Source organism: Candidatus Alistipes pullistercoris (assembly GCF_027665465.1).
GTDB lineage: Bacteria > Bacteroidota > Bacteroidia > Bacteroidales > Rikenellaceae > Alistipes_A > Alistipes_A hominis.
This window is the reverse complement of the sequence record NZ_JAQDED010000011.1, coordinates 57,672-101,140: the sequence shown is the minus strand read 5'-3', so window position 1 is coordinate 101,140 and position 43,469 is coordinate 57,672. Positions and strand designations below refer to the sequence as shown.

The 43,469-nt window shown below is 45.6% G+C and carries 50 protein-coding genes, 1 tRNA gene and 1 pseudogene (1 of these 52 only partly in view); 22 read left to right on the top strand and 30 right to left on the bottom strand.

Annotated features, from left to right (window positions below; translation table 11 throughout):
• The 12 genes and pseudogenes from PGR91_RS12615 to PGR91_RS12560 all read right to left on the bottom strand — a co-directional run.
• Nucleotides 1-101, bottom strand: a pseudogene (locus tag PGR91_RS12615) (DNA cytosine methyltransferase); the annotation flags it as partial.
• Nucleotides 102-376: 275 nt separating this feature from the next.
• On the bottom strand, nt 377-724 hold the full coding sequence (locus PGR91_RS12610; protein WP_228385728.1) for a hypothetical protein: 348 nt from the start codon (nt 722-724) through the stop codon (nt 377-379).
• 84 nt (nt 725-808) lie between these two features.
• The gene (locus PGR91_RS12605) at nt 809-2,569 is read right to left on the bottom strand and encodes a toprim domain-containing protein (RefSeq protein WP_182424272.1); all 1,761 of its coding nucleotides are present in this window, start codon (nt 2,567-2,569) and stop codon (nt 809-811) included.
• Nucleotides 2,570-2,571: 2 nt separating this feature from the next.
• A complete protein-coding gene (locus PGR91_RS12600) occupies nt 2,572-3,255 on the bottom strand; it encodes a hypothetical protein (RefSeq protein WP_147387423.1) in 684 nt (227 codons plus the stop codon).
• Nucleotides 3,256-3,260: 5 nt separating this feature from the next.
• Nucleotides 3,261-3,437 carry a hypothetical protein gene (locus PGR91_RS12595; protein WP_153497696.1) on the bottom strand — a complete coding sequence of 59 codons (177 nt, stop codon included), beginning with the start codon at nt 3,435-3,437 and terminating at the stop codon, nt 3,261-3,263.
• Nucleotides 3,424-3,660: a hypothetical protein gene (locus tag PGR91_RS12590; RefSeq protein ID WP_118657229.1), complete on the bottom strand. Its 237-nt coding sequence runs from the start codon at nt 3,658-3,660 to the stop codon at nt 3,424-3,426. Before PGR91_RS12590 ends, PGR91_RS12595 begins: the two co-directional genes overlap by 14 nt.
• A complete protein-coding gene (locus PGR91_RS12585; RefSeq protein WP_118657228.1) occupies nt 3,657-4,094 on the bottom strand; it encodes a hypothetical protein in 438 nt (145 codons plus the stop codon). The genes PGR91_RS12590 and PGR91_RS12585 overlap by 4 nt, the downstream gene beginning before the upstream one ends.
• 3 nt (nt 4,095-4,097) lie before the next feature.
• Nucleotides 4,098-4,394: a hypothetical protein gene (locus PGR91_RS12580; RefSeq protein ID WP_118657227.1), complete on the bottom strand. Its 297-nt coding sequence runs from the start codon at nt 4,392-4,394 to the stop codon at nt 4,098-4,100.
• A gap of 4 nt (nt 4,395-4,398) precedes the next feature.
• On the bottom strand, nt 4,399-4,857 hold the full coding sequence (locus PGR91_RS12575) for a hypothetical protein (RefSeq protein WP_118657226.1): 459 nt from the start codon (nt 4,855-4,857) through the stop codon (nt 4,399-4,401).
• Nucleotides 4,858-4,859: 2 nt separating this feature from the next.
• Nucleotides 4,860-5,498 carry an ERF family protein gene (locus PGR91_RS12570; protein WP_118657225.1) on the bottom strand — a complete coding sequence of 213 codons (639 nt, stop codon included), beginning with the start codon at nt 5,496-5,498 and terminating at the stop codon, nt 4,860-4,862.
• A 25-nt stretch (nt 5,499-5,523) separates the two neighbouring features.
• Nucleotides 5,524-5,886, bottom strand: coding sequence for a hypothetical protein (locus PGR91_RS12565; protein ID WP_118657224.1), 363 nt, complete (start codon nt 5,884-5,886; stop codon nt 5,524-5,526).
• 3 nt (nt 5,887-5,889) lie between these two features.
• Nucleotides 5,890-6,468, bottom strand: coding sequence for a DUF6745 domain-containing protein (locus tag PGR91_RS12560; RefSeq protein ID WP_147387422.1), 579 nt, complete (start codon nt 6,466-6,468; stop codon nt 5,890-5,892).
• 76 nt (nt 6,469-6,544) lie between these two features.
• Between PGR91_RS12560 and PGR91_RS12555 the strand changes: the two genes are divergently transcribed.
• The gene (locus PGR91_RS12555) at nt 6,545-7,123 is read left to right on the top strand and encodes a hypothetical protein (protein WP_270399375.1); all 579 of its coding nucleotides are present in this window, start codon (nt 6,545-6,547) and stop codon (nt 7,121-7,123) included.
• Nucleotides 7,124-7,385: 262 nt separating this feature from the next.
• Here PGR91_RS12555 and PGR91_RS12550 read toward each other — a convergent pair whose 3' ends face one another.
• The 9 genes from PGR91_RS12550 to PGR91_RS12510 all read right to left on the bottom strand — a co-directional run bounded on the left by PGR91_RS12550 (nt 7,386) and on the right by PGR91_RS12510 (nt 12,771).
• A complete protein-coding gene (locus tag PGR91_RS12550; protein ID WP_118657222.1) occupies nt 7,386-7,652 on the bottom strand; it encodes a hypothetical protein in 267 nt (88 codons plus the stop codon).
• Nucleotides 7,653-7,654: 2 nt separating this feature from the next.
• A complete protein-coding gene (locus tag PGR91_RS12545) occupies nt 7,655-7,930 on the bottom strand; it encodes a hypothetical protein (RefSeq protein WP_118657221.1) in 276 nt (91 codons plus the stop codon).
• On the bottom strand, nt 7,927-8,241 hold the full coding sequence (locus PGR91_RS12540; RefSeq protein WP_118657220.1) for a hypothetical protein: 315 nt from the start codon (nt 8,239-8,241) through the stop codon (nt 7,927-7,929). Before PGR91_RS12540 ends, PGR91_RS12545 begins: the two co-directional genes overlap by 4 nt.
• Before the next feature lie 1,025 nt (nt 8,242-9,266).
• A complete protein-coding gene (locus PGR91_RS12535; RefSeq protein ID WP_270399374.1) occupies nt 9,267-10,034 on the bottom strand; it encodes a phage antirepressor in 768 nt (255 codons plus the stop codon).
• Nucleotides 10,035-10,085: 51 nt separating this feature from the next.
• Nucleotides 10,086-10,328 carry a hypothetical protein gene (locus tag PGR91_RS12530; protein ID WP_270399372.1) on the bottom strand — a complete coding sequence of 81 codons (243 nt, stop codon included), beginning with the start codon at nt 10,326-10,328 and terminating at the stop codon, nt 10,086-10,088.
• Nucleotides 10,329-10,443: 115 nt separating this feature from the next.
• Nucleotides 10,444-10,983: a hypothetical protein gene (locus PGR91_RS12525; protein WP_118657218.1), complete on the bottom strand. Its 540-nt coding sequence runs from the start codon at nt 10,981-10,983 to the stop codon at nt 10,444-10,446.
• Between the two features lie 927 nt (nt 10,984-11,910).
• Nucleotides 11,911-12,291, bottom strand: a complete 381-nt coding sequence (locus PGR91_RS12520; protein ID WP_118657217.1) for a helix-turn-helix domain-containing protein — start codon at nt 12,289-12,291, stop codon at nt 11,911-11,913.
• A gap of 1 nt (nt 12,292) precedes the next feature.
• Nucleotides 12,293-12,505 (bottom strand): hypothetical protein, encoded by a 213-nt coding sequence (locus PGR91_RS12515; protein WP_118657216.1) that lies wholly within the window; start codon nt 12,503-12,505, stop codon nt 12,293-12,295.
• Between the two features lie 11 nt (nt 12,506-12,516).
• Complete coding sequence (locus tag PGR91_RS12510; protein ID WP_118657215.1) at nt 12,517-12,771, bottom strand: hypothetical protein; 255 nt, start codon at nt 12,769-12,771, stop codon at nt 12,517-12,519.
• A gap of 135 nt (nt 12,772-12,906) precedes the next feature.
• On the opposite strand from PGR91_RS12510, the gene PGR91_RS12505 reads away from it, so the two are divergent.
• From PGR91_RS12505 to PGR91_RS12485, 5 genes are all read left to right on the top strand, one after another.
• Nucleotides 12,907-13,563: a S24 family peptidase gene (locus PGR91_RS12505; RefSeq protein ID WP_270399370.1), complete on the top strand. Its 657-nt coding sequence runs from the start codon at nt 12,907-12,909 to the stop codon at nt 13,561-13,563.
• Between the two features lie 39 nt (nt 13,564-13,602).
• Entirely contained in the window at nt 13,603-13,983 is a 381-nt protein-coding gene (locus PGR91_RS12500; protein WP_333491128.1) for an ORF6N domain-containing protein, read from the top strand.
• 1 nt (nt 13,984) lies between these two features.
• Complete coding sequence (locus tag PGR91_RS12495; protein ID WP_270399368.1) at nt 13,985-14,545, top strand: ORF6N domain-containing protein; 561 nt, start codon at nt 13,985-13,987, stop codon at nt 14,543-14,545.
• A gap of 234 nt (nt 14,546-14,779) precedes the next feature.
• The gene (locus PGR91_RS12490) at nt 14,780-15,211 is read left to right on the top strand and encodes a hypothetical protein (protein WP_270399367.1); all 432 of its coding nucleotides are present in this window, start codon (nt 14,780-14,782) and stop codon (nt 15,209-15,211) included.
• Nucleotides 15,212-15,518: 307 nt separating this feature from the next.
• Complete coding sequence (locus PGR91_RS12485) at nt 15,519-16,097, top strand: J domain-containing protein (RefSeq protein WP_270399366.1); 579 nt, start codon at nt 15,519-15,521, stop codon at nt 16,095-16,097.
• Between the two features lie 437 nt (nt 16,098-16,534).
• On the opposite strand, the gene PGR91_RS12480 is transcribed toward PGR91_RS12485, so the two are convergent.
• The 4 genes from PGR91_RS12480 to PGR91_RS12465 form a co-directional block, all read right to left on the bottom strand.
• Nucleotides 16,535-16,780 carry a DUF5053 domain-containing protein gene (locus PGR91_RS12480; RefSeq protein ID WP_118657211.1) on the bottom strand — a complete coding sequence of 82 codons (246 nt, stop codon included), beginning with the start codon at nt 16,778-16,780 and terminating at the stop codon, nt 16,535-16,537.
• 46 nt (nt 16,781-16,826) lie between these two features.
• Entirely contained in the window at nt 16,827-16,964 is a 138-nt protein-coding gene (locus PGR91_RS12475; protein WP_182424270.1) for a hypothetical protein, read from the bottom strand.
• Between the two features lie 151 nt (nt 16,965-17,115).
• Nucleotides 17,116-17,508: a hypothetical protein gene (locus PGR91_RS12470; RefSeq protein ID WP_118657210.1), complete on the bottom strand. Its 393-nt coding sequence runs from the start codon at nt 17,506-17,508 to the stop codon at nt 17,116-17,118.
• 1 nt (nt 17,509) lies between these two features.
• Nucleotides 17,510-17,842, bottom strand: coding sequence for a Bor family protein (locus PGR91_RS12465; protein ID WP_118657209.1), 333 nt, complete (start codon nt 17,840-17,842; stop codon nt 17,510-17,512).
• 245 nt (nt 17,843-18,087) lie between these two features.
• Between PGR91_RS12465 and PGR91_RS12460 the strand changes: the two genes are divergently transcribed.
• The 16 genes from PGR91_RS12460 to PGR91_RS12385 all read left to right on the top strand — a co-directional run bounded on the left by PGR91_RS12460 (nt 18,088) and on the right by PGR91_RS12385 (nt 36,823).
• Nucleotides 18,088-18,720 (top strand): hypothetical protein, encoded by a 633-nt coding sequence (locus PGR91_RS12460; RefSeq protein ID WP_147387420.1) that lies wholly within the window; start codon nt 18,088-18,090, stop codon nt 18,718-18,720.
• A gap of 17 nt (nt 18,721-18,737) precedes the next feature.
• Nucleotides 18,738-19,331, top strand: coding sequence for a hypothetical protein (locus PGR91_RS12455; RefSeq protein WP_118657207.1), 594 nt, complete (start codon nt 18,738-18,740; stop codon nt 19,329-19,331).
• A 3-nt stretch (nt 19,332-19,334) separates the two neighbouring features.
• On the top strand, nt 19,335-20,444 hold the full coding sequence (locus tag PGR91_RS12450; RefSeq protein ID WP_118657206.1) for a major capsid protein: 1,110 nt from the start codon (nt 19,335-19,337) through the stop codon (nt 20,442-20,444).
• Nucleotides 20,441-20,764 (top strand): DUF6706 family protein, encoded by a 324-nt coding sequence (locus PGR91_RS12445; RefSeq protein WP_118657205.1) that lies wholly within the window; start codon nt 20,441-20,443, stop codon nt 20,762-20,764. Before PGR91_RS12450 ends, PGR91_RS12445 begins: the two co-directional genes overlap by 4 nt.
• A 318-nt stretch (nt 20,765-21,082) precedes the next feature.
• Nucleotides 21,083-21,469 (top strand): hypothetical protein, encoded by a 387-nt coding sequence (locus PGR91_RS12440; RefSeq protein WP_118657204.1) that lies wholly within the window; start codon nt 21,083-21,085, stop codon nt 21,467-21,469.
• Entirely contained in the window at nt 21,466-21,876 is a 411-nt protein-coding gene (locus tag PGR91_RS12435) for a hypothetical protein (protein WP_118657203.1), read from the top strand. Before PGR91_RS12440 ends, PGR91_RS12435 begins: the two co-directional genes overlap by 4 nt.
• A gap of 3 nt (nt 21,877-21,879) precedes the next feature.
• Complete coding sequence (locus tag PGR91_RS12430) at nt 21,880-22,455, top strand: hypothetical protein (protein WP_118657202.1); 576 nt, start codon at nt 21,880-21,882, stop codon at nt 22,453-22,455.
• A 47-nt stretch (nt 22,456-22,502) separates the two neighbouring features.
• The gene (locus PGR91_RS12425; RefSeq protein ID WP_118657201.1) at nt 22,503-22,898 is read left to right on the top strand and encodes a hypothetical protein; all 396 of its coding nucleotides are present in this window, start codon (nt 22,503-22,505) and stop codon (nt 22,896-22,898) included.
• A 103-nt stretch (nt 22,899-23,001) separates the two neighbouring features.
• Entirely contained in the window at nt 23,002-23,466 is a 465-nt protein-coding gene (locus PGR91_RS12420; RefSeq protein ID WP_259336743.1) for a hypothetical protein, read from the top strand.
• Between the two features lie 135 nt (nt 23,467-23,601).
• Complete coding sequence (locus PGR91_RS12415; protein ID WP_147387419.1) at nt 23,602-27,450, top strand: hypothetical protein; 3,849 nt, start codon at nt 23,602-23,604, stop codon at nt 27,448-27,450.
• Nucleotides 27,451-27,942: 492 nt separating this feature from the next.
• The gene (locus PGR91_RS12410; RefSeq protein ID WP_118657198.1) at nt 27,943-28,359 is read left to right on the top strand and encodes a hypothetical protein; all 417 of its coding nucleotides are present in this window, start codon (nt 27,943-27,945) and stop codon (nt 28,357-28,359) included.
• Between the two features lie 101 nt (nt 28,360-28,460).
• Nucleotides 28,461-35,114 (top strand): hypothetical protein, encoded by a 6,654-nt coding sequence (locus PGR91_RS12405; RefSeq protein WP_270399360.1) that lies wholly within the window; start codon nt 28,461-28,463, stop codon nt 35,112-35,114.
• Nucleotides 35,115-35,118: 4 nt separating this feature from the next.
• Nucleotides 35,119-35,388 carry a hypothetical protein gene (locus PGR91_RS12400; protein WP_118657196.1) on the top strand — a complete coding sequence of 90 codons (270 nt, stop codon included), beginning with the start codon at nt 35,119-35,121 and terminating at the stop codon, nt 35,386-35,388.
• Nucleotides 35,389-35,406: 18 nt separating this feature from the next.
• The gene (locus tag PGR91_RS12395) at nt 35,407-35,778 is read left to right on the top strand and encodes a hypothetical protein (RefSeq protein ID WP_118657195.1); all 372 of its coding nucleotides are present in this window, start codon (nt 35,407-35,409) and stop codon (nt 35,776-35,778) included.
• A gap of 29 nt (nt 35,779-35,807) precedes the next feature.
• Nucleotides 35,808-36,332 carry a glycoside hydrolase family 108 protein gene (locus PGR91_RS12390; protein WP_118657194.1) on the top strand — a complete coding sequence of 175 codons (525 nt, stop codon included), beginning with the start codon at nt 35,808-35,810 and terminating at the stop codon, nt 36,330-36,332.
• Nucleotides 36,329-36,823, top strand: coding sequence for a hypothetical protein (locus PGR91_RS12385; RefSeq protein WP_118657193.1), 495 nt, complete (start codon nt 36,329-36,331; stop codon nt 36,821-36,823). The genes PGR91_RS12390 and PGR91_RS12385 overlap by 4 nt, the downstream gene beginning before the upstream one ends.
• A gap of 78 nt (nt 36,824-36,901) precedes the next feature.
• Here PGR91_RS12385 and PGR91_RS12380 read toward each other — a convergent pair.
• The 5 genes from PGR91_RS12380 to PGR91_RS12360 form a co-directional block, all read right to left on the bottom strand.
• Nucleotides 36,902-36,973, bottom strand: a tRNA-Glu gene (locus tag PGR91_RS12380).
• Nucleotides 36,974-37,099: 126 nt separating this feature from the next.
• Complete coding sequence (locus PGR91_RS12375) at nt 37,100-39,115, bottom strand: BACON domain-containing protein (RefSeq protein WP_118657192.1); 2,016 nt, start codon at nt 39,113-39,115, stop codon at nt 37,100-37,102.
• A 209-nt stretch (nt 39,116-39,324) separates the two neighbouring features.
• Nucleotides 39,325-41,214: a BACON domain-containing protein gene (locus PGR91_RS12370; protein WP_186965856.1), complete on the bottom strand. Its 1,890-nt coding sequence runs from the start codon at nt 41,212-41,214 to the stop codon at nt 39,325-39,327.
• Nucleotides 41,215-41,329: 115 nt separating this feature from the next.
• Complete coding sequence (locus PGR91_RS12365; RefSeq protein ID WP_145996572.1) at nt 41,330-42,913, bottom strand: hypothetical protein; 1,584 nt, start codon at nt 42,911-42,913, stop codon at nt 41,330-41,332.
• Between the two features lie 52 nt (nt 42,914-42,965).
• Nucleotides 42,966-43,469 carry the end of a hypothetical protein gene (locus tag PGR91_RS12360; RefSeq protein WP_147387418.1) on the bottom strand. Its footprint extends 1,230 nt past the window's final position, so only the last 504 of its 1,734 coding nucleotides appear in the window; its start codon lies beyond the right edge, outside the window — the gene reads right to left on this strand; it ends in the stop codon at nt 42,966-42,968.

The window sequence follows — 43,469 nt, the reverse complement described above, 5'->3', positions numbered from 1 at the left end:
CAAAAAAGGTCTATTTCACAGTTGAACAGATTATCCCATCCGGCCCAACGAGCCGCAAGGTCGAAACCTCCTATGCCTGAAAACAAAGATCCGTGCGTCATGTTGTTTAGATTTGGGTTTAAATTTGATTTACTCTCGATAACTTATAAACCCACAGATCATTCCTAATCCTTTTGCCCCCCCTGATTCGCAGATGACTTCGATGGTTTTTCTTTTAGCGACAACGGAGTCAGAAGGCCTCTCTGGGATTCTGTAAACGACTCTGTTCTGAGGTTTATCCATCCAGTCCCTCAAGGCGAACCTATCCCCAGGCGATAATTGTTTTACTTGTACAGCCTCCATAATTCTTTAAAGTTTTTAACGTTTTTTAATGTTTTTACCGACCATACACCATGCAAGCCGCATCCCGTGCGTGTTCCGATACGGCTTTCCGCCATCCGGTAAGCCGTTTGAACGACTCGCTGTTCATTTTCGTTTTATTGTTTTTCGGAGCGACCATCAGGCAATCGATTTCATGCTCCCGACACCAGTCCTGCCAGATATGCGCGTCTCTTTTAACCGATCCTGCTCCCTGTAATTTTTCCCGCCCGGTATTGCCGAACCACTTGCGTAGACGAGCATCTTCGATATACAATCTGATTTCGCTTCCGGTAGTAAGGCCGAAATTCCGGTAAATAAGTACTTTCTCCATTGCCTGTGTGATCGTTAGCGTAACGATCTCCATAAAATGTCTTTTTTCGGAGTCCCATGAGGCGAATCCTGTTTTAACGCCGGTGTCTATGCCGATATGAATCATTTTGAAATAATTTTAAAAGGGTACATCACTGTCGATAGTCCATGTATTGTCATTCTGGAAACCGTCTTGTCGCGGTTGCAGCCAGTTGGAATTGTCCAGCAGATTGATGTCTCCCGGCGGAACCTGATACCTTCCGTTACGGGGATTGTACTGCAATACGATACCTTCTGAGCTCGGATGCCCGAAATTCTTGAAACGTACTTTCGTCGGTATCAGCTTTGTTCGATGATTCACGAAATCACGATATACTGTCAAACCATAATCGGCTTTGTTATAAAAATTAGCGGATCCGCTGATGTCGTAGAGTGTCGGCGGAGGATATATTCCGCCTTGCATCTTTTCCAGCTTCGTGGGATGTGCGACCAAATGTCCCAGAATACCGTAACGTTTCGTAAATCGGGAACATTCATCGAGAAAGCGACCAACGTATTCGGATCCCGTTTCGCTTCTGTCCCTCTTGTGTTCCATACAGTTGAACGGATCCATTACGACCTGCTTGATTCCTTTGCGCTGTATGAATTGTTTTGCTCGGCTCAGAACGTTCTCAAGCGTCGGATCCTCATAAGGATCGAGCCAAAAGAAGTGGCTCTCAATGTAGTCAAACACCGTATCGAACTCATCGCGGCTCATGTCCGACTCTTTGAACGGCTTGCCGATTAACTTTTCAGCAATCTTCGCATAATGATTTTCGACAGGATAATTCTCCGGTGAGAAGAACAGCGTTTTCCAGTCGTGCATCACAGCCAGACGAACCGCTATGTAATCGAGCATTTCCGATTTCCCGTGCGAAGGTATGCCCGTCCAAATGGCAAGCTGCGATACTTCCCACCGGATCGTCTCGTCGATTTCTGCAATGCCGATACGATTCCCTTCCGGAAGCCCATGTTGGTACATGGCGAAAATATCATCATATCGATCAGACAGATGGATGTATCCCTGAATCGGAATCTCCTGAGCGTTTTTGATTACCTCCCGGATAGCCAGGCCACCTTCGGCAATCAACAACTCATTGGCGTCTTTACGTCCCTTGTAGGTGACGATCAAGCATCTTTCGGAGCCCAGCCTACGTACCAACTCGTTGCGTAACTTCAATCCTGCATCGTCAAAATCCGTCGCGATATAGAATCGCTCGATGTGTCCGAGACTGTCGATGTAATTGTCGAGATAGGGTAAATCCGTAGCCCCGGCCCCATTCGGTACAGAAACAACATTTTTAAACCCAGCCTCGATAAAACTGAGTGCATCCATTTCACCTTCGCAGATAATCAAATCTTTGGCTTCGGAAGTGCAGTTGAAGTTGTAAAACGTCAGCTCTGCATCTTTTACCATCCGAAATGACTTTTTAGGCCCGCGGTACTTGATGTTGACTAATTTGCCTTCGATGAAGTACGGGAAACAAATGACCTTTACCTCCTTACCGAACTGCGGCATCCACTCTCTGTCCGAATAAATCCGCATATCCCGAATCGTAGCTTGCGAGATCATCCGGCCTTCAAACCATTTTACTGCTTCATCCGATAGTTCAGTTTTGTTTTTCCATACCGGAATGACATAATCCTTTGGTTGCCGGGATTTAAGCGACATATGTGCCGAAAAAGTGGCATTACAGTGACAACAGTGACCTATCTGTTTGTCCGCATTCCATACGAAGCACTTTTCCCGCTTCTTTTTGCGGGTTTCCGAGCACACCGGGCAAGTCATGTAATTCTCGCCATGCGGCTTCGCCGGATTAATTTCGTATAATTTCTGCGTTTTGGTTTCGATGATAAACATAGCTACAAAGGCATTTTGAAAAGTTGATTTTCCGGCTTGAACCAAACCTGAACACATTTCTGCTTCCAGTTTTTTACTGCATTCCCTTTGCTATCAACCCAATCTCCAGCGGTGTAGTAGAGATACGCTTTTTTAGCTGCATCACGAGTGTATCCATTCTGCTCAAAGTATTCCTCCATGTCCGAAAGAGACGGCGGTACGAAATCTTTTTTTACTCTCTCTTTAGAGAGAGTTTTTTTATATATTACTTCTTTATCTTTCTTATTATTCGTACTGGTCGGTGTTCGGGCAGTGTACGGGGTAGTGTCTGACATAGTGTCTGAGGTAGTGTTCGGCAGAGTGCCTTCCATCGGATTGTAATACTCGTAATTACAGAGACTTATAATGCTTTCTCCGTGTTCGGTTCGGCGTTCGATTTCGTGTTTTTTAATATGCTTATTGATGTATCGCTGCGTCTTTTCGACACTCCAGCCCCAACGATCGGATAAGAATCGCAAACCCGCGTGTATTTCGCCTCGTTTAATAGTTATCAAGCGACCGTTAGGTAGTTCTTTCGTTGCTGGTTCCGCGTCAAATCGTGCCATCTGAATCAAATCGAGCCACGCTTCCGACAGACTAAAGGTGCGTTGCTGCGACCAATAAACATTCGTGAAGAACTTTCTATTTAATCGAATAAAGCCGTCCATTCGGATTATAACATTCCAATGTTTAATATCTTGCCAATTTTGGCCCTGCGAGCCTGAATACGGCTCAGTTCTTTTAGTTTCCCGGTGCATAGCCCTGTACGTCCGAGTTGACGTATCAGTCTTTTTTCCTCGTTCAGCAACCGGTAAAATTCACCTTGGGGGTCGTCTTTATTCTTTTCCATCCGTATTAATTTTAAAGTAAAAGTCATTTATCGTTCTGCCGTATGTGAGCCTTCCGGATCGCGTCAGACTGCGTAGCGCCTTTCGTACTTCCTCGCTGTCGGCATCCTTCATCAGAGAGAATATCTCCCCCATAGTCGCAGTGGTCGGAATTAGTTTGGAAAGTGCCTTCCCTGCGGAAATATGGGCCACTGTATTGAACGTTTTCTGCTCGATCTCATTCATAAATAATTCTTGTGTCTTTCAAGCTCCATTTCAATGCTTTGCAGGAATGCTTCTTCATCGGGGGATGGAAGGTATATCCCGCATTCGGATGAACTCCAATTCCTAAACCGTTCTATCGCTTGTGTCATTTCGACGGTTGTCAGCCCTGCGGAACTGCGGTAGTCGTACACATCTCCGATATATTTATCATGTTTCGGAATCAGAAACAGCGAAGGATTGCACAGTTTTTTGAAATATTCCCGTTTCACATATTCGATAGTATTTCCCGTTTCCATCGCATAGTATCCGAGCAGGTAATGCAGGTAGCTATTTTGCGACAGGGTTCTTTTGCGTTTTTTCTCGGTCAGTTCGACGACCGCTTTCTTCTTGTACAGATCGTTCGAACGACGTTTAAAACGCTCTTTATCGAGTATGTTATTCAGGTCGTAGATCATGGTTTAAAAAGGCAGATCGTCCGTGTCTGATGCTACTGGCATTTGGTCTACGCTTTCCGGAGTCGTTGCAGCCGGTGTAAAATCGAATCCTTTTCCACTGCCAATGTAAATGCGTCCCGTTCCCGCTTCCCGTTCTTCTTTGGTTTGACTCATAAATACTGTATGTGTATTCTCATACTTATCAGGTTCGCGCCGTGTCGCAATGGTGATATTCATGTACTTTTTGCCGTTTTCGGCAAGTTTGATCTTGGATTTCGGTATGTCGGTCACACAAATCGACGCATTGATTAAATCGCTCATTTCGTTATTTTTTAAAAGTTGTTTTGATTGTCGTTTTCGATGTCCTTATGGGATGCCGCAAAATTTCACCCGTATCGGCATCCGCCAACGTCGCATTCTCGGGAATACCGCGTAGCATACTTTCACGATCTTTGATGTCCATATTGACCGCGTTACGCATTTTATATAGTTCATCCAGCGTACCGTCTCCGCACACAGTATAATCGTATTTCACGCCAGCCTCGAATTGCTCCAGTTTACAATCGGATACCTGATGCTCCTTCCCGTATTTGGAAAGTTCTCGCAGGGCATAATCCTTAATTTCCGCATCCTCCTGCAACGCCTCAATCATCTTTTTAAACCGGGACATATTAGCCCACACTTTCAGTGGGTCAATCTCTCCACTCAGTATAAATTCTTTTGCCTGACTTATTGCAATAGGGAGGGATACTTCTGATTCAATGATTTCGACTGCTGTTTTCATCGCTATACGTTTTGATTTGATTTGATTCCGTTCGTTGCGCGATTCACCAGCCAAGTGTAATCTTCAGGGGTAAATCCCCGCAAGGATGTTTCGAACTGCGCCATCGTCCATTTTTCTTTTTTAGTGTTCTTACCGCACAAATTCTGACCTGTTACCAAATCACATAAACAATTGACCAGGTTCTCATCACTTCGACAAAACATTTTTTTATCGTTAGTAGCGGGTTTCTGCCCTAATGATTTGTTAGCGGTCGTTTTATTTCCACTTGCGCCATTCCCATCATCGTCATCGTCAATATTCAACCCTAAAACAGCGCCGATGGCATACCTTCTTTGATAGGTGATAGAACTGCCTATTCCCTGCGGATCATTCCTTACGGGCTTCATCTGGTAAGTCTCCATAATAAATTCTCCTGATTCGTGCATCAGAATCGTCGTGAGCCCGGTTTCGCCAACGGGCAACTGACTTACAGCAAGCCCATTTTCAGATAATGGTTTGCTAATTACGTCGAGTATATTAGCAAGGGTCGCATACTTGGATTTGAAAAATGGATTTGTAGCTTCTTTTTTTACTTTGGCTACCGAACCTTGAAACTTACACAAAGCAATTGCAAGGCTCTTTATTGATTCTGACCGTTCCATATATTTATAGTATTAAACTCCGTTTTTAATCCTTCACATCCTCCATCAATCGAGTGTAAGGATTGTATGTCTGCTGTATCCAGAACTCGTATATGCCAGGGGACAATCTGATCGGCTTATGATCTTCCCATTTCCGATCTATCGGCGACCGATAAGACTCATCGTCCATAGACAACAATGATACATGCTGAAGTATCGATTCCTCGTTGACTTTATAAATGACCCTTTTGTCAACCTCGTAACGTTCTACATTACCGGTCAACACGTGCGCATGCTTCGTGCGGTCGCTGATTGCTAAAGGACGGTTTTTAACCATGATTGCGGATGCCGGGATCGCATCTATCGAAGCCCCGATCACATCGCCCTGATGAAATCTGATGTTTTCCATAATTTATGCTCTGAAATTGAATGAATAATCTTTAGCGTTAAATGGCGAAAGGGATGCAATGGCTTCTATCGCGTTCGTATGGTGCGGTTCTACACCTTGCAGATAATGAGTGCCCGTACTCGGACAGCACATCGAGACCCATGCGAAAGGCTGGTTATCGATTTCTTTAAACAAATCATCCGTTTTAAGAAGTTCGACAACCTCCCTATCTCCGTTAGCATGGACGATTTCCCGCCGATCAACTACTTTCGCTCCGAGTAGATCCAGCATACCTTGCTGTCCAATGGATTCATAAATAGCTCCTTTAATATCGGCATCCGTTTCCTTCATAAACCGCTCTTTCGTGATGGAACTTTTGTCATTGACAATCCATGCCGGAATAGGACGGCCGTTGATGAAATAATATTCCGATCCATCCCTGAACTGGACGGCAGCCTGTGTTGTGGAATGAAGCCTTCCGGCTAAATTAGTCTCTATATACACTGGAGGCTGAATTGCGAATACGTAATTTTCATATTCATAAGCATTGAAAACATTAGATCTGATAAGCTTTTTATATTGCTTGAAATTGAAATTATCCAACAGATTTATCTTTTCGAAAAAGTCATAAAATGAGACCCATCCATAATTCGATAAATCAATATAAGATGAATATTCATTGACCGAAGCCCTGATCGAATCCATGACCGAATCCCAGACCGAAGCCCTGATCGAATCCCTGATCGAATCCATGACCGAATCCCTGACCGAATCCCCGACCGAAGCCCAGACCGAATCCCAGACCGAAGCCCCGACCGAATCCTTGACCGAAGCCTTGACCGAATCCCCGACCGGAGCCCCGACCGAAGCCTTGACCGAATCCTTGACCGAAGCCCAGACCGAAGCCCCGACCGAAGCCCAGACCGAATCCCAGACCGAAGCCCCGACCGAATCCTTGACCGAAGCCTCGACCGAAGCCCCGACCGAAGCCTCGACCGAAGCCCAGACCGAAGCCCAGACCGAATCCCCGACCGAATCCTTGACCGAATCCTTGACCGAATCCTTGACCGAAGCCTTGACCGAAGCCTTGACCGAATCCCCGACCGGAGCCCCGACCGGAGCCCCGACCGAATCCCAGACCGAAGCCCAGACCGAATCCCTGACCGAAGCCCCGACCGAAGCCCATGATTTTTTAATCAGGTTTTTATTCTTTAAAATCGCGATGGTTAATAAACAGCTCAGCCACCCATCACAATAAATAATCTTCGGAGTAGGCTTTTTCAGCAAATCGTTGTAAAGCCATTTGATCCCTTCTTCGAAAGCAGGCTTGTCTATACCTCGTTTATTCCTGACATTATCAAAGAATAGATTAATCCATTCATCACGCGTTTCAAGCATGATCCTTTTTTGATCCGATGTTAATTCTGTTAGCATAATATTTACGTGTTTGAATTTTCAAATAACCTGCGCGGGCCTCGCGGATGGCGCAGGGCGAATCATTAACCTTAACTTACAAAAACCTAATGAACCAAATTGTACTGCAATCTGTTTTTGTCGAAGTCATTATTTATTGTGCCTTCTGGAATAGAGGTTGTTAATTGTGCATACGTAATAAATAGCCTTGTTTCTCCGTCATGGTCGTAAGACATTGCATGAACCTGAAGATCGGAGTTGAACCGGTCGGTGTCATACTCTATCGTAGTTTCGAAATCACTGCTGAAATCGTATGACTTGTCTTCAACCAAGAAAGCCATACGGCGATAATCTTCGGCTGTTAGCTTTATCATGGCTACAATTCGTTTAAGTAGTTGATAATTTCCTTGCGACCGTCTTCGCTCATTTCTCCCGAAACGGCCAGCTTCGAAAGTGCAATCCGGGGCGTATTCAGATCCGGATCGTTACTTTTGTCCGATACTTTGAAATCTTCGTTCATGGTCGTGTGTTTTTTGTGGTTAAAAAGAACTACAAGCAATGCCATCAATCCGATGCCGATCAGGTTCACCCAGATGTCGCGCGACTCGTTCGCCGCAAGCAATATGGCTGTAATAAATAGTACCGCTTTCATCGTTTCTCCGCTTTAGCTTTTTTGAATGCGAGAACCGAATCAAGTCTTATCTTCAGTGCTTTGTCCGTACTGTCGGGGTGCAATCTGAGCAATCCACTGGTTATGTATGATCGGATCGAGTTCGCATGGCGAGCGAGTATATCGCACGCAGTATTGACCGATACCGGCACGTCGGCCACCAATTCAAGATTAAAGTAGTGGCGCATCTTATTGTTCTCAGCGCTAAGCACCCGGTTAGATGCCTCTAATTCACTAATATAATCCATCACCTGACCAAAGGTTACTGTTTGTTCGGTGTTCTTCTGCGGCATGGCTTTCTCGCGTTAAAACGACATACATAAGTACACGAAGCAGCGGGGCGAGCTTTTCAAGATCGTCCAAAGAGAGTGATTGTAAACGGATTGCGATCTCCCGGTTTGAGAGATTGAGGATGTCCTGTAATTCGGATACAGGTGCAGTAAGGGTACTATTATTCGCCTTACCGCTTGTGTTGTTCTGTCGCATTTTGTTGAACACAAGTCAGTTAATTGCATAAAAAGAGGGCGCACCCCCAATTCTTGCGACAGAACCGCCACTACACGGAGTAGAAGCGCAACGGAGATACGCCCAAAGGCTTTTATGTACTTTGTAAACCGTGCAATACGGTTCTGTCGCATTACAAAGATACGAAAAGGATTTAATTCTGCAAAAAGATTTTGCGATCTCCCGATTCGAGAGATTAAGGATAGATTCAGCCTGTTGTACAGACTGTACAGCAGTATCAACGCCTTGCGCTGAAATACCACTCTTGTCCACGTTTGCCATTGTGAGGTACAAAAGTTAGTTAATGTATGGGTACAAAAAGAGCGGAGCCCCCTTGTGTTTTGGCAAACGTGACGTACAAAGTACGACCTCAGGAACCCCGCTATACTGCGGTATAAATACACTACGTGTACTTTGTATATCACATTTGCCGATACAAATGTACGCAAAGTTTTGAACTTTGCAAAAAGATTTTGCGATCTCCCGATTTGAGAGATTGAGAATGTCCTGTAATTCGGATACAGGTGCAGTAAGGGTACTATTATTCGCCTTAGTGCTTTTAACTTCGGTTCGCATTTGTCAGTTAAAAGTTTTAATATATGGCAACAAAAAAGGCGTTGCCCTGTCAAGTTTTGCGAACCGACACGACTACCGTAGTAGAAGTGGACAAAGGGCAACGCTTTATTATCAGCGTTATTATGTTTTTGTGATACGATATTCGTATCGGTTCGCAATAACAAATGTACGCAAAACTTTTGATTTCGCAAACATTTTTCTGAAATATTTATACTAACCGCTGACATCTCTTTGTGTGTTAAGCCGTACAACGAGAGAGAAATTTGTTTACGAAATAGACCTGCCCCCTACCGGACACTTTCGTGGTACACGTTACCAGCACCGAGCCGTCGGGCTTGGTTATAGAGGTCTTTTTTATCTCGAACAATCCCATATCCATTGAGCGCTGAGTCGGTTGGTTGTAGTACTCGCCTTTCGAACATAAGTAGCCGTTATGACGCAGCCATTCAAAAAGACGGTTCTGTCCAATTTCAACCCCGTTTTGACGAAGTATCTTTGCAAGTTCGGCTATAAGGATAGACCGGTCGCTTGTGGCAACGGCATCCGCAAAGAGTGCTTTAGGTTCCAACTCCTTACTATGCGCCTCGGCTTCAATACGCTTGGCACGCTCATTTTTTAACTGTGTGGCTAACTGAATAAGAGTATCGGGATTAAGCAATGCTTCTTCCACTTTCTCCGGAGTTAAATAACCGCCGTGCTTGCGGATCGAAGGGAGAACATCTCCGCATACCCAGTCTTGGAACTGCTCGGCTTGTGGCAGACGACTCTTCATGATAAGACGGAAAACATCCGCCTCAGGAATGAATTTCATTGACTGAATACCGCTTTCAGTAGGGGTGAACGATTCGTTCACCCCCTTGCAGTGGTCACGTATGGCCTTTTGGGGATTGGAGTAACCCAAAGTCCGCGCAATATCGGTCGCAGCGAACATCGGTTCGCCGTTTTCGTTCGTGGCTACTCTGATTTGCCCGAATTGATTGTTTTGGAAGATTTGAATATCGTTCATGCCTATTTCTGTTTGTATATTTTCATATCCATGAGACGTTACCTGCTCATCTTATTGCTTATGCACCAAAAGCGAGGCGCATACATTGATTCCGCCGTCAGAGGTCGGTTCGATGTCGAATTTTATCAGTTTATCAGCATTTTCCTTAACGCCAAGCATGATCGACAGTACGCACCATTCTTTCATTTCATTAATTTCTGCATCCAATATCCCGGCTTGCTCATAATCTTTAACATGCTGAACATCAATGTGTGTGTCAATCGCAACTTTCCTTATATTGTTAGTCTTTCCCATTATGTAATGAATTTATATGCGCGCAGGGTAGAGTCGAACTACCTAATGTGACTATGATGCCGGCAAACATTGCGGCCTATCCGATTAACCGCCTATCGTGCGCTACCTTTCGTTACTATTCTTTCTTGATTCTCAACTGATCTTTCGAAATGCCCCATTTTTCGGCAATCTCGTCCATTGAAATTTCAACGGTTTTTTCTTCTTCAGAAAGGGGTTCGACATCGAGGCGATAGCCTCGCTTGTAAAGCTCGTTGCATGTAAACACGTAGGGGGCACGGTCATTGAATTTTGGTACAACCAATTCTCCGCTTCTGAAAATAATTTCGCCATGTAGTGAGAAGGGAGAAATGACGATACCTTCCTTGCAACACACCTTATCTCCCACCTGCCAATCCTTGTAGGATTCGATTTCATCGGGGGTAGAAGGGGTAAGGATGAAGTCGGAAATATGGTTTAATGCAAGAGATTCCTTTGATCCTGATGAAACGCTCCAGCTATATTTATAACCGAACTTGTTATCTGCTTCGGCCCCATCCATCTCATTTTGGCATAAATACACATTGTTATCTTCTACCCGGATTCTGCCTTCGGCGGGAGTCTCATTGATTTTGCACCGAAAACGGCGTCCATCACATTGCAATAAATTTTCCATCATATTTTAATTTAGTGTATTGTAATACAATTGTTTAGCGTTTATTGTTATGAATTAAGAGCATACAGAAAAGGATACGGAGCACCGGAGCGAGATCGCGGATCTCACTCTCTGAAAGAGATTTGAAACGACGGATGATTTCCTCGTCCGTGAGGAATAAAATGGATTCAACGCTGTTACGGGCGTTAGCCGTAGCATCGGATGTACCTTGTACACCGTCTGCAATTTTTTCATCGCGTCTTGGCATTTTGGAAATGAAAAATTGCTAATAGTATATAGCAAAAGAGCAGGGCCCTTTTGGAAGTCTGCCAAGACGCCGAAACCACCGAAGTAGAATCGTCCAAATAAGAACCCCGCTTTATCAGCGGTTATTTGTATGTTTTTGCTTGATGATGATTTCAAGCGTCTTGGCAAAGGCAAACATACGCAAAACTTTCGACTTTGCAAACATTTTTCTGAAATATTTCGAAAAACCGTTTTCATACAGCCATTCTGATTATCGCATTGCAAAGACATACATGGTTGCACGAAGTACTGGGACGAGATCACGCAATTCGTCCTGTGTAAGGGATTGAAAGCGAAGAAGGATTTCTTCGTCAGAAAGATTGAGGATGTCCCGTACTTCAGGTACGGGTGCAGTTCGGGTACTATTATTCCCCACTGACTGCAAGTTTTCGTTTCTTGGCATTGTCTGAAAAACTTGAGTAGTATGTACGTAACAAGAGGCAGGGCCCCTATTTCCGCCAAGAAACGCAAGACTTCCGAAGAAGAATTGTCAGACAGGGACCCCGCCTTATCAGCGGTAGTAAATATGTGACGCTTTGATTCGAAAACCTTAGCGTTTCTTGGCACAGCAAATATGGGTAAAGTTTTTGACTGCACCAAATATTTGTCGTATTTTTTTATGCTTGCTTTCATTTTTTTGCTTTATTATGCAGCCAACATTTGAGGCATAAATTCCGGTTCGTAATCTTTCTCTACCAGTTCGATAACCCGCCCGTTACGAGAAAAGCGCCGCTGTGTGTCGTGAATGAAAATCTCGTGAGGAAGAACCATCAGAAAGAATACCCCCGCGATAATCTGCTTTGCCGTCTCTGAAATATCAATCGAAAAGTTCACGCAAAACCACCACGACACGAGAGCATTGGTTGACCGGCGGATACCTGTTTTGTCGTAAATGTTCTGAAAGTGGTTCACGACAGTACGGTAAGAGGTATTAAGCTTATCGGCGATCTCTTTCCCGATATACCCCTTGACGCATAACTCGGCTACCTGGGCCTCTCTTTTGGTTAGTATCGAATCGGTTTTCATATCATTCTTTCCCCCAGGGGGCGGTTACTCCAAACTCATTGAAAATGGCTTCTATGGCGTCTCTTTCTGCCGGAGTATGATTTACGATGCCATCACGTCGATTATTGAATTGTATACGACTTGTGATGCCCAACTTTTCTTTAATCTTTTCCCGAATCAAAACCTGATGTCTTTTGGGCGCATCCAACATTCCCTTTTTAAAAGCGTTTGTCATTTGTCTATTTTTTAATCTCCAAAATATCTTCCGTAACTATCCGCCCCATTGTAATAGCGGCTCGCATCCAACAAGGGCATGTCGCTGTGCGACGGGATTACTGCGGCGGCGCGTTCGATTCTTTCAATCTCAGCCCTGGCATTTTCTTTTTCAACAAACCATGCGCGACGCAAGGCTGCTGAAAAACTGTACGAATAGGGGTTTTTACCTCTGAAAATCTTCCAGGCCCTCTTCATTACTTCGCTTTTATTAATCCTCGTTTTCATGGTTTGGTATTTTTTTACTATTTTCACATTGATAATATCACCATACCTTTGCTATTGTGATATTGTTGTACTGCAAATATACAGATTTTTTCTGTATAAACAAATTTATACCTGTAATTTCTGTATGAAAAAACTATGAAAGGAGCGTATGTATTAAATAAATTACTGGAATACAGTAAATTAAACGGAAAATCTTTTTCAGAAAAGATTGGTTTAATTCGCCCCCAGGCTATTTATGATATTCAAAACGGCAAAACGCAAAATATATCGGTCAGCATGGCAAACAAGATTATTTCTGCATTCCCTGAAGTGAATAAATCTTGGCTTTTTACCGGAGATGGCGAAATGCTTATTAGGCCCGAAGATAAGATTACTGAAAAACGGGGCATCCCATTTTACGACATCAACGTAACAGCGTCTATTGCAGAAAGCTTTAACGACATTCCGGAGGTGTCTCAATATCTTATCAGTTACCCGCCTTTGAATGATTGCTGTGCTGCCTTTCCGGTCTACGGGGAGAGCATGGAACCTGACTTTTTTGCCGGTGAAGTCGTTCTTGTAAAAGAGATCACCAATGTCGATTCTATGCTCTGGGGGGAGCCATATTTAGTAATAACAAACGCAAACTGCGATAACCTAAGAACGATCAAGAATGTATATCTTTCTGAAGATAGATGTAAATTTATTTTACGGGCTACAAACCCGCGATTCTCAGGCGATACCATCATCGACAGAAACGATGTCCTGAAAATATTTCTTATTAAAGGTAAAATCAATAGAAGGCAACTTTAAAACTTACAAACAAGGACGGTTTAATGATATGTATTTGAAATCGGCAAACACGAGTTTAATAATTTGCGATCAAAATTTTTGATCGCAAATGAATCAACGTTATCTAAATCACGTGTTTTACCCAAAGCCTTCACTGAAAAAGGACTCTACATGCTGGCAACCATTCTAAAAAGTCCACAGGCGACACAGACAACTATCGCAATTATAGAAGCCTTTGCAAAGCTACGTGAACTATCCCGCACCATCGGAGAGATGTCGGCTAATCCCGATCAGTTCAAACAAAAAACGTTGATGCAGAAAAGCGGTGAAATTATGGCCGACCTGTTTGGAGAGGATATGCAAACCACGGACACCGAAACGGAAATCGAGTTGAATTTTGCGGTATTAAAACTAAAGCACACCATCAAACGCAAAAAATAGCATGGATAGATTAGGCCAAATCCAAAGCAAGATATACGAAATCCGAGGTCAGCGGGTGATGCTGGACTTTGATCTGGCTGGATTATACCAGGTGGAAACGAAAGCTTTAAATCGAGCCGTAAAACGCAACATTGAACGATTCCCTGAACGTTACATGTTTCAACTTAGCAAGGATGAGTTTGATAACTTGAGGTTCCAATTTGGCACCTCAAGTGCACACGGCGGAACTCGATATTTACCTTATGCATTTACCGAACAAGGGGTATCCATGTTGTCTGCCGTGTTACGTAGCCCTATTGCTATACAAGTAAGCATTTCAATAATGGATGCTTTTGTCGCCATGCGTCAATTGATACTCAATCCACCCATTGATAGATTGGCACAATTACAACAAGAAGTGTTTAAACTAAAAGAATATGTCGAAGAAGTATTTACCGACTACAACGACATTAACGAAGACACTCGTATGCAATTGGAGTTAATTAATGAGACGTTAGCGGAACTTCAGACACAACGCAAGCCATCTGGATCGCGCCGCGCTATCGGATTTAAAAAAGAATAACAAGTATTGCGTCCGGTCGGGAGTCGAACCCGTAACAGCAATCCATCCGCACCGGACTATACAAGGGCTGAAAGATGTCAAAGAACTTGGATTTAGACGCAAATAGTATATATTTGCTATTTACGCTGCGATAAATCAAGATTACATTTGCGATATATTGATTATCGTATTGCAAATATAGAATTCATTTACATATATTCAAAATATATGTTGAACTTTTTTACATAAAATCTTATGCGGAAAATCGACAGATTTGATAAATACATGGAAATAAACGGTTTGAATGATAATAAAGTGACCGTCCAATTGGGTATTGCTGTCGGCACTATAGGAAAATCTCGTAAAGAAGGTAGAGATTTATCCGAACGAGTTATAGAAAAAATATTGAACTATTACCAAGATTTAAATAGAGTATGGCTCCTTACCGGCGAAGGCCCCATGTTAAATACCGAACCTAAAATATCAAGTAGTGATAAAGAATCTATTAACCTAAATCCAAATGACATGACAATCGAACTTGTAAAAATGATTAACCGTAAAGACCAAGAAATCAAAAACCTAAACAATGAAATAGCAAACTTGCGAGAAGAAATAGGCTCTTTGCGAACGAAAATCCAATCAATGACTTTTGTGGAATCTGAATCTCAAAAAAAAGGGGTCGTGTAATGCCCCATTGAACCCACTTAGCCTAAGAAAAAGCACAGCTACGCAAAATTTAGCTAAATCACATAGATGAATCAGGAACATATCTGGGTCATTTATTTCAAGGGATTGCAGGATTCCAAGATGCCAACCAATATTGGTTGCAATACATCAATTCATTTTCAGAAGACGATGCAACCATAAAAGTGCAATGCTCAAATGCAAAAAAACAACCATAATTTTTACTCCGATTCCAGCATCTTAGTAAAACATTCCTTTATTCACCGGATTTTATTGTAGGTGCGCCCCCGTAAGAGAATCTATATAGTAGATGGTTAATCCATACGACATATTGGGACTTCCTCCTAATGCCTCCAAAGCCAAAGTAAAAAAGGCGTATAGATTATACGTCAGTAAGCTGCATCCAGATAAACACGATGGAGACCCATTTTTCGACGAGCTGCTAAAGCGAATAAACGAGGCGTACAAGACAATATGTGCCAGCAATGGCTATTCATTCGACAATGATAGTAGAGATTCATCAGTCAGTCAATCGGATGATTCGAAAGACACAGATGCACAGAACATTATCAATGCCTTGAGACAAGAAGTACAAAATCTCCGACATGAGCGAACCACTCAGCAACGGCTCATTAGTGATCTTCAAACTAAAATTAGGGATGCCGATGCGATGCAACTTCAAATAAACATACTCCAAGCTACTATTAAAATGTACGAGTCTACATCTAAATTACGGGAAAAAACTCTATCTCAACAGGATGAGTATATAAGCTATTACAAACAACAAACACCTTCTGCAACTGGGACATCTCAAACTGCAATGAACTGGATAGTTGCACTTGTAATCGGACTCATCATTTTTATAATAATATTAATTACAAGCGATTAATCCCCAAAGCAATCTTTATTAAGACAAATTATAATAATTATTTTCACTTTTTTTCGTATTTTTGCTTCGCATCCATACAAGGCAGCGATTTAACGGTTTTGTACCCCCGTTCGGTGCATTAATGTGCCCGATATGCCTTGTGGCGGATGCAGCGGGACAGGCAAAACCGTTTTCTTTTTGCCTCTGCATAATTGCATCCTATGCAAAACAACTTCACAGTCTCCGACGTACTGGAGCGCCTTAAAACAGACAAGGTCTTTTTTAAGGAATTCATGGAAGCGGTCATTGAAATGATCGACCTGCTCAAAGATCGAAAAACTGCACAGCAGTAAAAAACAAGCCTCGGAAATTCCGAGGCTTGTTATTTTCAATCTTGAGCGGTAAAATATATCCTACTTATTCAATCGAGGTATTTCCCGCACATATAAAAAGAATAACTAAATACTTTCCGCGCATTTACTGATTCTTCTGGATAGATCGATCAGGGCTGCACGCAAAATATCTTTTTCCGATTCGCTAAAGTCGTCCGGTTTACCATTATTCATACCATCCATTTTATGATAAAGCCACGAGCGCGATTTCCCGAAGTACCGTTCCGATATTTTGGCCCATGATACATCGAGCAAGATATCAGACATTTTCTGTTTAACCGTTTCACGGTTTTGTTTTACAATGATTTCCATACTATTATGCTTTGCGCCTCCAGTTATTTATCCGAAAGCTGGTTGTTTAATCTCGCTCCAATAATTCTTGCAGAATCATTTCTATATACCACTCTTGCTCATCCTTCCCATTTGGGTAGGATTTATGATAATTACGTATCGATTCTATTAAATCCCACTCTTTTTCTGTTAGTTCTACTTCCATATTACCCGTCTGCGTTAGTATTACAAATATAATACACTTTTGTGTATTACACAAATATTTTGCAGGTATTTCCCGTTCAGATCGAAAAACGACACAAAAGCAAAAGCCCCGGCTATGCCGGGGCTTTCTTTTGTTCGCTTCTTTTTCTTAACTATTTGCTTTTTACCACTTTGAACTGATATCTACCACCGTCGCTATTACTGTATGAAATCTGAGCTTTATTACCCTCAAGACTTTCAAATTTAAAATACTCCGTAATAGGATCAAGTGTCGTACCGACCATCGTATTCCCTTTTATTTCATATCTGCCTACGTACATATCGCTAAAGAACTTAACTGTATACGAATCATCGTTTTTTACAGATATTAAAATTCCGCCGGACGGGACATTGCTAAAGTCTCCTGATGTTGCGATAGATGTGACATTCCACACCCCTACGAGATCTGTTTTGGTTAATTGAATACCGTCGTTATTGTCATCTTTTGAGCAGGACGAAAATACAACCGTGGCGGCAGCCACAAATAAAAATAAAAGCTTTCTCATGTTATTGTTCTTTCTGCGTATCTTTTAACGGAAGATAGTATTTAGTCTGAGTGGGGGTATAAATACCTCCTGTTATACAACCAACAAGCATATTTAAAAAGCTATGATTCGTTTTTACGATATAGTTTTCCGCCCCATTAACATATTCCGATGCGTCCATAGTAGCATTATCCAGAGGAACAAGACCACAAATAAGATGGTGGTTCCATTCTTTGTTAACTTCTACGACAGGCTCTTTAGGTTTTACGTTTCCAACAAGTACTCGCGTGTTGTAACAAGACGTGAGAGAAATAGCAGCAACAAACGTTACTCCAAAGGATAATAGTTTTTTCATAACACAATAAATAATAGGTTTAAAATATTTAAGCACAAATATAAAGAAAAAATCCCCCCCCCCTTACAAATTAATAAATATTATAATAATATAAAATACCATTGGTTTTTCTTATGTCCAATTCCGGATAAAATGACTTTTTCGTGACAATCGCGCGATTGTCACGTTTTTTATTTCGGAAGCATTGTCCAATGTGCCGAACGTGCCCTCTTTTGTGTTGTAATTGTAAACAAAACAATATCAGCATGAAAGAGACTATTTTGTCATTACTTAAAGCCCGTTTTGCCGATGTCCCCGACACCATTCTGGAAGGGATCGCAAATAGTCAAAGCGAGGCAATCACGACCCAGGAAGAAGCGAATTCCTTTGTCGAAGGAATCACTCTTCAAAACATCTTCGAATCATACGGCAATCAGCGTGCTGCGGAAGCGGCGAGCGCGGCGAATACTCCTAATGCGGCATCCCAATTGGGGGAAGCCGCTATTGCGCATGTAGCCACTGCCGACATGAAGCCGAGCTTTTCTGCTCAATACGAAGACTTGATCCGTCAAATGATCGATGCGAAGATCGATGCAAAAGTCGCCCCCTTACAGAAACAGGTCGAAGAGTATGCAGCGCGCGAGGCGGCTCAAGCGAGGGAATCTACAATTCTGCGGATTGCGAAAGAGCTCGACATCCCGCAGTTCAGAATCGACGAGGGCTTTTCGATTGCGAGTGATGCCGATGAAAACGCGATCAAAGCCCACCTGTCCAAAGTCAAACAAAATATCGTGACGGCAAGCCTGGGAAGTAAGAACGATTCGAGCTTGCTCGCTTCCCTCGGCGACATCGATAAAGGAGAGGCGGATTCATGGGCGAGCGCCCTTCCGGATAAATAAACATAAAAATCAAACAAATGGGAGTAAAATTCACACCAGAAACCAAAGAGGGGAACATGCCCGTCTTTTGGAGGGGAGAAGCTAAAATTCTTCCCGGAGGATACAAATTGCTTCAAACGTTCCCCAAAGGAACGAGAATTCCGAGAGGCACACTTGTATCGATTATGCCCGGCACACTCACAGCAGGCATTTCAAAACATGCCGAAGTCGTTACGGGCGGCACAACAACGAAGCCGAGAGTTAAAAAAGATCATCTATTCCAGGCCGCCGATGTCGTGATGAAAGCAGGCGAGACGACGGGCGTAACGATTTCGTCCATTGACGCATCGAATGCCGATTACGACACTATCACTCTTTCCGCCGCCATTACCGGACTCGCGGCTGGCGACATCCTTCTGGAAGCTACCGCGACCACGAGTTCGGAAGAAAAATATGTCCCGAACGGCGTTGTCGGAGAGACGACCGATCCTCTGAACGGCGATGATTCCGACACGGTGTCAGTTGCCTACGATGCCGTTGTTTTACGCGGATACGTTCCTGATCCCCCAGAAGCATGGCTTCAGGGGATTACACTGAAAAACAACCCGAATATCATCTTCATCAAACAGTAAGCTATGGCAGAAAAATTCTTTTACAGTTCCATTTTCGGAAACCTGACCAAGCAAATACAGCTTCGCTTCGACGCTGTATCCAGACTTCACAAGCAGCTTTTCGATAACGTTTTCTACGAACGGTTCTTCGCCTGGGATTATCCTACGATAGGCCTGGATTTCGAAGAAATCAAAGGCAAGTACAATGTGAGCATTGCCGCTGCCACCATCGATCGGAATTCAAAAGAGCCGGTTATCGGAACGGAAGGGCTTGAGACAATTGCTAAAAAGGTATTGACTCATGCGATCACCCTTCCGATGACGATTGACACCTATCGAAAGGTGTTGCAAATCCTTGATAGCCGGATGATCCCGGAAGGAACCGCAAAACAGCAATTGATCGACCTTATGTTCGGGGACGCAAAGACGGTTGTGAGTGGCGTTCAAGCCAAACTGGACATCATCATCCTGAACGCCTTGTCTAACGAAGGCGTAGCTACTCTCGATTCGACTAACAACCCCGAAGGTGGGATTAATACGACCATCGACTACAACATGCCGGAAGGGAACAAGGGCAGCGCAACGACCAGTTGGACGAATGGCAATATCGATACAGTCGATGTCTTCGATGACATTCAGAGCATTGTCGATGCCGCTTCCGACAAAGTGGCATTCGACCGTATTCTGCTCGCCCCGTCGAAGCTGTCCTTCATTCTTCGCAGCAAAAAGATGAAGCAGGTGATCTTCGGAACGGATAAATCATCGAGTCCGCTGCTGCTCTCTTCCCTGAATGAATTCATGCGCTCGAACGAGCTGCCTGTTTTCGAACCGGTGAGAAGGCAATGTAGGATTCAGGATAACGGCGTTTTCAGATCTTACGAACCCTGGAATCCGAAAAATATCGTGTTTGTTCCGGCGGGAAATCTCGGCGTCATTAAAAACGCATACGCCAACAGCGAACTGCGCGAAGAGCCAGGTGTTTCGTATTCGAACTACGGACGGATACGGGTATCCAAATGGGGAGTCGGAGAAACCCAGAATTCGAACGGCGTCGAATTTACCAAGGCGGAATCGCTTTCGCTTCCGGTAATCACGGAAATAAACGGTATTTATTCACTGAATACGGAATCGTGACGGTAGGCGAATACATAACAGACAGGTTTCAGACCTTCGGCGTTTCACTGTCGGAGGCTGACCTTTTCGATGTCACTCTCTCAGATCCGGATATCTCGCTGGAAACAGAAATCACAAAAGAAAATCGGGAGCAAGTATTAAGAGCGATGACGGGTATTATCCCTGCTATCCTTGCCATGCCGGAATCGGTCAATGAGAACGGATTTTCCGTCCAATGGGATAAATCCGGACTGAGGGAGTATTATCGGATGTTATGTAATCAACTGGGGATCGCCTGCGAAGCAGGAAGTTCCATATCCGACGCATCAGACCTTTGGTGATATGTATTACATGCCACATATACTCTATTTTCTGCATAAAGAATCGCCTCAAACCGATTCCAACGGCGATACAATCCCCGGCACAGGGAAGGAGGAATGGGTTGAAGTGTGCCGGTGCAGATGCGACGATAACGAAGCTTCGAAAACGGTCGGCATCAACGGACAAGCTTATGTATATAGATATCATATCGTTTTAAGCGGTCAAAAAAAGTTTTCCATCGGAGATCGTGTACGAGCATGTTATCCGAATGGGGAATTACGTGGTGAAGGGACTATCGCAGTACCGGGCCGATGTAATTTTTTAGGTTACTCTGAGATATGGATATAGCAATAGACATTTCGGACATCAGGGAAGCGTTCGAGCAATTGGAGGCGGAGGTCGATGATGCCATGAGGGAAGCTGGCGAAAATGCTATCCGGTACGCAACCAGCAAGACCAGATATCAGAACCGGACGTACCGTCTTCGCAACTCTCCCGGTTATGCTATCACGGATGGAAGGATCAAAGAAATGCGTGTGGCCGATAATTATGGACGTGACGAGGCAGTAAAAGCGACGACCGGGCTATTGAATGGATTAGACCATTCCGGACGCTCGCTAATACTTGCAGTCGGAATGCCATACGGCTCATACGTCGAGGCTAAGGGATATGATGTGTTGTCGGGCGCGGCGCTGAATGCCGTCAAAGAATTGAACAAAAAATGATGACACCCGAAGACATCAAAAATATTCTGTACCGGAAGTGCCGCGAAGTATTTCCCGACATCCCCGCGTATAAGGATGTGCATCCACCGGTAACGGAAAGGGATGTATCTGAACGGATCGTCATCAATGTCCTGTCGATGAACAACGATCCCTGGTCAAAGGGGTACGGCAATGTAAATCTGTTCGTCCCCTACGACAAGTCTTTGAAATATCCAACCCCTAACGGGCCTCGTCTCAGGGAATTGGGAAATATTGCCGAGGATGAATTCCGATCCGTATATTTCAATGAACCGGCTGGAAGGGGTGTCTATTCGATAGACAGCATTTCCACCGAACATGACGAAGCCACCTGGAGCTATTTCGTAAACGTAAGACTTTTTATCAAAACAAACAATTTTAAACTTTAAGTTATGGCAGAGAAAAAGATATCAGCGGTGAGCCTTAAACAGCTTTTTTACGGCCCCGTAATCGAAGATCCTGAATTTAGCGGGGCTAAATTGTACGCTCTCCTGCATCCATCGGAAGGCGTATCCACATTCCACGAGATCGAAAACGTCCATCAAGATACATGGACTTACGAGGAAGCAGAAGCGTCCGTAACCTCGTATAAGAATCAGATAACCGGCAACACCTACCGGGAAGATCGGGAGGCCGGCGATGTTGCGATCAATTTCACAATCGGATTGTATCAATATCAGGAGAAAAAAGATCTGCAAGGAGGCGAGTTAGTTACAGGAGCCGGGAGCCAGGTCGTCGGATGGAAACGCGGATCGGGTGCTCAGGATATCAAAAAGGCTCTTGTTGCAAAAACAAAGGATGACGTATGGCTTGTACTTCCGAAGGCTTCCATCGGGGCGCGGGGAGCGAATACGGACGGGGCTATCGGACTGGCTGTCGCAGGAACGATGATGGAATCGGACGTATCGGGCGTAGCTCCTGAATATTGGTTCGATGATAGCGAAGTGAAAGGCTCACCAGGCGCATAGTGGTCAAATTTAATCTTTAAAGGCGGGGCGACCCGCCTTTTATCGACATGGGAATTAATATTTTATCATTCGGGGATCGAATCCTGACTTTCGAGGAACCGACCGTATTGACAGTTCGCCGCGTGTTTAAAACGCTGCGTAAGATGCACTCTTTCGACCGCAACGACATCCCAGACAACACGAATTATTTATCCCGGATAATCGCATTGGCGGTATCGGGGAGCGGCTTCTTCTCACGTTTTCGTAGGTGCATTCTTCAAAGACAGATCGTCAGGCGCGCTTCGTTGTCGGAATTAAACGAGAATGTATTAAAGGTGATAGACTCTATCCCTATCGAGCAATATAGGGAGATATGCGCTGTTTTTTCACAGTTAAATGAATTGATCGGGAAAGAAGATGAACAGAGCATCAATATTGATATCGAAGGCGATAAGGCGCAATAATTACGTAAGGGTAACATTGGGCAGATTTTGGTTCCGGATATATGCTTTTGTCATTTGGGATATATGCCTGATGATAGAAAAATATTCGGAAACGTCATTCCCTTTGGAGAAAATATTATGGTTCCGCGTGATAGACAATAATTCGGATAGCCTATGCAAAGCCGTATCCGTTGCCGTCACCCGGCACGGCATATTCAGGAATATAAGAGCATTCCTGGCCTACAAATTCATTCGTAGATATGCTACTATCAGCCAACTGTACGAGGCCGCGAAAGCGTGCGGAGAAATGATTAACGGAACCGAGATGTTCGCTAAGTGTAAGCTTAGTCCTACGGATAATAGTTCCAATACGAGTAAGTCGGGAAACAATAATATGATCGGGCAGATTGCATCCTTTCTCGATCTCGGAATTTCGTATGATGAAGCTGTGAAAAAGATCCCCTATCAAAACCTACTGATGATGTGCGCCGACAAACTCCGGTTCGATTACTCATCCGGCGACACGCAAAAAAAAGTTGAAAAGATATCCGGGAAGGATATGCTGAACCGGAAACGGGGACGGAAATAACCTTCCTCACCCAATACACCTCACTATTGACGATTTGGACTTATGGCATCACTTTATTTTAAAATCGGGGCAGATTACCAGGAGGTAATCAGATTGGAAAAAGAGCTTGACAAACTGTATGTCAAGTTGCATTCCATGAAAAAGGGAGACAGCGGATTCGACGATCTGGTAAATCAAATCAAGAACACAAAAAAGGAGATTTCCGGGCTCAACAAAGGAATCGTCGATGCACAGAACAAAATTATAAACGAGATAAACAATTCGATAGCTGCCGAGAAAAAAAGAATAGCCGCCTCGCAAGAGGTTGTACAGGCAGAAGAAAAGAAGATCGCCGCATCCCGTTTATCAGCCGCTTCCGTAGAAGACGAAGTAAAGGCGGCAACGAATCTCGACAGCCAGATGCGGATCACGGTTGCCAATCTCGAAAAGGAACGCGCGGAACTGGCTATTATCGCCCAGGAACGGAAGCGTTTACAGATGCAGGAGTCTATCAATGCCATCACGGTAGGCGATGCCATCGACAAACGCCTGTCGTTGACATCTGCCGAAATGAAGCATAAGCAGACAATCAATGCCCTGAATATATCCCTGCGTTCGCAAGTACGGGAATTTAATGCGACTGAAGGTTCGACCAAGCAGATGCAAGCTAATTTGTTGAATCTTCAGCGTGTTTACGACAACCTCACAGAAAACGTCCGAAACTCTCCTTTTGGGGAGGCATTGCGGAAAAACATAGAAAATCTGAACAAAAAGGTGCTGGAATTGGAAAGTACGACCGGCCGGTTCGGTCGTAACGTGGGGAACTACGCATCAGCATTTAATCCATTGTCTTTTCAGGTACAGCAGGTAGCCAGAGAACTTCCCTCGTTAACCATATCTGCTCAACAATTCTTCTTGGCTATTTCGAACAACCTGCCGATGTTGGCCGACGAGATAAAAAGAGCGAGTATCGAATACAAGGCACTCTTGGCTCAGGGAATAAAAGGAGTCCCCGTTTGGAAACAACTTATAAAATCCGTGGCTTCATGGCAGACGGCTCTTGTCGTAGGCATCACATTAATTACGGCCTACGGGAAGGAAATCGGAGGATTCTTCAAAAATCTGTTTTCTGGTAAAAATACATTCGATGCTACTGCAATAAGTACAAAAGCCCTAAACGAAGCAATGTCCGAAGGGGCTAAGAATGCGCAAGCGGAGATTGTTAAACTTAAACTTTTGTATAGTGCGACTCAAAATGCCTCTGCGTCGATGGAGGATCGAATTGCGGCGGCAAAAGAACTAAAGCGATTGTATCCCGAATATTTAGGGAGTTTATCAAATGAAGAGATATTGGCTGGTAATGCTGCGAATGCATACGCAAGGATGACAGAAGAAACCATGCGTTCTGCAAAGGCTAAAGCTGCATTTAACAAGATCGTAGAGATCGAGGGTCAAAAAATAGATATCATTAATAGCAACGATTATAAAAAAATACAGGAATCTATCAATTCAGTAGAACGAATCACCGCCGATATGAATAAAGCAATTTTAGGCGGAGCAGACAAAGGTATTATTGATAGTTATAAAAATGCAATTAATGAAATAGAAAAACAGGTCAGTGCTTCATACGATAGACTTGAGGATAAAATTAAAGAAACAACAGGAGAGGATGTAGATTTAGTAGGATATTTAGATGGCTTAGAGGCAACTATGGAAAGCCTTAAAAAATATATCGGTGTTAGCGATGTGATGGACTTCAAAGCATCGAGCAGCACAATGGGCATACCAAAAGATTATACCGACAGGCTGCACAAACAAGAAGAGGATATTTCCAGGGAAGTAGAGGATCTGCAAAACGCGATAGAACAAGCCCGGATAAATGCCATGAAAGAGGGCTCGGAGAAAATCCTTGCCCAAATGAAACTGGATCACGAAAAGGAAATACAGGAAATAGACCGGCAGAAGCAAGATTACATCCGTAAAATTGCTGATAATCAAAAGACGGAATTTAAATCTAAGCCGGAAAATAAAAATAAGAAATTCGACTACGCATCTGCATTAAAAAACGCCGCCGCCGAAGCTGCGCCCAAATTTGCCGAACTACAAAATGCAGTACTGGAAAAACAGGCTCAAGACAATCAGAAATTGATCGATCAAGAGATTCAGGGACTCAATGACTACTTGAAGAAATACGGGAATTATCAGCAAAAAAAGTTGGCAATAACCCAGGAATATCAAAAGAAGGCAGCCCAAACAACGTCGATGAACGAAAAACTGTCCCTCCGGGGAGAGTTTAAGAAAGCTATGTCGGAACTCGATGTCGAAGAATTTAAAAAGAACCTGAATTGGGAACAGATATTCGGCGACTTGGATAGAGTTGCGTATTCCACGTTGCAGAACCTTAAAAACAGCTTACAGCAGTACATCCAGGAGTCGAAAACGGCCCTCGATCCGACCGATCTCAAAAACTTGGTCGAAGCATACAACGAACTGGACAGGAAGATCAATGAGTTGAAACCGGGCGAAGCATTGAAAGCCGCTTTCGGCAATTATCAGAATGCAAATGCCGACTACCAGAAGGCCAAAGACGATCTCCGGAAAGTGGAATCCGGACAGACTGTGTATGCCGGGTTGGAATACGACCCTAAATCCCAAAAGCTCGTCGAAGTGGTTCTGGATTTAGCCAAAGCAGAAAAAAAGTTGACCGAGGCCGAACAAAGAAGATACGAAGCTCAGGCAAGATTAACGGAAGCCACCCATGAATATGCTGCTAAAGCCCGCGAAGGATTTGACGCCGCGAAAGCGTTTACCGGCGCGCTTGAAAGTTTTGGTGTTAATATCCCGGAAGAGATATCCGGAGCATTTAAAGGCGTCGATCAGATTATTTCCGGGCTTGAAACGGTCGATTTTAGCAAGCCTTTTTCCATCGTTACGGGTGGATTTAAAGTTATCGGAGGTATCGGTAAGGTGATAGGCAGCTTATTCGGTATTGGAAACAAGGACGCTAAGTTGTCGAAACAGATCAAGCGACTCCAGGAGTACGTGACGGATTTACAGGCTACCTACGAGAAGTTACAAAAGGTAATAGAACGACAGTTGGGCGGCACGACGGGGAGTCAGGCAAAAGCACAGTTGAATAACCTGAAGGCGCAGCGCGATGCTATCGATCAGATGCGGATCAAAGAGGAAGAGAAAAAAAAGACAGACCGCAACGCCGTCAAAGAGTATGAAAAACAGATTGCCGAACTCGACGATCAGATAAAGTACTTCTACGAAGATCTGTTCAGCCAAGAATTCGATGCAACCCTGAAGGATTGGTCGAGTTCCATTGCCTCGGCCCTTGTGAGTGCTTTTGCCGCCGGTGAAGATGCGGCAGCGGCATTCGACAACTCGGTCAACGACATCATAAAGAATCTCGTCTCCCGGATGATAGAACTACAAGTTATTCAACCCGCAATGGAAAAACTTCGCAAATACCTGTTTGGCGAAGATGGACAGAGCGGCGCTTTCGGTGACGGACAATTATCAGTGAAAGACATGGAAGGTCTTACGTCGCAATTTGCCGCCCTGCAAGGAACCGTAGGAACGTCGAAGAGTCTATGGAATAGCATGGTGAAAGCCGCTAAGGATGCCGGATTCGATTTGATGGGCGAAGCGGAGGGAAAGAAGCAGACAGGCACATCAAAAGGATATGAAGCCATGTCGCAGGATACCGGATCGGAACTGAATGGGCGTTTTACTGCGATTCAGTCGGATGTAAGGGGGATATATAACAATCTGAATGAACACATTGCGCGTTTCAAACAATTTATGATTTCACATACCGGCATAGATATGAATATAAGCCGGTTATTGACCAGATCAACCGAATTAAGATCTATGGCCGAAACGTCGATGATACACCTACAATATATCCGCAAGAATACGGAAGAGGCAGTGAATGTCATCAGGACAGAAACCAATCCGATATTAAAACGAATCAGTAACAGTCTTGGAGGAAGTTGATTATGAATGTATCCGATGAATTGAAAGAAAAGGCAATCGCGTTAGGCTTGTGTACGCCGTGGCAAAAAAGATGGCAAAACGAAGATAAACATTCTCTGTGTCAAATGTACATAAAAGGACTCGATTTCTGCATCGATCACGATTATCCGTCGTGCACATATATGAAAAAGCATTTCGACGGGATTATGCAACAACACGGAATATTCGTTGACGATGTTGTTAATACGTCCAATTTGCAGGAAGTCGTATGCAATGGATGTTGTGTAGGAATGATTGTATACGATGATTTCGGCACTGGAACCGTTTATGCACGTCACCAAAGCAATGTATCCATAAAGGCTAGCGGACATGCCCGTGTGTTTGTAAAGGTGTACGATCACGCGAACGTAAATGTTGTGTGTTCCGGTAATGCGACAGCAACCGTTATCTGTCATGGCGGGAACATAAACAGCACTGGAAATGTGAAAATTGTGAAATGTAACGATTAAAGCAATGGAAGGAGATTTTTACATCAACAATAAAGACGCCTGGAAGACATGGGGAGCGAATATGGGTGATAACTTTCTGGAAAACCTGCTCACCCCGCCTCCCGCAAAATCGTATGTAACAAACAAATCACGTGCTGAAGACGGGAAGCAAATCCTATACAATAATCCGCGCCTTGATGAACGGGATGTACAATTAACTATCACGATAGAGGGATCGACACAGTCCGAATACTTGGAGCGATACGAAAGCTTTCTTAACGAGATCGCTAAAGGAGAAATTTTGCTGAAAGTGCCGATCCTCAAACGTGTGTACAAACTGTATTATTCAAGTTCGCCAAGCCAAGTGATCGGAAAATTGGGATTCGGGAAATTTGTTTTTTCATTCAACGAACCGAATCCGAAAGACAGAGAGACGATATAAAACCTAAAACGTGACAATCTCCCGGTTGTCACGTTTTAATATTGGAAACTATGGCATAATGTGCCGCCCGTGATGATCTTCGCTTGCGTAACATGCAGGCTATGATTGAAATATATGATAGATCAAATGCGATATTGGTGGAAGTTCCTATTCTGGATACATCGGTTCGCCACCACGCATTGATGGGCGAGAATTATGTACGTCTCGACTTTGAACTCGCTGAAAACATCGAATTCCCGAAGGGTTGTTATATCATTTACGAAGGCTTTCGTTTTGAAATATTTACGGATGTAGATCCCGATTTTAACGAAGAGACCGGAGGATGGAAGTATTCAATCCAGTTCGAAGGAGTAGAAGGGCATCTTAAAAAATACAATGTATTTTATCGTGGACAGGGTTTCGAAGAAGCTGTATTCGCTCTCACAACGACTCTTACCAGCTTTGGCAATCTCATAGCCGAGTGCATCAATCACGAACTTGGATCGTCCAATTGGGTGGTGAAGGATGTTCCTGAAGATTTGTCGGAAATAACGAAGGGCATATCGTTTAGCGGGGATAAATTGTATGATGCCCTCGGAATGATTGCGAACGAATTCGATTGTGAGTGGTGGATTGAACAGAACGGGGATCTCGTCTACATCTGTTTCGGAAAACTGGAATTCGGAAGCGAAGAAATTTTCCGACGGGGAGAAGTCGTTGCCACTATGCCACGCAGATCCGGCGACAATAGTAATTACGGTACACGATTTTATGTGTTCGGATCGACGCGCAATCTAACCAGCGATTACGGGCACGCCTCTCAAGGCGGAGTTACCAATCATATTTCAGAGATTCGTTTAAGATTGCCCGACGGCATTCCTTACATCGATGCCTGGGAACCGCTTGCTAAAGAAGACATCGTAGAACAGCTTGTCTTTTTTGAGGACGTATTTCCCAAAAACACGGAGACAGTTACATCGGTAGAGACAGAGGAACGTGTCGATGATGAGGGTAATAAATTCACAGCATACATCATGTATGTTGCAAATACTCCATTCACGCCTTCTGACATCATCGAGGGCGAGACCATTCGATGTACATTTGAAAGCGGGCCGCTGGAAGGGCGAGAATTTGAATTAAGCATCAATACAAAGGCATTCGATAAAAAGTTCGAAATAATCGCTGTAACCGAGGGCGAAGGTTCTATCACGATCCCAAATGAAAACCTCAAACCCGAACCGGGAAATAAATTCATATTGACGGGTGTCAGGCTACCTAAACAACGCACTACCGAGGCCGAGCAGGAATTATTGAAACACGGTAAAACATGGGCCAAGAAAAACAGTAGCGATACGAATGTTTATGAATGCCCCACCAACCCGGTTTATTGTCAGGTAAACGATAAAAACTACGACTTGGGGCAAAAAGTAAAGCTCGTAGGCGATAGGTTCGGCTCCATTGGTAGAAGTTCGCGTATTCAGGCTTATGAAAAGAAACTTATCAATCCATACGAAGCCACCTACACCGTCGGCGACAATACGGTCTATTCCCGCCTGGGAAGCATCGAAACCAACATCAAGGAAAATCAGTACGCGGAGAGGATCGGCGTCGTATCCGGCGTAGGTATCTACATTATCCGTAAATACGACAATACGGCCCCGACCGACTATAACGTTTTCTCCGCGCTCCGTGCTATGGAGAACTTTCACCCTAAAGGCGGACGCAAAGCACTGGATTTCGCTGCCGGGAACATGAATGCCGCCGGAAGCCTGACGGTCGAAAAAGACATACAATCCGGAGGTGACATCCAGACGCAAAAGAGCATCACAGCCGGTCAGGACATCGATGCGAAGGGCAACGTTACCGCGCAGGGGAATATTGAGTCCGGCGCTGAAATTATCGCAAAAGATAAGTTCGCTACGGACAATTTCCGCAAGGGAAACATCAGCGGATCCGGCGCGGCCATATATAAAGATAGCACGGGTAGTAGCGTCGTGGAGGCGGACAAGATGATTATCCGTAAAGAAGCGGTATTCAACGAGCTCATCATAAACCAGATGTCTTTCAGGCTCGGAGAGACGGTATTTTCGAATGGTGGTTTCGAATGTACGTCCGTACAAGAGGAAAACACTTACTATCGCTGCTACTACGACAACAAGAACGGTACAAGATATAGCGGTATCGTCGTGGGCGATCAGGCAAGATGTCAGCGTTATTCCCCCGACAATAAAAGCATCATTAAATATTTTTGGGCGCTCGTTACCGGTGTGGGAGACGATTATGTGGATATCTCCAAAACAGATAAAGACGGCAGCGGCATCCCTGCGGAAGGGGACAATATCGTGCAGTTCGGTAACAGAACCGACATCGCCCGTCAATCGGCAATCGTAATCGACGCAAGGGACGGCGGATCCATTCAGGTATTAGCAAAAATCGACTCCTTCGACCTGACGGATAAGAACTATGTCGGTATCGGAGTGAATCCGGTGACAGGCCGGGCCTATCAGTATGTATACGGGGATATGTTCGTCGGGGATAGAAACCTGGATGATCCCGAAGCGACTTACATCACCTTCCAACAGGCCTCCGGCGACACCAGGCCGAGAGTGAAAATTAATTCCGATATAACAATCGGCAAAAACAGTTCGGGACTGAATAATCTGTCGGAGTGGCCGGCGGTAAAACAGGATATCGATACGGCGAAGGAGACCGCGCAGGACGCGAAAGATACGGCAAGCGCCCTCGACAAAACCGTTACCAGTCTGAAGAATTTCACCGACGAGGCGTTCGCCGACGGAGTGATAGACCGCGCGGAAGCCGCGGCCATTGAAAAGTATACCAATACCGTTGGCGAAACCAAAGAAAGCGTCGATACGTCATACAGCACCGTATATAATAATACGCTGCTGACCGGCACGGCCAAGACGAATCTTGCCGCGGCGAAAACCGCTTTCGACACGGCTGTCGCAAACCTATTGACATCGATCCAATCGGCATCGGCGGACGGCGTAGCCACTCCCACGGAGAAATCTGACGTGGATTCTAAATACGACATCTTCAACACGGCTTACGGCACATTTAACACCCGATTAGAAGAAGCAAATAAATACATCCAGACGGCAATCAACACTACTGCACAGGGGGCGTATCAACTGTCGCAGGAATTGCAAACGGCGGTAAACGTGCTTAACGATACGATCATCCCGGATTTGCAAAGCCAGATCGACGGATCGATTACATCTTACGAAGGGACGGAAGTGCCTACGCTCAATAATGCCCCTGCAAACGAATGGGCGAGCACCGAGGAAAAGAATCGCCATATCGGGGATTATTACGACAGATTTGTAGTCATTGACGGGGAAAATGTTACGGAGCGGTATAAATTTTCATATCAAAACAATACATACCAATGGCTACGAGTTGCCGATAGCGGTGCGGCGCAGGCTCTATCAGAAGCCCGCGAAGCATTGGGACTGGCCGGAACGAAAGCTAAGCTGTTTTATGGAGACAGCACCCCCGCCGTTCCGTATAGCGTAAATGATATATGGATTAAAACATCGGGAGTCATCTATGTTAGTAACGCTAATAAAGCCGAGGGTTCTACCGCTTCCGAATCCGACTGGGAAGATGTGAATGATGCCCAACTCAGGCTGCGTCAGATGGCCTCGGATAGCGTAATATCCAAAGAAGAAAAGGCCACGCTACGCAATAAAGTCGCCCAGATCGACAAAGAATACGCATCTTACCAGGACGATGCGACGACATACGGCGTATCGATTGCCGATTTGTCCGCCGCCTACAATACCTTGAAAAACTTCCTGTCCGGGACGGTTGCGGTCAATATAGATTCCGATACGACCCTGACCGATGCGCAACGGTCAAGTTACAATACTTATTTCGCTAACTATGACGCGGAAGTGAGCCGGTTCGCCAATCTCATCGCGGATGCAATGGCAAAAAATGCGGCTGACGCCGCGGTGGATGCCGTACAGATTGGCGGAGTGAATATTCTGAACGGCACAAAAAATTTTTCCGATCATTGGAGCGGAGAAGGGCAAATTCTGTCTGAACAATATTTAGGTCTAAACGTCGTATATTGCAAAGTTCCGACTTCCGCCGATTATGCAGAAGTTCGCCAGCAGGTGAATGTACCGTTCACGCCATCGGAAGAATATACTCTTAGTTTTTGGGCCAAAGGGGAGGGCTATGTCCACACCTACTGCCATCCTGTAATTAGTCAAAGAATTATAGCTACCAACGGAGATGCCTCCGTCGGTTCCGCTGTCGATACTCGTATGAGGTATGTTCTGACTTCGGAATGGAAGCGTTTTTTCGTAACATTCCTAACTTTGGGAACTGTCAGTCCGAGCGGAGATAACAGAGTATTATTTAGAATTCATTCAGGAAACAATGAAGTGTATTTGTGCGGAGCCAAGCTGGAGCAGGGCAATAAGGCTACGGCGTACTCCATATCTGACAATGACCAGAAGGAGTACTCGGACAAAGCCCTGGACGCCTTGGCCGATATCGCCAACGACGACAAGCTGACCCCCAGTGAAAAACAGGAGGCCAAACGGGAATGGGATATTATCCAGGGCGAGAAACCGATCCTCACAGCCCAGGCCGATACGATCCAACTGAGCACCGCCGATTATCTGAACGTCTACAATGCCCTGAGCGCATACATTACGCCGCTGCTGGCGGATATGACGACGACCTCGACGATCACCGGGTCGGTTTTCAATGCGAGATTCAAAACGTACTACGATGCGAAGACGACGTTGCTGAAAAATATTCAGTACTATTCGTCCGGGCAGTTCCGGATCACTACGATCGACGCTACGGCGCTCGATCCGGATACTTATTATCCGGTAACATTCACTTTATACAATGCTACAGATTATAAAGCGACTTTTGATATCGGAACCGTATTAGGCACGAGCGGGAAGCCTCCCTGGGCCACTCATGCGCAGGGATTCTCATGCAATTGCGCCTGGGAGTCGAACGGGAACCGCTGGGGCACGCTACCCGTCAAAAGGTATATCCATTCCTTTGCTTACAGCTTTGCAGAGAGTACGCCCGTCGGCAGCATCGGACAGGTGATAGAGATATCGATGGAATACATATACGTTCGCGGCGGCGGCAGGTACACGGTGCGTACCTCCGGCGTCCCTTTCATTGAATTGCATCCTTCCGGTTATCATTGGACTTCCGGAAGTTCGTCCGGAGATCTTCCCACCCGGACGTCGATAGAAATGCCGGTCGTGAATCTCGATGCAACGCAAAAAACAGCCCAAGAGGCTAAAGATGCGGCGGCATCGCTGAACACCACCGTCACAGGTCTTAAAAATTTCACCGACGAAGCCTTTGCCGACGGGATTGTGGATCGCGCGGAAGCGGCATCCATCGAAAAGTATATCAATACGGTCAACGAGGCGGGCTCCGCAGCCGATGCTACCTATGGCAAGCTATATAACAATCCCTATCTGGGAGGTTCGGCGAAAACGGATCTTACCACAAAGAAGAGTGCGTTTGACGCAGCTAAAGTAAGTCTTTTGAATGCCATTTCAGCGGCGATTGCGGACGGCAAAGCATCGGAAGCCGAAGTAAGGAACGTGAATGCACAATACACGGAATTCAATGCTGCATACAAAGATTTCACGAGAGCCATAGAAGATGCAAATCAGGCTATTCAGGACGAATTGAAATCCTATTCCGACGCCGCTCAGGATGCCGCCGATGCCGCAGCCGCAAGAGTTGCGGAATTGGAATTTCTGAAATCGGCATTTTCGGATATGACTACGGAGATATCGGACGGTTTGTTGCTTACAGGGTTTGTCGGCGTCCGCGATTCCGCATCGAATATCGTTGCGGGATTATCGGGTATTAACCCGTATTCCGATCTATCCCGATACCCGATACTGTTCGGCGGCGCCACTTCTGCAAAAGCGGCCAACGACGCTAAGTTTCGGTTTTATTCGGATGGGTATTTTGTATTGGGAGGCGACCGGCTGGTATTCGACCCTACAAATTCTTCTCTTACTGTCAGAGGGGCTATATATGCGAGCTCCGGAGAATTTCGGGGGAAGGTGTACGCTTCGGGCGGAGAGTTCACGGGAAAGGTGGTAGCAACTTCAGGCGAATTCACGGGGACAGTTCATGCTTCAGCAGGCGAATTTACAGGCACCATAACGGCGAGTTCCGGGAAAGTAGGTGATTTCGTTATCGACAACGGAAACCTTCTTAATACAAAGAATAGCGGCAATATTAAGTTTACCTATGGGGAATCCTATGTTGTAATAGGGAATAGTGTAGATTATGATGGTACTTATGGCGGGTTGATTGTCAAGGCAAGAGATACCCAGACTACCGCAGTGGGGATAAGTATCTTCGCCTGGGGAACTCCCAGTAGTATAGCCATAGATATTCAAAGAGGGGATCTTTTTCTGGGTAGCTCATCAAAAATACATGGGTTCGCCACTTCTACAAAATATTTCACTTCCGGCAGCATAGTATTAGAAAAACAGCACGATTATGTGGAATATGGCGGTTCTTCGGAAGGCTCTATTTTATTGCCTGACGGTCAAGACGGCAAGGTTGTTTGGGTTAAAAAATCAGGATCAGGCAATTTAGTAGTTAGATCTCGCACTTTAGGCAAGATCATCCGCATGGGATCAAGTCTTGTGGATAGTGTTGTAATTAACTGGACAACAGAATGTAAATTTACATTTATTGGATCTACTGGCTATTGGAATTACGCAAACTACAATAACTAAAATTATGAAGAACATCGATTTAACGAATCTGCGGGTTTATTTGGATTTTGCCAGGACGAAATCCGAGGTCAGGGATTACCGGGTATCTATTGCCGACGCAATCTATACGGGGTGTCCCGGCATAGAATATCACGCATTGGTACATAAAATTTACGATAACGAAGGGCCAATTCAGCTTTCGAATAGAGAGGCCGATCTCCTCCAAAAGGTGGCCGAGGCTTGCACTCCCGCCATATACGATGCGATCATGGAACAATTAAATTCTGAAGAATAACAAATCAAACGGGATCAGATGGAAACAGTATTGGCAATACTGGCTGCGGCTTTCGGCTCCGGATGGGCCATTCAAATAGCTTTCTATCGGTATGAAAAAAGAAAAAGAAAAGCAGAGGTCGAAAATGTCGAACTTGACTTGGATACAAAATATGATGAATTGCAAGAAAAACGGTTGGGTGAAGCTTATCAACATATTGACAGATTGCAAGGAGTTGTTAACTCCGAGCGTGATAAATGGATAAAACTGGCAAATGAAGTCGTCTTGTTAAAGGAAGAGTTATTGAATGAACGAGAGGCAAAAAAAATGGCTGAATTTGATCGATGCACAGTATCTAATTGCGATAAACGTACCCCCCCGAGAAAGTCGGTAAGCATAGAAAACAAATAGTAACAGAACAGTATTTTACGATTAAAGATATGGCAGACATCAATAAACTGGCCCCCTTTATCCGGAAATGGGAAGGCGGCTTCGTGGACGACCCTTACGATCAGGGCGGCGCAACGAATATGGGTGTGACAATCGCTACATGGCGACAGATAGGTTATGACAAGGATGGCGACGGAGATATCGATGTAGACGACCTTAAAATGCTTACATGGGACGAAGTCGTCTCCCGTGTATTGAAACCGCACTATTGGGATCGGTGGAAAGCCGACGAGATCCGCAATCAATCGCTGGCTAACATCCTGGTCGATTGGGTCTGGGCATCGGGAGCCAACGGCATCAAGATTCCGCAACAGATACTCGGCGTTGCAGTGGACGGTATCGTAGGCCCTAAAACCATTGCCGCACTGAACGCCCGCGACCCCCGCGAACTGTTCGCTCAGATCAAACAGGCCCGGTTAAATTTCGTGGACAATATCGTTCGAAAGAAACCGTCTCAGAAGCGGTTTATCAACGGATGGAAATACCGCATTAACGAAATCAAGTTCGAGCCGTGAAAAAACTGGTAGTTATATTGGGAGTGCTTGCCGTATCGTGCTGCCGCCAGGCAATGCCGATCCGCTCGGAGTCAAAAGACAGTGTCCGGGTCGAGTATAAGACCGAATACGCGGAGAAGATACGGATCGATACGGTAAGGGTTCCTGTCCCCGCACAGTCGGCGCAAATACAGATCCGCGATAGTTCATCACACTTGGAAACGGACTTTGCAGAATCGGACGCACGGATCGGTACAGATGGAACATTGTACCATGACCTACGGAACAAGCCGCACACATATCCCGTTGCCGTTCCCGTCAAAGATGCCGAGAAAACAATAATTCGGGATAGTATTGTTTATCGTGACCGGTACAAAGAGATTCCCGTCCCGGCAGATTTGACGAAATGGCAAAAATTTTCGATATGGGCCGGACGGCTTGCTTTATTGGCATTAATCACATGGGTGGGATGGAAAATTTGGGGGTTAACAAGGAAGATACGGAATCGTTAAAAAATACCCTTTTTGAATCAAAAGGTACTGCATTTGATACCTACAGACAGGAATAGTGCTGATAATCAATACAATTCGTACTGTATAAGGGAATCGAACCCTTATTTGTAGACTGAGAATCTACCGTCCTAACCGTTAGACGAATACAGCATTATTTGATGCAAAGATAACTAAAAAAATATTTTTGCAAAAAAAACGAAATGCATTTTTACATAAAAAGTCCGGAGACTCCCAAACGAAGTCTCCGGACAAACGGATACGATTCTCTCCTACGGCTTACCAGTTCAGTTTCGCCCAGCGGGTATTCCATTTACCCCATGACTCCGGACCAAAATCGAGCGTATAGGCATAACTGATATATTGCTGAACACCGAGTTTTATGTGCCCCTGCTCGTCTCCGCTCCAACCGCAGTTATGCGCGCCCGGCTGCAATCCTTCCCTGATTTCGGCGATCTTCTCAAACTTGATCCCGTCGTCGGACTGCCACAGCACGATGTAACTATTGGCAGACATTCGGGCCGCCGTATGCACGGCCTGGAATTTCCCGATATCCTCCCGGTATTTTACATCGCTGTGATCCGCCCCGCCGATAGCGCCTTTATCCATCGCCGTTCCATGGAACACGAGGTGACCGGGCCAGTTCGGATCGTCGGCCGACGCAGTCGCTACACGCGTGGTAACGCTCTGGTCGTCCCACGAATAATAGAAATAAACCGTATTGTCGAGAACGACTATCGACGGTTCTCCGGCTCCGAAATTCACGGGATTGCCGTCGTAACGGATTACCGGTTGTACGTCCGTTCCGGTTGTCCAGCCGGAACCGTTCCATTTCTCCCACGGCCCGTTCGGGAATTTGGAGCGGGCTACGTAGACATGGTTTTCGACCATCGCTTCATTTTCGGTGGAGGTATATCCGATATAATAATAACCGCCCCACCGTGCAACTCCCGGATCGCATACGGAAAAATGATCGGACGAAAATTCGGTCGGCAACAGTACCATCTCTTCCTTCGTCCATGTCTTGCCTCCGTCGTCCGAATGCTGGTAAGAAGCCTGATCCCAGAAATTATAACCGCTCGTTTTGTCCACGCTGTACTGCGCCTGCCAGTTCCGGCCGCTCACGACCTGCCCGTTTTTGTAACTGGTAACGCCCGAAACGCTTCCGGTAGCCAGCCAAACGCCCGATTGCTCGGTCAGCCCTTTGGACAGCTCCCACAAATAAGTCCCGGCCGGAAACTTATCGTCGTTGGTCACCCCGATCTTTTCCCCGTCTTTATAATCTTTGAACGTCGCAGTCGCTACCGGCGTCTGTTGAACGACCTGGCTGTAACTCATGCTCGCATCGTCCCACTTGTACAAATTAAAAGTAAAACCGCAGGGCTTCCCGTTCCAATTCGGGCTGGTTACGCTGATACTCCAGAACGGAGTTTTTGCGGTAAACTTCTGTCCGACCGTATTATTGCCGGTAATACCTTGCGCCTCATGCGTTCCGCTCTGATTGAACAGGTAATTCCAATCGCCGTACTGACCGCCGGATGCGGCAAACCACGCATCGATCGAACCGTCGTCATGAATCATGATCGACGGCCCATAACGGTAAGTGCCGGCCTTATAAATATCCCATCCGTCGGAAATGGTGGGAACATATTTCGCTCCTTGCTTTACGGTAATTTTCGCGCTCAGATCGCTGTTTTTGTCTTTGACGAGGACAAAAGCGTACCGAATGGCGTCGGTCTTGTCGAAAGGATCGACTTTCAGATGCAGCACGTCGGTCGACAGGCCTTTCGATCCGACCCGGGTGATCCATTGAACGGTATCGGGGATCTGCACTTCGTAATCGACGTTCTGTTGAAGTTCCACGTCGATCGTTTCGCCGGCAGACGGAACCGTATAAAAATCCTGCGTCAGAATCAGCGCATCTTTCTGTCCGCGCGTCACCGTAACGGTCTCGCTCGCGGTTCCCGCCGTAATGACGACTTCCGCTGAAAAGTCGTCGTACAATTCATAATCTTTTTTTGCCGTAACGGTTATTTTCACATCGCCTGCTTTCCCCGACTCGGGCGATATACTGCACCAGGAGGAAGCCTTCGTGTCGTTTACTTTCGCGCTCCATGCCACATTGGTGGTAAAAGAGATAACCCCGTTCCCTCCGGCCGCCGGTAAATTCACCTCCGGGGAACCGGTAATTTCGATTTTCGGATCCGGCGCAGGATCGTCTTCTCCTTTGTCGCCGCATTGCCAACAGGCGACGGCAACGAACACGATCAAAAAAGCAATTAAATATTTTTTCATTTCATTAAATTTTATTATACAAAAATAACAAATATTTTCAGAGTTTTACCCCGATTATCCGAATCCGACAGGATGAAACGATTCCGATCCATCCCTGACGCTCCTTTCGAAAAATCCGGAACCGACCGTAAAATACCGTAATAAAAAAGCGAAGCCGGATCATTTGATCCGGCTTCGCCAAAAAACTACTAACCTAAATGACTTTTCGATTAATCATTGCTGATAATCTTAAAGTACCATCCCTGAGTACATACATAAGACATGTACTGCGTCTCGCCGGTAACACCCGATGCGTAGCGTGCGGATTTACTACCGTCGAACATTCTTGCATAAGCTACTCCGCCATCGGTAAAGGTCGTACCGTCGTCCGACAGCAGTACACAGGTTTGATTGCTCTTGACATAGGTTGCCGTGAACTGCCCATTGACAAACTTCACGTCCACATCCGTATTGCTGTCGAATGTCCAGGCATCGGCGCTTGCGCTCAACGCAGCGGGCCAGTTGTCTCCGGAGGCAGCCGTACGAACGACCAACTTATTCCCCTTCATGGTATACAAATAAATCTGACCGTTATTCTCAACCACAGATACAGGAACCTCGCTCGCAACCACGGAAGCGTAATCTCCATCTCCCCAAGCAGAGCCGTCCCATTTAGCCCAAGAGTCTTTAATATTCGCAGTACGTGCTAACTTAACGTTGCCACCATCCGCAAAAGCCGCATAATAGTAACCGTCACATTTTACCACACGCAAATCCGTCGGAGAACATTTTTCGAGCCAACTTTCATTCAAAGAGAACACATAACTCTGATCTCTCCAGGTAACACCGCCATCCTTAGTTTCACGGTAAGCCGCACCTGTCTTACTGCCGCTGACATAATAGATGCGTACCTTCGGGCAATTGGACGATACGGCTTGGCCTGCCAAGAATCCCTGGAAACCGTCTTTAGCTCCTGCGGAAGCAGACCAAACTCCCGAACTTTGCTTCGTCGATTGCATTACAACCAGATATTCTCCTGCAGGATAAGTATTACCTTGATCCGCATTCAACAAACTAGGCCAACTATTATCCCCGTATGAAAGATCTTTTTTCTGATTCACGGGGTTGCGTTTAACAGTAGTAGCATAATCCGTATCCCAAACATACAAAGAAGCGGTCATTACTCCGTCTCCATGCTGTTGCGACCAAGTACAACAAGACACCTGCATGTCGGTAAATGGTCCGGCAGCTACGAAACGTACCCCGAATTCTCCATTTGCAGACAAATCAATAGGGCCTTGAGCATCTCCGTTCCACACATGCATTTCTTCCCTGTTAGCGCTGTATTGCTTAAACAGGTAGAATGCATTGAATGCATTTTCGCCCGTCTGCACGACACTCGGAGCCGTCAGATCCGAGCTCGATCCACGCATGATGAAATAACCGAAATCGCCTCTCTGTACGATTTCGATCCGGCGAGTTAAGGTCTCTTCCTTCTCATCGGCAACGATTTCCGTCACATACACATACCCCGTACGGGCATCCAACGCAGGATTGGACAGAACCGTTACGGTAAAGACCGAATCTTTCATCACCGCTTTGGAATCCGGCACAATGATCCAATCCTTGCAAGCGTCGTCCGCCTCAACGCTGAACGGGCGGTTCGTCTGTACGGTAAGAGCCACCGGTCCGCCGCTTTCGCCCACATTATAAGTGGTTTGCGGCAAGAACATCGCCGACGTAGAAAGCTGGGTAACTTTCAACGTTTTGGTTTCTCCTCCCGAAGTGATAACTACCTCGGCTTCGCGGTCGTCGTAATCCGGATTCTCGTTAAGGTTGAGCGTCAGGAACCAATGGCCCGCATTCCCGCTTTTCGGAGAAATCTCCAGCCATTCGTCGTCCACGGTTGCAGGAGCCACTTTGTATTTCACTTCAGCAGTCCAATCTCCCACGGTCGAAAAACCGATTACTTTCTTCCCTCCGATTTTCGCTGATTCGTACTCAGTCAGAGGAAACTTGAAAGAAAGCTCGCCGTCGTCACCATTCTCCTTGTCATCGTTGCATGCACCCAAGAGACCGGTAAGTGATAGACAAGCTATCAAATAGAACAATTTTCTCATAGTTTTTAGGTATTATAATAAAACAGTTATTTGTTAAAAATTCAAATTTCCTTTGAAAAGCGGGGAGCAACCGGTGCTCTCCATTAATTGCTCCCCGCTATAATACCGTCAGGTTTTATTCCACGAAAGAATAAGGCACCATCCTGGTCGGCCATGCCGTCTTGGAATACTGTCCGCCGTTCTGATAAATCATCAGGCGGGGAGTCGTCGACGTAATATGGCTCTGCTCGTTGCAGATGAAACGGGCATATTTGGCGCGTACGCGGATATTGTTCGAAAGCACGCCTTTCTGTTCCCATCCCGAGACGCCGTCTTTCGAAACCCATACGACCGAATAACTGTTCACATCCGCGATATTCACGCCGTGTACGGCTTGAAAACAATCCTGATCTTCGATATATCTTACGCTGCAACCATCGATGTTCAGCCCTTTGAAGGCCGTGCGGTCGATTACTTCGCCCTGATCGGTCATAGATGCCGGCCAGTTCGGATCGCTGGCGGCAGCCGTCATCAGCCGAACGTTGTAAATTTTCTGTTCATTGTCGCTGTACGTGTAGTACAGATAGATCTGATCTCCCTTCACGACCAGGCTCGGTTCTCCGGCTCCGAAGAACGTTTCGGTTGCCGAAAGCTCGGCATCGACCGCAGGAGCCGGATCTCCTCCCCACGACGAACCGTTCCATTTTTCCCAGTCTTTTCCGTTGATCGTCGCACTCCGGGCAACAAACACGTTGTTGTCCAGGCTTTCGTCCAGCGTAGCCGACCCGGTATAGGCCATGTAATAGTAATCCCCGACTTTCACGACCGACGGATCCTTGGCATAGTATTTATCCGCCTTATCCTTGGTCGGAGCTACCGCAATCACTTCGTCCTCAGACCATACGGCATTGATCGAAGCGGTAGGTGCGCTGTAATAACGAATCTGAGACGAGTATCCGACGTCGCCGGGAGCCGTATATTGAACGGAGTTCTCGTGCCCTGTTATACCGGATGTTTCGCTTCCGTTCACCCAGCAGATCATGCCATTAGCCGTGGCTCCGCCCCAGGCGCCCGGAGTACCTTCGGTTCTCTCCATATACAGCAGATAAGCCCCCATCGGGAATTTAAGACTTCCGGTCGCTTCGGTATAACCTCCGTTATCGGCGTTGAGTTCCAGCCAACCGGCTTCGCCGGCCTGGTCGTAATGCACGAATTCGTAGGTTGCGATCGGCGTACCGGTCAGGGTCGTCTGGTAATTCGTATCCCAGTTGTAAAGAGAGAAACGCATCGACGAATTCGGATTATCCCAGTTCGGACAGTGTACCGCCCAACCGTAAAACGATTGATCGAACATATAGTAAATCGCTCCGTTGCCCCCTTCGCCATGCCAGCCCTTGGCGCCGCCGCCGTCGCCGCTGCCGTTCAGTTTCGTACGCGCCGGCATACTTCCGTTCAGTCCCCCCGGAGTGGAATACCATGCGCTCATCGTACCGTCCGAATTTGCGATCATCGAAGCCGCATAACGGAAATTGTCGTTCGTAGGAGAGTAGATTACCGCCCCGCCATCGGTAATGACAGGTATCCCCGTTTCGACCACCTCTTCCGGGCGGGCATACTTATCCGAGATCGGACTCGGATCGGGCATACTATCACAGCTACTCATCTGTACCAGCAGCAGCGCAACTGCCGACAACTGTGCAATGTAAGTTAACTTTTTCATAATTAAAACTGATTAATGAACATTTAAATTTTAGTATTCGTTTTCGTTTTCGTTATCGGTAATGTAAGTAAGCCGTAACCCATCCGGCCGGATCTTTCCGGAAAAGCTTGAGCATTTCCGCGGCCGGCGTATTGCCCGACCGGTTTTCGGCGAACCCTTTCGCCTGATTGGCGATATCCACCTGCATAATCGCCTCGAAACGATCGATCAAAGCCTGCGGAATAGGATTCCCTTCGACGACATGCTTGCGCATCAAGTGAACCAGATTCGCTTCGCGGCAGTAGCACCGGATAGCGGTAATCATCTGTTCGAGCACTTCGATATCCTTTATATTTTCCGCCAAATAAGCGGCGTAAGGTTCGTCGTTCACCTGCTGTTGCGCTTTCCGGTAAAGATCGGCCGCCGCCAGCAATTTTTCGGAACTCGTCTCACAGCGCAGTTCGATATCTTCGAAGAACCACGGGTCGAGCGATTCGCTCTCGGTGGTCATAAACAAACTCCGGCGCGTCGATTTCCAACTCGGAGAAGGAGCTACGGCCCCTTCGATATGGGCGAT

Coding starts and splice junctions, on each gene's coding strand:
- PGR91_RS12610 (WP_228385728.1), bottom strand. CDS start 724: ATGGAGATCGTTACGCTAACGATCACACAGGCAATGGAGAAAGTACTT.
- PGR91_RS12605 (WP_182424272.1), bottom strand. CDS start 2,569: ATGTTTATCATCGAAACCAAAACGCAGAAATTATACGAAATTAATCCG.
- PGR91_RS12600 (WP_147387423.1), bottom strand. CDS start 3,255: ATGGACGGCTTTATTCGATTAAATAGAAAGTTCTTCACGAATGTTTAT.
- PGR91_RS12595 (WP_153497696.1), bottom strand. CDS start 3,437: ATGGAAAAGAATAAAGACGACCCCCAAGGTGAATTTTACCGGTTGCTG.
- PGR91_RS12590 (WP_118657229.1), bottom strand. CDS start 3,660: ATGAATGAGATCGAGCAGAAAACGTTCAATACAGTGGCCCATATTTCC.
- PGR91_RS12585 (WP_118657228.1), bottom strand. CDS start 4,094: ATGATCTACGACCTGAATAACATACTCGATAAAGAGCGTTTTAAACGT.
- PGR91_RS12580 (WP_118657227.1), bottom strand. CDS start 4,394: ATGAGCGATTTAATCAATGCGTCGATTTGTGTGACCGACATACCGAAA.
- PGR91_RS12575 (WP_118657226.1), bottom strand. CDS start 4,857: ATGAAAACAGCAGTCGAAATCATTGAATCAGAAGTATCCCTCCCTATT.
- PGR91_RS12570 (WP_118657225.1), bottom strand. CDS start 5,498: ATGGAACGGTCAGAATCAATAAAGAGCCTTGCAATTGCTTTGTGTAAG.
- PGR91_RS12565 (WP_118657224.1), bottom strand. CDS start 5,886: ATGGAAAACATCAGATTTCATCAGGGCGATGTGATCGGGGCTTCGATA.
- PGR91_RS12550 (WP_118657222.1), bottom strand. CDS start 7,652: ATGATAAAGCTAACAGCCGAAGATTATCGCCGTATGGCTTTCTTGGTT.
- PGR91_RS12545 (WP_118657221.1), bottom strand. CDS start 7,930: ATGAAAGCGGTACTATTTATTACAGCCATATTGCTTGCGGCGAACGAG.
- PGR91_RS12540 (WP_118657220.1), bottom strand. CDS start 8,241: ATGCCGCAGAAGAACACCGAACAAACAGTAACCTTTGGTCAGGTGATG.
- PGR91_RS12535 (WP_270399374.1), bottom strand. CDS start 10,034: ATGAACGATATTCAAATCTTCCAAAACAATCAATTCGGGCAAATCAGA.
- PGR91_RS12530 (WP_270399372.1), bottom strand. CDS start 10,328: ATGGGAAAGACTAACAATATAAGGAAAGTTGCGATTGACACACACATT.
- PGR91_RS12525 (WP_118657218.1), bottom strand. CDS start 10,983: ATGATGGAAAATTTATTGCAATGTGATGGACGCCGTTTTCGGTGCAAA.
- PGR91_RS12520 (WP_118657217.1), bottom strand. CDS start 12,291: ATGAAAACCGATTCGATACTAACCAAAAGAGAGGCCCAGGTAGCCGAG.
- PGR91_RS12515 (WP_118657216.1), bottom strand. CDS start 12,505: ATGACAAACGCTTTTAAAAAGGGAATGTTGGATGCGCCCAAAAGACAT.
- PGR91_RS12510 (WP_118657215.1), bottom strand. CDS start 12,771: ATGAAAACGAGGATTAATAAAAGCGAAGTAATGAAGAGGGCCTGGAAG.
- PGR91_RS12505 (WP_270399370.1), top strand. CDS start 12,907: ATGAAAGGAGCGTATGTATTAAATAAATTACTGGAATACAGTAAATTA.
- PGR91_RS12495 (WP_270399368.1), top strand. CDS start 13,985: ATGGATAGATTAGGCCAAATCCAAAGCAAGATATACGAAATCCGAGGT.
- PGR91_RS12490 (WP_270399367.1), top strand. CDS start 14,780: ATGCGGAAAATCGACAGATTTGATAAATACATGGAAATAAACGGTTTG.
- PGR91_RS12485 (WP_270399366.1), top strand. CDS start 15,519: ATGGTTAATCCATACGACATATTGGGACTTCCTCCTAATGCCTCCAAA.
- PGR91_RS12480 (WP_118657211.1), bottom strand. CDS start 16,780: ATGGAAATCATTGTAAAACAAAACCGTGAAACGGTTAAACAGAAAATG.
- PGR91_RS12475 (WP_182424270.1), bottom strand. CDS start 16,964: ATGGAAGTAGAACTAACAGAAAAAGAGTGGGATTTAATAGAATCGATA.
- PGR91_RS12470 (WP_118657210.1), bottom strand. CDS start 17,508: ATGAGAAAGCTTTTATTTTTATTTGTGGCTGCCGCCACGGTTGTATTT.
- PGR91_RS12465 (WP_118657209.1), bottom strand. CDS start 17,842: ATGAAAAAACTATTATCCTTTGGAGTAACGTTTGTTGCTGCTATTTCT.
- PGR91_RS12460 (WP_147387420.1), top strand. CDS start 18,088: ATGAAAGAGACTATTTTGTCATTACTTAAAGCCCGTTTTGCCGATGTC.
- PGR91_RS12455 (WP_118657207.1), top strand. CDS start 18,738: ATGGGAGTAAAATTCACACCAGAAACCAAAGAGGGGAACATGCCCGTC.
- PGR91_RS12450 (WP_118657206.1), top strand. CDS start 19,335: ATGGCAGAAAAATTCTTTTACAGTTCCATTTTCGGAAACCTGACCAAG.
- PGR91_RS12440 (WP_118657204.1), top strand. CDS start 21,083: ATGGATATAGCAATAGACATTTCGGACATCAGGGAAGCGTTCGAGCAA.
- PGR91_RS12435 (WP_118657203.1), top strand. CDS start 21,466: ATGATGACACCCGAAGACATCAAAAATATTCTGTACCGGAAGTGCCGC.
- PGR91_RS12430 (WP_118657202.1), top strand. CDS start 21,880: ATGGCAGAGAAAAAGATATCAGCGGTGAGCCTTAAACAGCTTTTTTAC.
- PGR91_RS12425 (WP_118657201.1), top strand. CDS start 22,503: ATGGGAATTAATATTTTATCATTCGGGGATCGAATCCTGACTTTCGAG.
- PGR91_RS12415 (WP_147387419.1), top strand. CDS start 23,602: ATGAAAAAGGGAGACAGCGGATTCGACGATCTGGTAAATCAAATCAAG.
- PGR91_RS12410 (WP_118657198.1), top strand. CDS start 27,943: ATGGAAGGAGATTTTTACATCAACAATAAAGACGCCTGGAAGACATGG.
- PGR91_RS12405 (WP_270399360.1), top strand. CDS start 28,461: ATGATTGAAATATATGATAGATCAAATGCGATATTGGTGGAAGTTCCT.
- PGR91_RS12400 (WP_118657196.1), top strand. CDS start 35,119: ATGAAGAACATCGATTTAACGAATCTGCGGGTTTATTTGGATTTTGCC.
- PGR91_RS12395 (WP_118657195.1), top strand. CDS start 35,407: ATGGAAACAGTATTGGCAATACTGGCTGCGGCTTTCGGCTCCGGATGG.
- PGR91_RS12390 (WP_118657194.1), top strand. CDS start 35,808: ATGGCAGACATCAATAAACTGGCCCCCTTTATCCGGAAATGGGAAGGC.
- PGR91_RS12375 (WP_118657192.1), bottom strand. CDS start 39,115: ATGAAAAAATATTTAATTGCTTTTTTGATCGTGTTCGTTGCCGTCGCC.
- PGR91_RS12370 (WP_186965856.1), bottom strand. CDS start 41,214: ATGAGAAAATTGTTCTATTTGATAGCTTGTCTATCACTTACCGGTCTC.
- PGR91_RS12365 (WP_145996572.1), bottom strand. CDS start 42,913: ATGAAAAAGTTAACTTACATTGCACAGTTGTCGGCAGTTGCGCTGCTG.